The 57,671-nt window shown below is 50.3% G+C and carries 52 protein-coding genes and 1 pseudogene (1 of these 53 cut by a window edge); 10 read left to right on the forward strand and 43 right to left on the reverse strand.

Annotated elements, in window-relative coordinates:
* Positions 1 to 174: 174 nt before the first annotated feature.
* The 12 genes and pseudogenes from EJQ19_RS05600 to EJQ19_RS32145 form a co-directional block, all read right to left on the reverse strand.
* Entirely contained in the window at positions 175 to 1,218 is a 1,044-nt protein-coding gene (locus tag EJQ19_RS05600) for a Gfo/Idh/MocA family protein (protein ID WP_126140208.1), read from the reverse strand.
* Between the two features lie 10 nt (positions 1,219 to 1,228).
* Positions 1,229 to 2,236: a zinc-binding dehydrogenase gene (locus EJQ19_RS05605; protein WP_164716339.1), complete on the reverse strand. Its 1,008-nt coding sequence runs from the start codon at positions 2,234 to 2,236 to the stop codon at positions 1,229 to 1,231.
* A 119-nt stretch (positions 2,237 to 2,355) separates the two neighbouring features.
* Positions 2,356 to 3,189 carry an AraC family transcriptional regulator gene (locus tag EJQ19_RS05610; protein WP_126140210.1) on the reverse strand — a complete coding sequence of 278 codons (834 nt, stop codon included), beginning with the start codon at positions 3,187 to 3,189 and terminating at the stop codon, positions 2,356 to 2,358.
* 65 nt (positions 3,190 to 3,254) lie between these two features.
* Positions 3,255 to 4,457 (reverse strand): Ger(x)C family spore germination protein, encoded by a 1,203-nt coding sequence (locus EJQ19_RS05615; RefSeq protein ID WP_126140211.1) that lies wholly within the window; start codon positions 4,455 to 4,457, stop codon positions 3,255 to 3,257.
* 9 nt (positions 4,458 to 4,466) lie between these two features.
* Positions 4,467 to 5,978 (reverse strand): spore germination protein, encoded by a 1,512-nt coding sequence (locus EJQ19_RS05620; RefSeq protein ID WP_126140212.1) that lies wholly within the window; start codon positions 5,976 to 5,978, stop codon positions 4,467 to 4,469.
* Positions 5,975 to 7,096 (reverse strand): GerAB/ArcD/ProY family transporter, encoded by a 1,122-nt coding sequence (locus EJQ19_RS05625; RefSeq protein ID WP_126140213.1) that lies wholly within the window; start codon positions 7,094 to 7,096, stop codon positions 5,975 to 5,977. The genes EJQ19_RS05620 and EJQ19_RS05625 overlap by 4 nt, the downstream gene beginning before the upstream one ends.
* 16 nt (positions 7,097 to 7,112) lie before the next feature.
* Positions 7,113 to 7,358 (reverse strand): hypothetical protein, encoded by a 246-nt coding sequence (locus EJQ19_RS05630; protein WP_126140214.1) that lies wholly within the window; start codon positions 7,356 to 7,358, stop codon positions 7,113 to 7,115.
* A gap of 55 nt (positions 7,359 to 7,413) precedes the next feature.
* A complete protein-coding gene (locus EJQ19_RS05635) occupies positions 7,414 to 8,289 on the reverse strand; it encodes an alpha/beta hydrolase family protein (protein ID WP_126140215.1) in 876 nt (291 codons plus the stop codon).
* Between the two features lie 27 nt (positions 8,290 to 8,316).
* The gene (locus tag EJQ19_RS05640) at positions 8,317 to 9,093 is read right to left on the reverse strand and encodes a 3-hydroxybutyrate dehydrogenase (protein WP_206438376.1); all 777 of its coding nucleotides are present in this window, start codon (positions 9,091 to 9,093) and stop codon (positions 8,317 to 8,319) included.
* Between the two features lie 24 nt (positions 9,094 to 9,117).
* Positions 9,118 to 10,305 carry an acetyl-CoA C-acetyltransferase gene (locus EJQ19_RS05645; protein ID WP_126140217.1) on the reverse strand — a complete coding sequence of 396 codons (1,188 nt, stop codon included), beginning with the start codon at positions 10,303 to 10,305 and terminating at the stop codon, positions 9,118 to 9,120.
* Positions 10,298 to 10,936: a 3-oxoacid CoA-transferase subunit B gene (locus EJQ19_RS32140; RefSeq protein ID WP_206438377.1), complete on the reverse strand. Its 639-nt coding sequence runs from the start codon at positions 10,934 to 10,936 to the stop codon at positions 10,298 to 10,300. Before EJQ19_RS32140 ends, EJQ19_RS05645 begins: the two co-directional genes overlap by 8 nt.
* Positions 10,937 to 10,981: 45 nt before the next feature.
* A pseudogene (locus EJQ19_RS32145) lies at positions 10,982 to 11,668 on the reverse strand (CoA transferase subunit A); the annotation flags it as partial.
* A 180-nt stretch (positions 11,669 to 11,848) separates the two neighbouring features.
* Here EJQ19_RS32145 and EJQ19_RS05655 point away from each other — a divergent pair.
* Positions 11,849 to 12,742, forward strand: coding sequence for a LysR family transcriptional regulator (locus EJQ19_RS05655; protein WP_126140219.1), 894 nt, complete (start codon positions 11,849 to 11,851; stop codon positions 12,740 to 12,742).
* 138 nt (positions 12,743 to 12,880) lie between these two features.
* A complete protein-coding gene (locus EJQ19_RS05660; protein WP_126140220.1) occupies positions 12,881 to 13,960 on the forward strand; it encodes a stalk domain-containing protein in 1,080 nt (359 codons plus the stop codon).
* 389 nt (positions 13,961 to 14,349) lie between these two features.
* Here the strand turns inward: EJQ19_RS05660 and EJQ19_RS05665 are convergent, their stop codons facing one another.
* Positions 14,350 to 15,234, reverse strand: a complete 885-nt coding sequence (locus EJQ19_RS05665; protein ID WP_126140221.1) for a LysR family transcriptional regulator — start codon at positions 15,232 to 15,234, stop codon at positions 14,350 to 14,352.
* 172 nt (positions 15,235 to 15,406) lie between these two features.
* Here EJQ19_RS05665 and EJQ19_RS05670 point away from each other — a divergent pair, with 172 nt between their 5' ends.
* Complete coding sequence (locus EJQ19_RS05670; protein WP_126140222.1) at positions 15,407 to 16,633, forward strand: MFS transporter; 1,227 nt, start codon at positions 15,407 to 15,409, stop codon at positions 16,631 to 16,633.
* Between the two features lie 93 nt (positions 16,634 to 16,726).
* Here EJQ19_RS05670 and EJQ19_RS05675 read toward each other — a convergent pair whose 3' ends face one another.
* The 3 genes from EJQ19_RS05675 to EJQ19_RS05685 form a co-directional block, all read right to left on the reverse strand.
* Positions 16,727 to 17,188 (reverse strand): DUF2269 family protein, encoded by a 462-nt coding sequence (locus EJQ19_RS05675; protein ID WP_126140223.1) that lies wholly within the window; start codon positions 17,186 to 17,188, stop codon positions 16,727 to 16,729.
* Between the two features lie 22 nt (positions 17,189 to 17,210).
* Positions 17,211 to 17,933, reverse strand: a complete 723-nt coding sequence (locus EJQ19_RS05680) for an NAD(P)-dependent oxidoreductase (RefSeq protein ID WP_126140224.1) — start codon at positions 17,931 to 17,933, stop codon at positions 17,211 to 17,213.
* A 196-nt stretch (positions 17,934 to 18,129) separates the two neighbouring features.
* A complete protein-coding gene (locus EJQ19_RS05685) occupies positions 18,130 to 18,462 on the reverse strand; it encodes a winged helix-turn-helix transcriptional regulator (RefSeq protein ID WP_126140225.1) in 333 nt (110 codons plus the stop codon).
* Between the two features lie 200 nt (positions 18,463 to 18,662).
* On the opposite strand from EJQ19_RS05685, the gene EJQ19_RS05690 reads away from it, so the two are divergent.
* From EJQ19_RS05690 to EJQ19_RS05705, 4 genes are all read left to right on the forward strand, one after another.
* Positions 18,663 to 19,082 carry an HIT family protein gene (locus tag EJQ19_RS05690; protein WP_126140226.1) on the forward strand — a complete coding sequence of 140 codons (420 nt, stop codon included), beginning with the start codon at positions 18,663 to 18,665 and terminating at the stop codon, positions 19,080 to 19,082.
* Between the two features lie 244 nt (positions 19,083 to 19,326).
* On the forward strand, positions 19,327 to 20,376 hold the full coding sequence (locus EJQ19_RS05695) for an ABC transporter substrate-binding protein (RefSeq protein ID WP_241242745.1): 1,050 nt from the start codon (positions 19,327 to 19,329) through the stop codon (positions 20,374 to 20,376).
* Positions 20,377 to 20,450: 74 nt separating this feature from the next.
* Entirely contained in the window at positions 20,451 to 21,365 is a 915-nt protein-coding gene (locus EJQ19_RS05700) for an ABC transporter permease (RefSeq protein WP_126140227.1), read from the forward strand.
* Positions 21,365 to 22,159, forward strand: coding sequence for an ABC transporter ATP-binding protein (locus EJQ19_RS05705; RefSeq protein WP_126140228.1), 795 nt, complete (start codon positions 21,365 to 21,367; stop codon positions 22,157 to 22,159). Before EJQ19_RS05700 ends, EJQ19_RS05705 begins: the two co-directional genes overlap by 1 nt.
* Before the next feature lie 72 nt (positions 22,160 to 22,231).
* Here the strand turns inward: EJQ19_RS05705 and EJQ19_RS05710 are convergent, their stop codons facing one another.
* Together EJQ19_RS05710 and EJQ19_RS05715 are read right to left on the reverse strand one after the other, a co-directional pair.
* Entirely contained in the window at positions 22,232 to 22,654 is a 423-nt protein-coding gene (locus tag EJQ19_RS05710; protein WP_126140229.1) for a GreA/GreB family elongation factor, read from the reverse strand.
* Between the two features lie 206 nt (positions 22,655 to 22,860).
* Positions 22,861 to 23,058: a hypothetical protein gene (locus EJQ19_RS05715; RefSeq protein WP_126140230.1), complete on the reverse strand. Its 198-nt coding sequence runs from the start codon at positions 23,056 to 23,058 to the stop codon at positions 22,861 to 22,863.
* A gap of 302 nt (positions 23,059 to 23,360) precedes the next feature.
* On the opposite strand from EJQ19_RS05715, the gene EJQ19_RS05720 reads away from it, so the two are divergent.
* Positions 23,361 to 24,143 carry a hypothetical protein gene (locus EJQ19_RS05720; RefSeq protein WP_126140231.1) on the forward strand — a complete coding sequence of 261 codons (783 nt, stop codon included), beginning with the start codon at positions 23,361 to 23,363 and terminating at the stop codon, positions 24,141 to 24,143.
* A gap of 78 nt (positions 24,144 to 24,221) precedes the next feature.
* Here the strand turns inward: EJQ19_RS05720 and EJQ19_RS05725 are convergent, their stop codons facing one another.
* From EJQ19_RS05725 to EJQ19_RS05780, 12 genes are all read right to left on the reverse strand, one after another.
* Positions 24,222 to 24,707, reverse strand: coding sequence for an MgtC/SapB family protein (locus tag EJQ19_RS05725; RefSeq protein ID WP_126140232.1), 486 nt, complete (start codon positions 24,705 to 24,707; stop codon positions 24,222 to 24,224).
* Positions 24,708 to 24,832: 125 nt separating this feature from the next.
* Complete coding sequence (locus EJQ19_RS05730; RefSeq protein WP_241242746.1) at positions 24,833 to 25,600, reverse strand: inositol monophosphatase family protein; 768 nt, start codon at positions 25,598 to 25,600, stop codon at positions 24,833 to 24,835.
* A complete protein-coding gene (locus EJQ19_RS05735) occupies positions 25,572 to 26,435 on the reverse strand; it encodes a Cof-type HAD-IIB family hydrolase (protein WP_164716340.1) in 864 nt (287 codons plus the stop codon). Before EJQ19_RS05735 ends, EJQ19_RS05730 begins: the two co-directional genes overlap by 29 nt.
* 34 nt (positions 26,436 to 26,469) lie before the next feature.
* Positions 26,470 to 27,243, reverse strand: a complete 774-nt coding sequence (locus EJQ19_RS05740; RefSeq protein ID WP_126140235.1) for an MgtC/SapB family protein — start codon at positions 27,241 to 27,243, stop codon at positions 26,470 to 26,472.
* Between the two features lie 30 nt (positions 27,244 to 27,273).
* Entirely contained in the window at positions 27,274 to 28,407 is a 1,134-nt protein-coding gene (locus tag EJQ19_RS05745) for an ABC transporter ATP-binding protein (protein WP_126140236.1), read from the reverse strand.
* A 6-nt stretch (positions 28,408 to 28,413) separates the two neighbouring features.
* Positions 28,414 to 30,252: an ABC transporter permease gene (locus EJQ19_RS05750; RefSeq protein ID WP_241242747.1), complete on the reverse strand. Its 1,839-nt coding sequence runs from the start codon at positions 30,250 to 30,252 to the stop codon at positions 28,414 to 28,416.
* A 44-nt stretch (positions 30,253 to 30,296) separates the two neighbouring features.
* Positions 30,297 to 31,181: a sugar phosphate isomerase/epimerase family protein gene (locus EJQ19_RS05755; protein WP_126140237.1), complete on the reverse strand. Its 885-nt coding sequence runs from the start codon at positions 31,179 to 31,181 to the stop codon at positions 30,297 to 30,299.
* Positions 31,182 to 31,205: 24 nt separating this feature from the next.
* Positions 31,206 to 32,402: an ABC transporter substrate-binding protein gene (locus EJQ19_RS05760; RefSeq protein ID WP_126140238.1), complete on the reverse strand. Its 1,197-nt coding sequence runs from the start codon at positions 32,400 to 32,402 to the stop codon at positions 31,206 to 31,208.
* A 52-nt stretch (positions 32,403 to 32,454) separates the two neighbouring features.
* The gene (locus EJQ19_RS05765) at positions 32,455 to 33,357 is read right to left on the reverse strand and encodes a phosphatase domain-containing protein (protein ID WP_126140239.1); all 903 of its coding nucleotides are present in this window, start codon (positions 33,355 to 33,357) and stop codon (positions 32,455 to 32,457) included.
* A 96-nt stretch (positions 33,358 to 33,453) separates the two neighbouring features.
* A complete protein-coding gene (locus EJQ19_RS05770) occupies positions 33,454 to 34,470 on the reverse strand; it encodes a LacI family DNA-binding transcriptional regulator (protein ID WP_126140240.1) in 1,017 nt (338 codons plus the stop codon).
* A gap of 98 nt (positions 34,471 to 34,568) precedes the next feature.
* On the reverse strand, positions 34,569 to 36,635 hold the full coding sequence (locus EJQ19_RS05775; RefSeq protein ID WP_164716341.1) for a methyl-accepting chemotaxis protein: 2,067 nt from the start codon (positions 36,633 to 36,635) through the stop codon (positions 34,569 to 34,571).
* Positions 36,636 to 36,723: 88 nt separating this feature from the next.
* The gene (locus EJQ19_RS05780; protein ID WP_126140242.1) at positions 36,724 to 37,614 is read right to left on the reverse strand and encodes a phosphatase domain-containing putative toxin; all 891 of its coding nucleotides are present in this window, start codon (positions 37,612 to 37,614) and stop codon (positions 36,724 to 36,726) included.
* A gap of 286 nt (positions 37,615 to 37,900) precedes the next feature.
* Between EJQ19_RS05780 and EJQ19_RS05785 the strand changes: the two genes are divergently transcribed.
* Positions 37,901 to 39,757, forward strand: coding sequence for a metallophosphoesterase family protein (locus EJQ19_RS05785; RefSeq protein WP_164716342.1), 1,857 nt, complete (start codon positions 37,901 to 37,903; stop codon positions 39,755 to 39,757).
* A gap of 124 nt (positions 39,758 to 39,881) precedes the next feature.
* Here EJQ19_RS05785 and EJQ19_RS05790 read toward each other — a convergent pair whose 3' ends face one another.
* From EJQ19_RS05790 to EJQ19_RS05850, 13 genes are all read right to left on the reverse strand, one after another.
* On the reverse strand, positions 39,882 to 40,892 hold the full coding sequence (locus EJQ19_RS05790) for a LacI family DNA-binding transcriptional regulator (RefSeq protein WP_126140244.1): 1,011 nt from the start codon (positions 40,890 to 40,892) through the stop codon (positions 39,882 to 39,884).
* 168 nt (positions 40,893 to 41,060) lie between these two features.
* Positions 41,061 to 42,080: a LacI family DNA-binding transcriptional regulator gene (locus EJQ19_RS05795; RefSeq protein ID WP_126140245.1), complete on the reverse strand. Its 1,020-nt coding sequence runs from the start codon at positions 42,078 to 42,080 to the stop codon at positions 41,061 to 41,063.
* 66 nt (positions 42,081 to 42,146) lie between these two features.
* Positions 42,147 to 42,962 (reverse strand): 5-deoxy-glucuronate isomerase, encoded by an 816-nt coding sequence (iolB, locus tag EJQ19_RS05800; RefSeq protein ID WP_126140246.1) that lies wholly within the window; start codon positions 42,960 to 42,962, stop codon positions 42,147 to 42,149.
* A gap of 17 nt (positions 42,963 to 42,979) precedes the next feature.
* Positions 42,980 to 44,014: an inositol 2-dehydrogenase gene (gene iolG, locus EJQ19_RS05805; RefSeq protein WP_126140247.1), complete on the reverse strand. Its 1,035-nt coding sequence runs from the start codon at positions 44,012 to 44,014 to the stop codon at positions 42,980 to 42,982.
* A gap of 1 nt (position 44,015) precedes the next feature.
* Positions 44,016 to 44,888, reverse strand: coding sequence for a class II fructose-1,6-bisphosphate aldolase (gene fba, locus EJQ19_RS05810; protein ID WP_126140370.1), 873 nt, complete (start codon positions 44,886 to 44,888; stop codon positions 44,016 to 44,018).
* 27 nt (positions 44,889 to 44,915) lie between these two features.
* Positions 44,916 to 46,361, reverse strand: a complete 1,446-nt coding sequence (locus EJQ19_RS05815) for a CoA-acylating methylmalonate-semialdehyde dehydrogenase (protein ID WP_126140248.1) — start codon at positions 46,359 to 46,361, stop codon at positions 44,916 to 44,918.
* A 32-nt stretch (positions 46,362 to 46,393) separates the two neighbouring features.
* Positions 46,394 to 47,404: a 5-dehydro-2-deoxygluconokinase gene (iolC, locus tag EJQ19_RS05820; RefSeq protein WP_126140249.1), complete on the reverse strand. Its 1,011-nt coding sequence runs from the start codon at positions 47,402 to 47,404 to the stop codon at positions 46,394 to 46,396.
* Positions 47,401 to 48,318 (reverse strand): myo-inosose-2 dehydratase, encoded by a 918-nt coding sequence (iolE, locus tag EJQ19_RS05825; RefSeq protein WP_126140250.1) that lies wholly within the window; start codon positions 48,316 to 48,318, stop codon positions 47,401 to 47,403. The genes iolC and iolE overlap by 4 nt, the downstream gene beginning before the upstream one ends.
* Positions 48,319 to 48,339: 21 nt before the next feature.
* On the reverse strand, positions 48,340 to 50,205 hold the full coding sequence (gene iolD, locus EJQ19_RS05830) for a 3D-(3,5/4)-trihydroxycyclohexane-1,2-dione acylhydrolase (decyclizing) (protein ID WP_126140251.1): 1,866 nt from the start codon (positions 50,203 to 50,205) through the stop codon (positions 48,340 to 48,342).
* Between the two features lie 151 nt (positions 50,206 to 50,356).
* Positions 50,357 to 51,532, reverse strand: coding sequence for an N-acetylglucosamine-6-phosphate deacetylase (locus tag EJQ19_RS05835; RefSeq protein ID WP_126140252.1), 1,176 nt, complete (start codon positions 51,530 to 51,532; stop codon positions 50,357 to 50,359).
* Complete coding sequence (locus EJQ19_RS05840; RefSeq protein ID WP_126140253.1) at positions 51,529 to 52,530, reverse strand: Gfo/Idh/MocA family protein; 1,002 nt, start codon at positions 52,528 to 52,530, stop codon at positions 51,529 to 51,531. The genes EJQ19_RS05835 and EJQ19_RS05840 overlap by 4 nt, the downstream gene beginning before the upstream one ends.
* Before the next feature lie 30 nt (positions 52,531 to 52,560).
* A complete protein-coding gene (locus EJQ19_RS05845; RefSeq protein ID WP_126140254.1) occupies positions 52,561 to 53,310 on the reverse strand; it encodes a glucosamine-6-phosphate deaminase in 750 nt (249 codons plus the stop codon).
* Positions 53,311 to 53,333: 23 nt separating this feature from the next.
* Positions 53,334 to 56,936, reverse strand: a complete 3,603-nt coding sequence (locus EJQ19_RS05850) for a fibronectin type III domain-containing protein (protein WP_126140255.1) — start codon at positions 56,934 to 56,936, stop codon at positions 53,334 to 53,336.
* 400 nt (positions 56,937 to 57,336) lie between these two features.
* On the opposite strand from EJQ19_RS05850, the gene EJQ19_RS05855 reads away from it, so the two are divergent.
* Positions 57,337 to 57,671, forward strand: partial view of an ABC transporter permease gene (locus EJQ19_RS05855; RefSeq protein WP_206438368.1) — the 5' end (the start) only. It continues 628 nt past the right edge of the window; the window shows 335 of its 963 coding nt (coding positions 1-335); its start codon is at positions 57,337 to 57,339; its stop codon lies off the right edge, out of view.

The raw sequence follows: 57,671 nt of genomic DNA on the forward strand, positions 1-57,671 counted from the left end.
CATAGCAACCTCTCGCCGGTCTGAAAATGGCTCGTTTTTATAGTCATTGCCTCCTCCCCAGCCGACATTAAAAACAGCGCATTATCCAAAGCGCTGCACATTGTCAGCAGGACCCTGAACAGGGAAAAACCGCCATGCAACCATGGCGGTTTTCCTTTTCAATGCTCTACAGCCTCAAGATACGGCCACCGGGATGTCCACAACCTGCTTCAGCTCCTGCGATTTCGTACCTGCAAGAATAACCTGAAGGGCTGAATAGCCGTCTTCCCCCGTAATGGCATGTCCTTCTCCCGACAAGATTCCATCGACAAAATGGCGGATAATCCCTGAATCGTGCTGCTGCCCCGGCGAATTCGTTTGCATAGCACCCAGTTCGTAGCACTCGCGCGAGCCGTCCGTGTACTGGGCGATGACGCCGAACACCAGATCTGTCCCGATGCTCAAGGCCCCTTTCTCACAATAAAAGACGGTCGCGTTCGTCTCTTGGGCATAGTTGGTCCAACTCGCCGTTAAGGAGCCTGCCACCCCGTTCGCCGTCCGCAACAGCAGCATCGCATGATCGTCTACATTCGTCCGCTTATGTACCGTGGAGCAGAACGCCCCTACCTCACAAAAGCGATCCTCCAGCAGCCACTGAATCAGATCGACTTTATGGATGCCTAAATCGCCCAGCGCCCCAGAGAAAGCGTGCTCCTGGCTGAAAAACCAGCTGTTGGTGCCATCCACGCTCCAATGCTCCGGCCCCGAATGACTGAAGGTTGTGGTGAAGCTCAGCACCTTGCCGAGTCTGCCGCTCTGCAAAAGTTCCTTCGCTTTGCGGTGCACCGGCATTAATCGTTGGTTATGGCCCACCATCAGAAAGACCTGCTGCTCGCGCGCGGTGGCGATCATCATCCGGGCCTCTTCCAGCGTCGTCGCCATCGGCTTCTCCACCAGCACGTGAAGCCCCCGCTTCATCGCCTCTATGGATACCGAACTGTGCAGTCGATTCGGCACACAAACGGAAACCGCCTCAATGCCTTCATGCTGCAGCAATTCCTGGTGCGTTTCGTAAGCATGCGGGATTCCGTGACTATCAGCAATCGCTTGCGCCCTGGCCAGGTTGGGATCGCAGACTGCTACAATGTCAACCGCGCTGTGAGCCAAATATTCCGGCAAATGACGCCGCTGCGAAATGGCTCCGCAGCCGATGAGTCCGACTTTCAAGCTTCTCTTCATGGCGCTCCCCTCAGCTTTCTTTCCCCAGTGTTGTCCAGTCGAAGAGAACGCCCATGGCAGAACTCCGATTATGTACGAGCAAATCGTACGCTTGCGGCGCTTCCAGCGGTGAGAAGTGATGCGTAACTAACGGCTTGACATCCATTCTGCTCTGCAGCAAGTACGTCAAGAAAAGATCCGCCATGTCCGGGTGATGCCAACCTTTGAAGTTCATTCCGGCGTGAATGCCCAGGATGGAGACGGAATTGGACACCACATTGCGTCCCATTTCCTGCATGGATGGGGTCGCCGTATCTCCCAGTAGAACGACGCGCCCCAGGGGTTTAACCAACTGCGTAGCTTGAGCCAATACAGCGGGATGACCCGTAATGTCAAACACCACATCCAGCATTTGCCCCTTGGTCTGCTCTGCGATTTGGGCATGGGCCTTCCCGGCATCCATCGCCATCCGATGAATGCCGGGCTTGTCCGCGACCAACTGGACGCGGCTCTCAGCCGGATCTATTGCATAAATCTCTTTGACGCCGGAGAGATACAGATACTGCGTTACCAGCTGACCGAGGAGTCCAAGCCCGATCACGCCGACCGTTTCTCCAAGAGACAGCTCGGCTCGTCTTACGCCGAGCTGTGTCGTTTTGGACAGATTGATCCAGACCCCTTGTTCCGGGGAAACCTCATTTGGCAGTAATACAGCATGATCCGCCACTGCCTTGAAATACTGTGTGTGCGGGCTTTCGATAAAGACGCGATCCCCTTTTTGAAACTTCCGAACCCCTGTCCCTACTTCGAGCACTTCCGCCACCATCGAATACCCCGGGTGAAAAGGATACTGCACCCAACTCGACCAATTGGTACCCGCGTCGAAAACGCCGCGCAAGCATTGAAGCTCTGTTCCCGTGCTAATCATTGAACAAATGGCTGCGCATAAAATCTCATTCTCTCCCAGCGCGGCGTCAAAGACCTCCGTACTGATCTCCACTTTCATCTTTTCCGAAAAAACGATGCGGATTGCTTCCATAGACATAGCCTCCTTGATGGGGAATCTTTTCCCATACCTTAAGTGTAAAGGGGGCATCATCCGGAAAACAGGGCAAACGTTTGTTGAAGTTTAACACTTTTACAGGTCTACTCTATCATTTACATCAAGCTAACAAACAGCTCTCGATATTGGCGAGGAGATATCCCCGTATACTTTTTAAAAAGCCGCGTGAAGGTTTGGATATCGTTAAAGCCCAGCCATTCGCTGATTTCGGTAATGTTCATTTCATGCGCTTCCAGCAACGCTTTGGCTTTCGAAATTTTGATTTCCCGATGCAGCATAATCGGCGACTTGCCGAAGGTTTCTTTAAAATAATTGCTGACATAGGTCGGATTCATATGCAGTTCCGCGGCCAGATCGGCGAGTGAAAGCGAGGCTTCGGGTTGCGAAACAATTTTCAATAGTATGGATAAAAACCGATGAGATGGCCGGCTCTCCATAACGGTTTTCACACTGCCCAGCGCATTATCCAGCAGCAAATAGAGCAGTTCAAGCGACTTGGCCTTCTGTAGAATGATCGCAGGCAGATGCCCTTTTCTGGACATGGACAGCATGAGCTCATCAAATGCATCTTCGAACTTTTTAGGATTTTTTAAAGTATAGATATACGGAATTTGTAGAAATGGCAGCACATCCACCACATTCTGGATGTTGTAGGTAAAGTGCCACCATAGGAATTCCGTTTCCTCGTCGCTATCTTTGTACTGATCATGCTCCAGGTGCGGGGGGATGAAGATAACCGTACCCGGGTTCAGCGTATATACCTCCTCTTGCACTTTCAATTTGGCTGAGCCTTTTCTGATATAGGTCATCATATAGAAGTCTTGTAACGTTCGATTGCGATAGTTCATCTCGACACGGTTGTGGCTGTCGAATTTCAGAATTTTTAATTCGGCTGTTTCCAGGAGTAGAGAGATTAGATCAGTTTGCACGCGTGCCACTTCCTTCTTACAGGATCTAGCCTGATTATATCCGAATGGAGGCGGCTATACTACGATCATCTACCAGACGGAACCGCGATAGGACTTCCCGCATTCATCCCGGTGTCCCCCAGCCTCACTTTAACCGTTAAGGAGACCTTCGCCTGCGAGAATAGCTCATCCCAGTCATCCGACCATCGCTTCCATAGCCCCGGTGATTTCCGTTGGAGCTGCTGCCCCGCTAACAAAACGTCCGCCTTCAATTGCTGTACCTTCTCCACGGCCTTCATGGTTTCCTTCCAGATGGTTTGCTCAACCCGGCCGATGAAACGTCGGTGCTCCTCTTTCGTGAGGACGCTGGAACAGCTCATCTCCCCAACCTTGCCGTCAATTTCGAGATGAATCGCAATGAACGGCTTTCCCTCAAGTGCGGATACATGAAGCTTTGACTTCGCTTTGTTAATCCAAAATGAATCGCCTTTCGGTTCGGGTTCTTTCTCATTTTCATCTTGACATGGCACTGTCGCAAGCCCTTCTTTCAATTCGTTGCGAATCATGAGGATATTATCCGCCATCTGAGCAGGCACAAATCCTTCATCAATTTTCCCACTCGGAAAGCGCAGCATATCCATGCTATCAATCGTGAGTACCAAATGTTCTTGATTAAGCAGCTGAAGATGAGGCAGCAATGTCACTGAACCCGGCGATTGTGCCTGGATAGACAGATCCAGCAAGGATAATCTTGAGGCTGTTCCCGTAAGTGCATTCGACATTTCCTCAACGGTCTTCATCTGTTGGCCGATCGTATTTTCAATCAGCGGATCGACGAGAAGAAAGCGGCCTGCCTCGCCCTCTGTCGTCATCACCGTCACGGCTCCTCTGGGTCCCTGTGAACGTGAGAAGAAGTCGAGAATCTCTCCGATGTTGTTCCGGCGAGCGGTCCGCTCTCCAATGAGGAGCGCACGCATGTGGCTCCACTGCAGCTTCCTCCCCAGTTTCTCGGAGATATGGGCGGAAGCCTGCGAGATGGTCGTGGCTTCACTGGAGAACGTAAGGTAGGAGATCCCCTTTGTCGCTTTGTTATTCCTCGATTCGGACGAGCCGGGACGATAGATCTGTGCGGTGACGCGATACCCTCCATGTTCCGCCTGATCAATGGCGACAGCCTGAACGAACCCCCAATCCGTCAGTTCATTATTATCCCAGCAGCCACTCAGCACCATCATGGTTAGCCCGCATACTGCAAAGCGTATTCCCAGACGCACATAACGCGTAATCATGCCATTTTCTCACTTCTTTCTTCGAGGTGACTCCGAGCTGAGCAAGCGGCGATTGCGAGGGGATTTCAAAAAATTCCGAAGCGGAGCACGCACGACAATATCCCGTAAATCCCTGGCCTTAAATGGCGCGAGTGATGTTAAATAGGGCTGACCTAACGTTTGCAAGCAAGTCAAATGCAACAGGGTTAGCAGAAAAATGATCATTAATCCAAACCCGCCAAGGAAGGTGGCTGCTACCATATATGGAAAACGGAGAATACGAATGGCAATGGCAACATCGTAATGCGGAATTGCGAATGAAGCGATTCCTGTAAAAGCCACAACGATGACCATAATGGGAGAGGCAATCTTGGCTGTTATTGCAGCTTGTCCAATAACAAGCGCACCCACGATACTAACTGCGGAGCCAACTGGCCGCGGCAGGCGAATCCCCGCTTCGCGCAGCAATTCGAACGACACTTCCATAATTAAGGCTTCCACAAAAGCGGGGAATGGTATGCCTTCACGTGTATCCAGAATGGCTAGCAATAACACCGAGGGGATTAATTCCGGATGGAACGTGGACAAGGCAATATAGATGCTCGGCAGGGTAAGCGCAATGAAAAAAGCCATTAGACGCAAAATCCGAATCATAGAGGCAAACAGCGTACGGACGTAGTAATCCTCGCCTGTACTAAAAAAATCAACAAAAAAAGCCGGCGCAATTAAGACCATTGGCGTATTGTCAACCAGCACGGCAATTTTCCCATCCATTAAAGCAGCCGCGATGGCATCCGTTCGTTCCGTATAGCGGTATTGTGGAAAGGGCGTATAGGCAGAGTCCTGCGTCAACTCCTCAACGTAAGACGTTTCAGGAATATCGTACTGCTCTATTCCTTCGATGCGACTGCGAAATTCCTCAAGAATTTCAGGGAGTATTACACCTTCTAAGTAACAAAAGGCGATGGTTGTCTTAACCGTCACTCCCGCGTTCAGAAATTCGATTTTCAATCGCGGCGTCTGGAGGCGCTGCCGGATCATCCCCAAGTTGATATTGATCGACTCAACCGTTCCTTCACGCGGCCCCTGGACCACGGGCTCACTGATGGGTTCTTTCACTTGTCGCTTATCGAAGGTAGGAGCTTTGCAAGCAACCGCACTTCCCCACCCATCAAAAACCATGACGATTTGCCCCTGCAAGACAAGATCCACAGCTGAATTTACCTCGGAAACAATCGAAAAACCTTGCGATGACGCCCCAAATTTGCTGAAAAAGTTCGCAATATCTTCAGGATCAAGCGTAGAGGGATCTGCCGATTGTACAGTAGCGAGGTCATTCATCACCTTGACTAAAAGGCTGTCACTATCCTCTTTAACTAAAGAGCGGCAGTACACCACCAACGCCGTATAGACCAGATTACTTCCATACTTTCGCTGTTCGAATACAACGTCCTGGCAATTCAAGAATGCTTGTTCTAAACTGGCTTGATTGAGCCGAAGATTTGCGTCAAGTAAGGAAGGATGATCACCTGTCAAAGTCATGTCCCCCTCTCCCTCAGATGGTTGGAATCCCCGCCTCTAATCCATGTCAGCACCGTCAGGATAAAAATAAATGTGCACCCCACGGCGATAACCGTAAATGGCCATATCGTATACACTTGGTACTGAAAATCAGCCGGTCCCGAAAATAATGTGAGCGAAAGCATCGTACATAGTAAGGCTATCGGATAAATATAGGCGTCGGATCGGTTTGCACGGGTTAAACGGACCAACAGCTTATTTAACGCTATCAGATATAACGTCGCTTTCATGTAGGATCCCACAATAATCGCGATGCCCACGATCGCTTCGATGCGCACATTGTTTCCATTTACTTGTATGTTGCTGGCAAGTTGATAGAGCGAGTAGCTGAGATGGCCTGAAGCCGGGCCGAAAGCAACAATGGTGCAAAGGGTAGCAGCAACCATCGTCGCCCCGGTTAGCGAGAATGCGAAAAACAGTCTTCGATACAAGATTTTCGCCTGATCCTTTGGAGCGTAGGACAGAAGGATCGGAAACAGACACACTTCCCCAAAAGGAAAGCCGGCTGCAACAAAAAAGCCATGAAGCAGATCTCCAATTCCTTTATCCGGGATCGGCAGCAACCTTCCCCAGTCATATATCGGAAATGCGATTAGCAATATGACTAACGTGAAAATAAACATGACAGGAACAAGCAGCATGAACATACGAGCAGCGATAACGATCCCCGCTCTCGCGGTCAACGCGGACACAAGCAAACTAATGGAACAAAAGATATAGAACGGCGTCTTGGGCATCATACTGCTCACGAAAAAATCTCCAATCCCCGTTACAATGGCAGAGATGGCGAAAAGCAGCATCACGATAATTGGCAGCATGACAAGTACGGTTGGCACGCCGCCAATAAGCTTGCGGCAGTATTCAATGAGTTCTATACCGCCGTGGCGGTGGTGCAGATAAAGAGTGCATGTCAGTACGAGGACACCAAACCCATACGCGCCAATTAGGGATAACCACGCAGAGTTCCCGGAGAATCCAACAAGCGGCGTGGGGATATAAATAATGGCAGACCCCATCGTTACGGCGATTAACAGGTTCGCCATCTGCCCTGTCGTCAGAATGGGGGGGCGATTTTTCATAGGTCATCTCCGTTCTTTAGGAGCCGTTGAAGGATGTGAACAGTTGGATGATGGCATCTGCGGGAGATCCGTACATCCGCTCCAAGATATCACCGGGACCCAGCCACGCCGGATGGTACAAAAACAAGATCATTAGATAAAGGGAGGGAGAAGCAATGACAAGGCTCCATGCCAACGCTTTTCGCTCTGTCTTATGCCAGTCTCGTCCATAGAAGACAAGATATAGCGTGATTAGCAGCAAAAGAAATGCGTATTCCGCCATGAACTGCACCTCTCCCTTTTACAGATATGGTTAGGATGTCATTTATACCCAGCATTCATTCATTTTTATCAAATATACCTGCCCCATCCGCCGAATGAAGAAAGCGCCGAAACCAGTCGATGACTTCTTCCCTCATGATATTCGGCCGCTCGCTTCCTTCGTAGACGGTCTCATGTCCACGGCCGTCGTACTCGATGTAACGATACCGCTCCGGCATCTCCTTATAAAGCTCCTTCAGATACTCGTTGAGTTTACGTACGCCGCCAACCGGCACAACCGGATCGGCATTGCCGTTCTGTACAAGCAAGGCTACGGGAGGTATTACCTCATAATTACGCAGAGGGCTGTGCCGCAAGATCTCCTCTTGCAAGTCTGATTCAAGCTCCTGGAACGGGAGGCTGTGCCCCCATGTATCCGTAAGATCCGGGGACGCTACGAGGGGCGCAGCAGCCTTAATCCTTTTTTCTCGCGTGATTGCGACGAATGAGACAAACCCGCCTTGCGAAATCCCTGAAATACCCACGCGTTCGGCATCCGCTCTCTCATCCATCTGCAAGTCATCGATTATCGCTGAAATATCATCCACGGTATCGAGCAGCATTTGAAGATATAAACGTTTGTACATCGCACGATTGAAAAAAGTTTCATTAAAATGCTCCAATCGGCGTCTGCCGTGGAATCTGGCATCCACCAGAACAGTGAAAAAACCCGCTTGGGCAAGCGGTAATCCGATCGGTAACATGGATGTCGCATCGCCCGTCGTGCCATGATTCAAGAACACAACAGGCAGCTTCGTCGCACCTTTCGGGTAACACAAAAGTACCGGAACCTGCCGATCTGTCAGGATATGACTTTCGATCACAAGTTCATGACCCTTTGTCTCAAGCGAGTCAAGATGATGCTGGATTTCTTCAGACATTTTGTTTGTCATAAAAACACTGCTCCTTCCGCCATAAAATTATTGAGCCGTATATCCGCCGTCCAGCAGTAAGGTTGCCCCCGTAACTCCTCTCAATCTATCGCTTGCAATAAGAACAGCATAATCCGCCACCTCCTCTACAGAAAGCAACCGATGTTGCGGCACTAACGGAAGGATAACCTCTTCCAAGACGTGTTCCACTTCTACGCTGCGCGTGCGAGCCAGATCCTCAAGCTGCCCTCTGACGAGAGGCGTATCAACATAGCCAGGGCATAGGGCATTTACCGTAATGCCGTCCTTGGCGCCTTCCAGCGCAGCCACCTTGGTCAGCCCAATCAAGCCATGCTTCGCACTATTATAGGCCGATTTGCCGGCGAAACCAACAACACCGTTAATGGAAGCCATATTAATAATCCGCCCATCCCCTTGCAGCTTCATAACCGGAAATGCGTGTTTGATACAAATAAAAGCGCCGGTCAGCATCACCTTGATTAATGTTTCAAACATTTCTACAGGAAAATCCTCAATTGGGGCTACATGCTGGAGCCCCGCATTATTTATTAAAATATGAATGGCGCCATATTCACTAACCACCCTGCTCACCACAGTGCGAACCTCGTCTTCACGGGTCACATCGCATTTCATGCCTACAGCCTGGCCGCCATCGTCTCGTATTGCTGCCGCCGCCGCTTGCGCGCTTTCTTCCCTTATATCGGTGAGAATAACTGCAGCGCCTTCTTTCGCAAAGCTACGAGCGATCCCGTAGCCGATCCCGCTCCCTGCCCCTGTTATCCAAGCCACTTTCTGATGGAGCAAATGACTCATGCGTTTTCCTCCCTTTTACCCTAATGATTCGACCGCCATGGCCACACCTTGGCCGCCGCCGATACAGAGCGAAGCCAGTCCGTAACGGCCTCCGCGCCGCTTTAATTCATGTAATAACGTCACCACGATGCGAGCACCGCTGGCCCCAATGGGGTGCCCAAGCGCAATTGCCCCCCCATTTACATTCAGCTTGTTGTCTGGCAGTTGAAGATCATGAACGACAGCTAACGCTTGGGCGGCAAACGCTTCATTGATCTCGAACAAATCAAATTCATGGATGTGCATACCGGTTTTATTTAGAAGCTTACGGATGGCAACAACCGGCCCGAGCCCCATCCAGGCCGGGTCAAGCGCAGCACTGGTGTAGCCGTGAATTTTGGCCAACGGTGTCAAGCCGAGCGCTTCCGCCTTAGCTCTCGACATAATGACTGCCGCTGCGGCACCGTCATTAATACCGGACGCGTTGCCGGCGGTGACCGTTCCGTCTGCCTGAAACGCAGGCCGCAACTTACGAAGGGCATCCGCTGTAGTTCCTGGGCGAATAAACTCGTCTCGATCAAATATACGCTCGGGAGCTTTTTTCTGTGGAATCGAGAGGGGAACAAGTTCTTCTTTAAACCGATCGGACAGCATCGCCTGTTCGGCTTTATTCTGACTCCACGCAGCAAAGCTGTCTTGTTCTTCTCTGCTCAAGCCATACTTTAACGCGATGTTCTCGGCAGTTAATCCCATGTGGAAATCGTTCGCGGCGCACCATAGTCCATCTCGGATCATCGAATCGATCACCTTGGCATCCCCCATGCGAAGCCCGGACCGGGCGCCTTCCAACAGAAAGGGAGCTTGGCTCATACTTTCCATGCCGCCTGCAACAACGATCTCAGCGTCACCTGAGCGTATGGATTGCGCCGCAAACATCATGGCCATAAGTCCCGAACCGCAGACTTTATTGACGGTAGTCGCCGGCACTTCATGAGAAAGCCCCGCTTTCAACCAGGCTTGACGGGCTGGATTTTGTCCTAAACCGGCCTGCAGCACATTCCCCATAAAAACTTCATCAACGATATCTTCAGGCACTTGAGCTCGCGAGAGCGCTTCCCGAATAACCGTACTTCCCAACTGAACCGCCGACACATTGGACAACGCTCCTTGAAAATTTCCAATGGCGGTACGAACAGCGCTAACAATGACGATATCGTTATTCATTTCCGTTCACCAGCAAGTTGGCATGAAGTGTGAAATGCGCCTCCGTTTTCGCCCGGATTTCGTCTACGCTCGTCCCCTCTTCAATCTCTACCAGCACCATGCCATCAGGCGTAAAATCGAAAACAGCCAAATCCGTAATTAGACGGTGGACAACACTCTTGCCCGTCAGCGGTAATGAGCAATGCTGTTTCACCTTGGTTTCCCCGTACTTATTGACATGCTCCATAATGACCACTACGCGTTTAGCGCCATTAACGAGGTCCATGGCCCCTCCCATGCCTTTCACAAGCTTTCCGGGAATCATCCAGTTGGCAAGATCCCCCGCTTCGGATACCTCCATCCCTCCCAGAATGGCAAGATCGATGTGGCCTCCCCGGATCATACCAAATGATTCCGCACTGTCGAAGAAAGAGGCTCCGGGAACGGCAGTCACGGTTTCCTTGCCTGCATTAATAAGATCCGCATCTTCAGCTCCCTCATCGGGGTATGCCCCTATGCCAAGAAGTCCGTTCTCCGAATGCAGCATGATCGATTCATCCTGCGGAACCCGGTTGGCAATCAACGTCGGCATGCCAATGCCAAGGTTCACATTCATCCCGGGTTTGATTTCTTTGGCAGCTCTTTGAACCATTTTGATTCGTCCATCATTGGCCAAAAATCCATGATTTTCGCGCCCCTTGACGGTGCGTCGCTCAATGCGCTTGTGATAAGCTTCCCCCTGGATCACTCGCTGTACGTAAATCCCAGGCGTGTGAATTTCATCAGGCGGCAAGTACCCTTCCGTCAAAATCTCCTCGGCTTCAACTATTGTCAATTTTCCCGCCGTCGCTGCAAGCGGATTGAAATTGCGGGCTGTATGACGAAAAATGAGATTGCCGAAACGGTCTGCTTTCCACGCTTTCACCAATGCAATGTCACCGACGATGGCCTGTTCCAGCATGTAGGCGCCTCCACGAAATTCACGGTGTTCCTTCGCCTCCGCGATAGGTGTTCCGATTCCTGCGGCTGTATAAAAGGCTGGAATCCCAGCCCCGCCTGCACGGATGCGCTCGGCAAGCGTACCTTGGGGAACCAGTTCAACATCGAGCTCGCCGCTCAGGTATTGACTTTCGAACGTTCGATTCTCTCCCACGTAGGAAGCAATCATTTTCTTGATTTGCTTATTCTCTAACAGGAGCCCCAGTCCCCAGCCGTCGACGCCGCAATTATTACTTACGACCGTTAACTCCCTTGATCCCTGTACGCTAAGGGCATGAATTAAATTTTCAGGAATTCCGCACAAGCCAAAGCCGCCCACAATGAGGGTAGATCCGTCCTGTATATCCTGAACGGCCTCTTGGGCGGATGCGTACAATTTAGTCATCGATTTCTGCTCCCTCCTAAACTCAACCATTTTTTGTTATAATGACTACGTTCCTGATAAACGAGATTCATCTTGTACTAACAATAAGTGAAATCGCTTACTGCGTATAATTCAAACCTGGCATGGGAGCCATGACAAAATTTTATGTTGGAACGTTGTTTCCATAGAGGGTGGGAAAGCATGGATTTGAGAAACTTGCGTTATATTCTTGAAGTTGTAAAGTGGCAAAATGTAACCAAGGCTGCCGAACAGCTGCATATCACCCAGCCCACACTCAGTAAAATCATTAAAAACCTTGAAGATGAACTCGGCGTCATCCTATTCGATCGTTCCGGTAAAAGCATCCAGTTGACGGACAGCGGCAATGTTGCTGTCCGCCATTTTCAGTCGATGCTCAGAGCGATGGACGAGCTTAACGTCGATTTGGAGGCCGTTGCGAACTTAAAGGTTGGAAAACTTATCATCGGGCTGCCGCCTGTGATCAGCTCGGTCTTTTTCCCGAAAATTGTGGCTACCTTTCAACAGCATTATCCCAACATCGAATTTCAAATTATCGAAGAAGGCGCTAAAAAAATAGAACACCTTATACGCGAAGGTCATCTCGATCTTGGGTTTGTTGTCGCACCCGTGAACGAAGACACCTTCGAGACCATGCCTTTGATTCAACAACAGCTGGGACTGGTCGTTCACCAGCATCATCGGCTGGCCGGGCGAGAACAAGTTTCCTTGCGGGAATTAAGAGATGAGAAATTTATTGGATTTCCGAAGGAATATGCCGTGCGCGAGCACATTGTTAAAGCCTGTCGGGCTGAGGGGTTTGAACCGCGGATGATCTACGAAAGCTCTCAATGGGATCTTCAAGCGGAAATGGTGGCAGAGCGATTGGGAATTACCATCATGCCGGAAGCGGTATGTAAAAAAATTGCTAACAAGCACGTGCGCGTCATCTCGCTGCATGACCCCGTGCTGCCGTGGCATCTGCTTATGGTCTGGCGAAAAGAGGAATATTTATCTTACGCGATGCGGGAATTTATGACATTCGTACAGGCAGCCGCCGACGAGTTTCTCCCGTAGAGCACCCGAAATTCAAACAGGTTCCTGCTTACTTCTCAGGAGTTCCCGAGAACTGCAACTTATTCGAACCATCCTCCGTCTGAAGGATTGTCAACATCATTGACACAGAATTTCAACGATCGGAAGGAGTTATAGAAAATGAAGAAGAAACTAACGGTCCTGCTTACATTGGCGGGAATTCTGGGCACAACGGCCGCTGTCGGAGCCGAGGATGTGGTAGAAAAGGTTACAGGGTATTTGCAAAAAGACGTAAAAGTGCTTGTCAACGGACAAGACAGCGCGCTTACACCGGTCTACATCGATGGAAAAGCGTACATCCCCGTACGCGACGCTGCGACGAAGCTGGGATATACGGTAAATTACGATGAGGCGAACCAAGAGATCGAGCTGGATGAGGCAGCAGATTTGATGCGTGCATCCGGTGTCATCGTGAGCGTGCAGTCGAAGAGTGACGGGAATACCCGCATTGAGCTGCTCGGAAGCACATGGGTTATTCTAAACGTAGATAAAACGACTTCCATTAAGAACCTGGACGGCAAATCCTTAACGGCTGCTGATCTGAAAGCGGGGACGCAAATCGACGTCGAATTCGGGCCTGTTATGGCCATGAGCTACCCGGGACAATCGCAGGCTGTAAACATTAACGTTCAAGCCGATCGCGCTGTCAAAGAAGATACGATCAAAGAAGTGAAACATACCGACAATGGCTGGCAAGTGCAATTAGGTGACAATCTGATACTTAACGGCGGCAAGGAAACGCGAGTCATGTCGTCGCAAGGCGAATCGCTAAAATGGGAAGATCTGAAAGTCGGCACCAAAGTAAAAGCTTACTACGGTCCGTTTGAAACGAAAAGCCTGCCTCCGCAAAGCCCTGTGTTCCTCCTCGTCGTTCAGGCGCAGCCTATAGCAGGCACGCCGAAAATGTCGCCTGAAGCCGCACAGGAATACCGCGACTTGGCATGGGCGCAAGTGAAGGAGCAAGCGTCGCATATTACAACGAAGCAGGACGAGGCTGTCGTGCAAATCGTCTCCTCTACCGAAGTAGGCGTCCTCCCTTCCACAGACGAGCAGAAGAAATTGCTCGCAGACGTGCAAGCAGCGAACGGCGCTGTCGTGACGGTTACATACAACACCGATCAGGATGAGCTGCTTGGGCCGCTGACGGCGGTGTTCGATTTCAACACCAAAGCTTTTATCGGCTTTAATGTTAGGAAATAAGCGCTGATTGCTAAAAAGCCCTGAAATTCAACGGAGATTGAATTTCAGGGCTTTTACCGTCATGCTCGTTTTCGTCTTGAAGCAAGACCTTCCTCGTAAACGCCTAGTGAAATCAGGATGGCCATCAACAAGACAATCCAGCCGATGAACGGAACGTTCGCGAAGGCAGCAGAGATGAGCGTAAGCCTCTTTATCCCCGTGCTTAGCACGATGAATGATCTGATATAACTCCTCGTCCACTTGGTTCATCCCCTGGCAAAGTTCAAATGTTTAGCGCTGCTTTAGAAGTAATCATCCCCCCGACGTACCGGCCGTCATAAAGATCGGTCTTACCCTCGACAAATCGGGTGAAGGCTGTCTTGTTAAGCCTTAGCACCGGCCTTCCACAATCATTGTTCCTTCAATTGCTCCTCCGCAAAATGAATAAAGGCGCGCGCGGCATGATTGAGGTATTTGTCCGAGCGGTAAATAATGCTCATCTCCCTCACAGGCGGGTAGTCGCGAATCGGAAGAAATTGCAGGTCCAGACTGTCCAGGGAGGCCAGAAGGGAATTCGCGACGATGCCAACCCCGAGATTGGCTTTGACGAAATGAAAGAGCGACGGATTGGAACTGGTCTCCACGACCACATTCAGGTTGAACCCATGCTGCCGGCACCAGCTGTCTATAAATTCTCTTCCCCATAGCCCTTTGGGATACGTGACGATCGGGAGCGTCTGCAGGTCGGCCAAAGAAATCGATTCGGCCCGCGTCAACAGCTCGTGATCTTTGGATACGACGATCCCATACTCCTCCCGGGCTAGAGGGCGAACGACCAACCGTGGGTCGAAAAGTGGCTTCACCGCGATTCCGATATCCACCTCTGAGCTCAATACCAACCCGGTCAGATCGACCTCCGAGATGATCTTTAGCCGAATTTTCGGATATTGTTGGAAGAAACGAATAAACATCGGGGTGAGCCGATAATCCAGTTCCGACGGTAAGGCCCCGACGCTCAGGTTCCCGCCATTCTGACGATGAAGATCCTCCATCTCCTGAACCGCATTGCTGAGATTCTGCATGACCATCCCGGCATGCTTCTTCAAAATTAAGCCCGCGTCCGTCAGCTCAATGCGCTTGCCGATCCGGTCAAACAGCGGCATTCCAATCTTTTCTTCCAACGCTTTAATCGACAAGCTCAAGTTCGGCTGGGATATCCCCATTTTCTCCGCCGCCTTCGTAAAGTGCAGCTCCTCACACACAGCCATAAAATACTCTAATTGTCTAAACTCCATCGTCCTATACTCCCGCTCCAGTCCGGACTCGCCTACAACTATTTGAATTACAAATGATTATTATAAGTTCAATATAATTGATAAATACTCTTTGCTCAAGTAAGATGTGCTCACTGGCAATCACGAAATGGATAGGGGTTAAGCCAGTATAGATAGAAAGGGAGCAACCGTCATGAAAAAACACATCCTTATCGCAATCGCCTTGTTTGTAGCTTCGCTGAATTTACGTCCGGCGATCAATTCAATCGCCCCTTTGCTGGATAGCATTCGGGCGGATCTGGGAATGAGCGGGGCCGTCGCCAGCCTGCTCACCTCCATTCCCGTGCTCTGCATGGGGCTCTTCTCCCCGTTCGCCGTGAAAGCCGGTCACAAGTGGGGAATGGAGAAAGTCATGGGGGTATCTCTGATCATTATCGCGGTCGGTACTTCCATCCGCGTGTTCACGCACTCCGTCTTGTACCTGCTACTCACGGCCTTGATCGCGGGGATCGGAATCGCTATTATCGGGCCGCTGCTAGCAGGCTTCATTAAGAAGCATTTTCCCAACCATGTTCCTTCGATGATCGCCGTGTATACCGTCGCCCTCACGCTAGGGGCTGCACTCGGTTCAGCGCTGTCAACGCCGTTACAGATGATCTTCGATTCCTGGCAGTACGGCCTGGCCTCTTGGGCTGTCGTCGCCGCCATGGCCGCCGTGCTCTGGTGGTGGATCGTGCGTCCGCATGTCGCAAGCCCGAAGCCTGCCGCGGGAGCGGCCAGCGCCAAGCTGCCCTGGGGGAACCGCAAGGCCTGGCTTCTGACATTGTCCTTCGGATTGATGGCGATGCTGTTCTACGCATATACCGCATGGCTGCCTCAAATCATTCAAGGCATGGGTTATTCGAAAAGCTACGCTGTGACGGCTTTGACCTTATTTGTCGTCATTCAAATCCCGGTAAGCCTGCTGATGCCTCTTCTGCTCAAAAAGTTCCCGTCCCGTCGGCTGTGGTTGGTCGCCTCCGCCTTAATAGAACTCATCGGGCTTGTTCTCCTGATGTTGAAGGCCGAACCCTCCGTTGCCGCTTCGTTGATCGGAATGGGCGCAGGCGGATTGTTCTCCTTGAACCTCCTTCTTCCGATTGACGCAACGTCCAATGCGCAGGAGGCCGCTTCGTGGTCGGCCATGACGCAATCGGCCGGGTACGTTATCGGTGCTACCGGCCCGATCCTAGCTGGCAAAATCCACGATACTACCGACAGTTTTGCCACCGCCGTCATTGGCATGATGGTCCTCGTGCTGGTGATGATCGTCGTCCAGTTCGCGGCTACAGCCGCCAAGCGCAGTATTCCTCAAGCAGAAGCTGTTGCAAAAAGAACACGCTTGGAATTCGCGGGACAGTCGCTGGCGAACAAAAAGTGAGATCAGGGGGTCAGAATAAATCTGCCCCCAACCAGTAGAACCATCATTTTTCTCTACATAAGAGAAGAATGGTGGTTCATGGTTACTGCTTCTTTAGAAGGGTTTAAGAACCATAAGTACGGTTATGGCCATTACGAGCAGCTGTGACGCCGTCTCGATCGGTACGAGCTTTTTCATCAATCGGCCGAGCTCGGAGGGGACTTCATCCCCTTTGCTTTGACTACTAGCTGCAAGCGCCATCATCTTTTTCATCCGCGGCGCGATCAATCCCTCGAGCGTAGCGATCATAAGCACCGCTAGAAGGATCGATAGGTTGAGCCACATTTGCGACAACCCCATCTTCGTTTGGATCATGAGCCAGATCCCCGTAATAATAAGCACGGATCCGCCAATTTTAGGCAGGACGGCAAGCTTATTCGTTACATCAAAAGCAAAGCGCAACTGGCCGGCGGTTCTAGCGGACCTTCGAAGGAAGGGTACCACGAAAGCGTGCCCGATGACCGCAATAGAAGATACGATATGAAAAACGAGGAGCCATCCAAGCAAACTGTTCATCCCCCTTTATTGTTCCTTAATTCTACGAACGATTCCCATGATAGGCGATACCGACTCTTTTTTTCTTAAAAGGCCCTCCGAGCTCGAGATGATCCAGCATGCATGCCACGACATCATCATAAGCAACATCCAGCTCTTGAAGTCGGCTGAACAAGTAACCGGCCAAATCCGCCTCGGATAAGTCCTGGATTGTCTTCGGAACTTTTAGGGGCAAAGTTTCCGTTGTCACATGCGGATGAACCGACGCCGCAGACTCTGCCGAATCGATCATCGTTCCTGGACACATCACGGACCAATCAAGCTCAGACTGCAGCAATCGTTCAAAATTCCGGTTGTGATTTTGAAATGCAGGCGGGAATCCGGGCAAATTGTTGCCAATAAGATCCGTATTGGGAATATGGAGCAGGCCGGCACCTCCCATTACCCATACCCTCCCGGAAAAACTAGGGTGGATTTCACATTGACTGATAATGTTATCAACGAGACGAACGAACTCCTCTCCTTGACCGGCATGACCGGCAGCAATAATAGCGGCATCTTGATGCGAAAGCGCCTCACCAACGCTTATCGGGTTGAGGATGTCGTCCACGACCACCTTCACCTGCCCGGCGGAACGTTCATCCTGCTGCTCATAAAACTTCTCGGCGTTTCGTACAAATGCGGTCATTTCATGTCCCCTTATCACGCCTTGCTTAAGCGCCCTTTTCCCTGTATTTCCCGTTGCCCCGAAAACAATAATTTTCATCGCTTATTCCTCCTTGATATCGTGGATTCTCGATACGTCATCTCTGAATTGACTCAAGCTTAGCACCGTTTTGAAAGCTTGATAAGAACGCACTTTAAGGTAGGGACCTTACTTAAAAGTAAGTCATAAGCGGAATGCGGCTTCACGACAAAAAAGCCGCCAGGAAAAATTCGTGGCAGCTTTGGTTATGAGCTTTTTAAGAAGCGGAATCCTCATATTTCCGTTTATTATGGTTTTCTCCCCAAGCGCACATGACTTCTGCAACAGGAATCAATGTTTTGCCATATTCGCTAAGGGAATATTCCACTTTTGGAGGGACGGTGGGGTAGACCGTTCTATCGATGATGCCCTCTCGTTCCAGGTCACGCAGATGTTGGGAAAGCATTTTTTGAGAAACATCGGGTATAAGCTTTTCCAGATCGTTGAATCGCTTGCTGGATTGTATCAACTGCCATAAAATCATCGGCTTCCATTTACCGCCTAGCACATGAAGGATTGTCTCCACCGGACACTCAAGCTGATGAATCATTGCTAAATCATCCCCTTACACTTGTCGCTTAGAAAAATTTTACAGCATGTTTGCGATTCGGTCAATTAAAGCCTTTTTTGATTCGTTAGACCGGGAGCGGCGGGCATTTACAATATGTGAACTGAGTTTTATGCTAGAATAGGGAATGATGACGTAGGAGTCTTCACTTCATCCATTTCTAACGAACAGGGGTGTCCGGCATGCAGGCAATTTGCAATTATTGCAGTAAAAACGAAGCACTGAACAATCTCATGATTGAAATCGGCCAGTTACGTGTATCGACCTTGTATTTGTTTCGGGAGCAGACGTACCAGGGACGCTGTATTGTCGCACTGAACGAGCACGAAACAGAGTTTTTTCATCTTTCTCAGGAAAAGCAAGATGCTTACATGCGCGATGTAGCGCAAGCGGCGGCAGCGATTGAAAAAGCGTTCCAACCGGATAAAATTAACTACGGCGCATTTGGCGATACGATGCCGCATGTACATTTTCACATCGTACCGAAATATAAAGATGGCTACACCTGGGGAAAAATGTTTGAAATGAACCCCTCGGCCAATCTTCTTTTAACTGAGGAACAATATGGAGCACTCATTGATCAAATCAAGAGCCATCTGTAAAATAGTCGTACTAAAGGCAGCCTTTCACGATGGGCTGCTTTTGATTTTTTCAACCTCTAAAGCAGATTTGAAAAACATTCCTTATCTAATTCCCTTGACGGATAGCCACATGGCTATTAAACTATGGTTAATTATCACAAGACTTGGTTGCTTAACGCCTGGCACTTTGCTGGATGAAAGCGTTGAAGCGATATGAAGGGATTGTGTTCAAGCCATAACTGTATGTTAGAGAGGGGTCATTTTATTGAAAAAGAAAGCGCTCTTATCATTTGCATTATCAGCAACTCTCATGGTCGTAGCCGGATGCGGTCAAAAGCCTGAACCAACGCCTGCAGCAGGCGGAGCACCTTCCACTGCCCCAGCAGCTTCAGCTGGCGCCAAAACGTACAAGATCGCCATCTCCCAAATTGTCGAGCATCCTTCCCTGGATGCGACACGCCAAGGCTTCTTGGCCGCTTTGAAAGATGCCGGCATCACCGAAGGCACGAATTTGAAAGTTGATTTCAATAACGCCCAAGGCGATCAACCGAATAACTTATCGATTGCTCAGAAAATTGCTTCCGCCGACTACGATCTTGTTCTCGGGATTGCAACACCATCCGCGCAAGCGATTGTACAGCAAGTGAAGAAAGCTCCGGTTCTTTTCGCAGCGGTTACAGATCCTGTTGCAGCTAAAATCGTTCCGAACATGGACAAGCCCGGTGGTAATGTTTCCGGTGCATCGGACACGAACCCAATGGCTGTTGCCCAGTTGATGGATTTCGTTGCTGCCAATATGCCAAAAATTAAAACAGTCGGTCTTGTTATCAATGAAGGTGAACCGAATGCTGTGATTATGGCCAAAAATGCGGAGGATTCCTTATCCAAGCACGGCATCAAGCTGGTAAAAGCACCGGTTACGAACACTTCGGAAGTGAAGCAAGCTGCGCAATCCTTGGTCGGCCGGGCAGATGCTTTCCTGATTACGCTCGATAATACGGTTGTTAGCGGTGTGGATGGCATTATTCAAGTTGCGAATGATAAGAAAATGCCTTTCTTCTCCAGCGACCGCGACACGGTTGAAAAAGGAGCTTTTGCAACGGTTGGATTTAAGTACTACGACCATGGATACCAAGTCGGTCAAATGGCTGTCGATATTCTCAAAAACGGCAAAAAGCCGGCCGATATGAAAGTAACCGTGCCTGACAAAATGGATCTGATCCTCAACCTGAAAGCAGCGAAAGCCGAAGGCATTGAGGTTACGGATGCGATGAAAAATGCAGTAAAAGATAAACAGAATAACATTATACAATAAGCAAATCGTTGCAATAATAGGGGTGAACGTCACTTTCGTTCATCTCTTTTTTTCAAAGTAGGAGGTTATAAACGATGATGGACTCCCTAACTGGCGCCGTCGAGCTGGGTCTTCTCTATGCATTGATGGCACTTGGCGTCTATATTACATTCCGTATTCTTGACTTCCCCGACCTGACGGTGGATGGAAGTTTCACAACAGGCGGTGCGATTGCCGCCATTATGATTGCGAATGGCTACTCCCCGCTGCTGGCTTGTTTAGCCGCTTTTGTCGGTGGGCTTGCTGCCGGTGCTTGTACCGGTTTATTGCATACCAAAGGTAAAATTAACGGACTGCTCTCCGGTATTCTGATGATGATCGCCCTGTATTCCATTAATATGCGCATTATGGGCAAGCCGAACATCTCGCTGCTTGGGGAAGATACCCTGTTCTCTTCCGTATCGCCAATGACGATTGTGCTGATCATCGTTATTGTGTTCAAATTGCTGCTGGATGCCTTCTTGCATACCGATCTTGGACTCGCCCTTCGAGCGACTGGGGACAATGCCCGGATGATTCGCAGCTTCGGTGCCAACACCCACAACACGACGATTTTTGGGCTCAGTCTATCCAACGGCTTGGTCGCGCTGTCGGGCGCACTCATTGCCCAGCAATCCGGGTTTGCCGACATTTCGATGGGGATCGGCATGATCGTCATTGGACTCGCATCCGTCATTATCGGAGAAGCGATTTTCGGTGCACGCTCGGTTTTCCAAGCGACATTGGCGGCAGTTCTCGGCTCCATTATCTACCGCATCGTCGTCGCCTTAGCGCTCCGTATCGAGTGGCTCAACGCTTCTGATTTGAAGCTGATTACGGCAATTATCGTTATTATTGCGCTCGTACTGCCTTCCGTTCAACGTTCCATGAAGCAAAAAGCGTTGACGAAGCGGCGCACAGCTGAACTCATCGCCAGTTCTGCGCAATTGAACCGAGGAGGTGAGCGTTAATGCTGCAGCTCTCCCATGTCTCCAAATTATTTAACCCTGGGTCTCCCGATGAGAAAATCGCACTGATCGATATCCATCTAAGCTTAAAACCCGGTGATTTCGTCACCGTCATCGGCAGTAATGGCGCCGGCAAATCGACGCTGATGAACACCATCTCCGGTGTTATGACCCCGGATGCCGGCGAAGTTCGTATCAACGGCGAGGTGATTCACCATCTGCCGGAACACGAGCGCAGCCGCTGGATCGGCCGCGTCTTCCAGGATCCGATGGCGGGAACGGCTCCGCGAATGACGATCGAGGAAAACCTCTCCATGGCGTATGCTCGCGGCAAGAAGCGCGGACTGAGCTTCGGTGTCAACGCGAAGAAGCGTGCGTTTTTCCTGGAGCAATTACAGCGCCTCGGCATCGGCTTGGAAGGCCGGCTCCGCGCGAAGGTGGGCATGCTCTCCGGCGGCGAGCGACAAGCGCTCAGCTTGCTGATGGCGACCTTCACCCAGCCGCAGATTCTGCTGTTGGATGAGCACACCGCCGCGCTGGATCCCGCGCGCGCTGAGCTCATCACACGATTAACCAAGGAAATCGTAGCCGGGATGAAGTTGACCACCCTGATGGTCACGCATAATATGGAGCAAGCCATCCGCCTCGGCAATCGCCTCATCATGATGGATAAAGGCCGCATCATCCTGGATGTGAGCGAGGAGCGCAAGAAAACGCTCAGTGTCGAACAATTGCTCGGCGAATTCGAACGTATCAGCGGTAACAAATTGTCTGATGACCGCGTCGTTCTCGGTTAACAAAATAGGGCAGTCCCTGAAGTCAACGAGTATGACTTCGGGGACTGCCCTTTGCAAGTTTAAGCTTCCAAATTAGTTGAAATTCTCAACAATTTGAACAGAATACTCAGCATCTGGCGTTTGCAGATTGAAAACTTCACCTCTAGATCTCAATAACAACTGACTCCCGATCGGAGAAAAAAATGATATTTTATTATGATCCGGATCTATTTCTTTGGGATAGACGACTTTAAAAACTTCGTGAGTTCCATCTTCTACGAAGCGTAGCCTAACGCTACTCCCGATCATTGTAATTTCGCTTAATGATGTGGCAAGATGATCATCGTCAAGCTCAAGCAATTTGACCATGCTTTTCACATAATCATCAACTTTCGTACGCATCCTTATTTTTTGCTGAGAAGCATAACTTTCAAGCAGAACCGGCAATTGTTCGTCCAAATACACAAGTTGCTCAACAAGGCGACTACGGTGAATGGACGTATGACTACGGTTCATCGTAGATTCCTCCCCAAGTAATTAGATTTGAAATTCGTTCCGTTTGCCTCATTTTCAAAACCTCCAAAAATTATTTCATCTTCAAGCTGCTTTTCAAATCTTCTGCAGCAATCGGCCAAGAAGAATGACTGCGAGAAGAATCACAGAAATGGCCGAGAGCCATTTAAAAAAGGTCTCCACCCGATCAGACCACCTCGTTTTCGTTATTAGGAACTGGTTTCTCCCGATTTATAAACAACGAGGATAGCACTACGTTGGACTCCTACTCCGTTGAGCACGGACTTCATCATCGATCCGTAGCAGACATTGACAACTTGCTCGTCTTTTAAACTAGCCAGAAATTGATTGGCCAATGTCACTGCATACGAAGAATCCGTATCTAAAAATTCCTTCACCTGAATCATCGAGTATTCCTCCTGAAGTATGGATGCATGAAAATTCGATCACATTCGCATAATGATCTCCCCCCAACAAATTCATACATTTAATGTAAAAAAGGCTTAGAAGTACAACAAGACATTCTGCCCCGTAAGGTAGAATGTCTTATTTCAATAAACTTATCATTCTATAGTAATGATGTCAACTTTAGTAAGCTACTGCTCCTATGAATGTCTATTTTTCACGAACGGTAACGATTTGAGAATTTGTCCTATATCGGAATAGGAAATCTAACATACATTATTGTAGTGCAAAGGAGGTGCTAGCAATGCCTGTTACCAAACAACATATTTTAGTACGGATTCAAAAACAACTTGCAGCTATTAACAACGCCGTTCTCCTCAATAGAAAGAAAATAATCCAATTTACGCAAGCCTGCCCAAAAAATGAGAAAGCGATCTTATTGGAGATTAGAAGACAATTAAGGATGATCAACCGAAAAGTGCTCATTAATCAGCACACGATTGGAACTAAACTCGTTCTCTCCGGCAAAAAATACGATAAAACAGTTTTGAAAAAAATACGCCAACAGCTTAAAGTAATTCATCGAAACGTTCTTATTAATCAAAGGATGATTGAACGTCTCTTAGCGAGTAAAAAGTACAATGCTGAAATCAAAAAGACTTTGAGAAAGATCAATCTCCAGCTTAAGACGATAAGCAAAAACGTTCTGCTAACGCAACGCATCGTTGATAATCTGATTCAACCTCCGATTACCACATGCCCTCCGGGACATAATTGTCTTTCAGTGCGGTTGATCGATGGCTTAGGTCTAGACCTAGATGTTGATCCGAAAGAACCAAGTATTAAAATCACGGTAAAAATTTTCGGAGCATCCGTTCTCTCTGGAACGATAAGCTTGCGAAATCCAACACTTAGCCTAGGCGGAGAATTTGGTTTATTCCTCTTAGAATTGACGTTGCGAGGGGAATTTGGAGACATCGCTCATGGTCATTTTAGACTTATCTTAGGCGGTAGAGCTTGCATAGGTCCACCCATTGACTTTTTGCGTACCTGTACGAGTTTCAATCAAATCATCTATGATCAATAGCAGCTAAAAAAATTACGGCCTGTCGCCCGCCATTCCAATTACGGAATGAGCAGAGGATGAGGCCGTGACTTTTTTATCCTAAGAACCTGATCTTGATCTGTTAAACCTTCTTAATATCAGTTGTACGATAAGCACCAGAATTGCTGCGGTGATGCCGCAGAAGAAGAAACCTGCGCCCATGCATAAACCGATGGCGGCTACGATCCAGATGGAGGCAGCTGTACTAAGCCCAAAAACGGCTTTGCCATTTTGCATAATCATCCCGGCTCCGAGAAATCCGACACCATTTACGACCTGAGCCGCCAGACGCGAAGGATCAGCGAGCATATTAGGCTCTACAGTGGGATCTAATGGATGGTTGAGCGCATCCGCATGCTGATCGCCAAAACCGAATATCGACAGCATCATGAACAGCGCAGCACCTACGCAAACCAGAATGTGCGTACGAAACCCTCCATCCCGATTTCGCCAGCCTCTTTCCAAGCCGATAGCTCCTCCACAACTAACTGCTAACAGCAGTCTGACGACGATTCCCCCTGCATGAATATGCCACAACTCGAACAAGCCAACACACCTCCGTTCCGATCCTCCACTACATCGTTAATTCCTGCACTAAACCGGGGATGCCGTCTGGCAAATAGGTTAAGCGCTATCCTTTCCACGCCTGTATATGGAGATAACCGTCAACCCTATAAACATTGAAGGACAGGTGCGTGAAGATGCCCGTTGCTTCCTACCACATCCGTCGTGAGCAAACTGTATTCATTCCCTTTCGCGTCCGTTACCGTGCCCCCGGCTTCTTGAATAATCAGCACTCCGGCGGCCATATCCCAAGCGTTTAAGCCATTTTCCCAAAATGCGTGCAATCGTCCTGAGGCAACGTAAGCCAGGTGCCTAGCCGCAGAACCAAGAGAGCGAATAGTCCGGCATTGCTCAATTAATCGTCCAAGCCCTTCGTATACGGCTCTGCGCGCCTCCATTTTCGAAGGAAAGCCTGTAGCCACAACACTGCGTCCCAACTCATTCACAGGAGATACGTGAATTGGTTTGCCATTGAGGAACGCACCTTTCCCCTTCTCTGCCCAGAACAATTCATCCCCGCAGGGGTCGTAAATGACACCTAACTGCAATTGTCCATAACAAGCGAGTCCGATCGAGACGGTAAACCCTGGAATTCCCTGTACGTAATTGCTTGTGCCATCAATCGGATCCACGATCCAGAGATAAGGCTCCGAAGTCGCTTCCGCCAACACTTCGGCAAGAGGCCTCCCACTCAGGAATGACTCTTCTTCACCCAGAAAATGATGCGACGGAAATTTCTCAAGAATCCCTTGTCGGATCAATTGTTCCGAAGCTTTATCCACTTCTGTGACAACATCGAAGCTGGAGCTCTTGTCCTCGGTAATAAAACCGCTCCCCATCTTCGACTTAATCATTTCTCCTGCAATTTTCGCCATCACTTGCGCTATCTCCAAATGGCTCATCCAATGTCACCCCTTGCTCGATAAAATAATCTTTAATGATGGCTGCAATCGCATGCTGCTCGTGATGAATAGTTACGTCATCTGCCGCTTTTTTCAAATCCGGATGTGCATTCGCGACAGCGTATCCTCGATCCGCGCTTCGCATCAGCGAAATGTCGTTTAAGTTATCGCCAACAGCCATCGTATACGCATTTTGAATAGACAAAATTTGCAGTAGGGCTTGCAGAGCATTTCCCTTGGACACATCGGGCGGGAGGATCTCCAGATAGTTCCATTCCGAATACACGATTTCATGCGGCACGCCGTGATCCTGAACGAGTTGTTCTATCGCTTTCAACTTGTTAAGATCGGAAGAGATCAGCAGCAGCTTGGTGATATTATCCATAACTGTCATCTCGGTAAGCAATGAACACGTAACTTTATCCTTCTCTTCATGCTCCACCACGAGCTGATTTCGATTCGGTGTATATACCTGACCGTTTCGATAGACGAATAGACCGATATCCGCAGTCAACCTGTTCATAATTTGCTGCCACAGCTCTTGCGTTAAGGGTAGATGCCTGTCGTAAAGCACTTCATGCGTGATGGGATTATAAATACGGGCCCCATTATACAGAATGACGGGCACATCCAGATTCAGCTCCTTAATAAAAGGGGCAACCGCTGCTTCCATTCTTCCCGTAGCCAAGGTGAATATGCCGCCGAGCTCACGAAATATGCGGATTGCCGCCATATTTTGCTGGCTAATTTGCTGATCCTTATTAAGCAACGTCCCGTCGAGGTCTGAAACTAATATTGTCTGATTCACCAGTCTTTCGCCACCTATCCATCTTGTCTCTTTGTTATATAGATAATGAACCGCCTTGGCTATTCATGATCTGTTTCCTTAGCATTTGAAAAGTAGCCGCCTCCATCGACAACACGAAATCCATCTTGGAAATACCTTCGCAGGCTGCCAAGAGCTTCTCTTGTTTATTGAGCTTGAGACTGAAACTAATGTACATGGTCGGCATGTCATTCTCTCCAACACTTTCATCACCTTGCCGCATTGTCACATTGGCAATTTGAATCTCATGCTCGCCAAATGCTGAAGCAATGCGTCCCAAAGCGCCGGGATAATCCAAAATTTCCAGTTCAACCTGTTGCGGTCGTCTATGGAGAAGCATGTGCTTCTCCCATTTATTCAGCACATAGAGGCTGATCAACACGAGGCAAGTGGAAAGGATTGCCCCCATATAAAAACCGGCGCCTACGCACAAACCAATTCCAGCTACAACCCATACGGAAGCAGCGGTGGTCAAACCTTTCACCATATTGCCATTGCGCATGATCGCACCCGCTCCAAGGAAACCGATGCCGCTAATGACTTGTGCGGCCAGACGCGCCGGATCTACCCTGACGTTCGTTTCATAAACGAATTGCGAGAATCCGTAAATCGAGAGCAGCATGATCGTAGTGGAACCTAGACATACAAGAATATGGGTACGAAAACCGGCGGCATGGTTACTCCATTCTCTTTCAATGCCAATGGATCCCCCAAGTACAACGGCTAATATCATTCGAAATACTAATTCCAGGTGTGTTATTTCCCAAATATTTCCGTGAGTATCTCCCATATACACTTACTCCCGTCCAATAGTGGCAATTTAGACCTGTAACGCTAAAGGACGTGAGCATCCCTCATTAACCAGCCTGCCTGTTTCTTTGTCATAAAGGTTGATTTTATCAAGCGGCAATGTCACCCATACGGTTTTGCCAACCGGATAATCCAGCTCGCCAATGACCTTCACAAGCAACAGGTTATCCGGACTTGTCGTCAATTGAATTAACGTTTCCGAGCCCGCAGGCATCACAGAATAAACAACAAGCGGAATGGCTCCTTCCACTTTCTCTGCTGATATCCGGATATCTTCAGGATAGATTGCCAATACGACCTTGTTGGATACGGATGATGTTGGTCTTACGCTCGGGATATCCAGTCTGCCCAGCTCCGATTCTGTGATCGCGGCTCCTCCTTCATAGGTACAGGAGGCATCGATGAAGTTGATCTTCGGATTGCCGATAAAATCAGCTACACGCAAATCTACCGGGTGTCGATAAATGTTGCGCGGCGTATCCACCTGTACGAGGTTGCCCTCAAAAAATACCGCAATTTTGGTTGACATCGTCAGCGCCTCGACCTGATCGTGCGTCACATACACAATCGTCGTTTTCAGCTCGCGATGGAGTCTCTTGAGCTCCGCTCTCATCTCCAGACGCAGCTTGGCGTCGAGGTTAGACAAAGGTTCATCAAGCAGTAGGATCTTAGGTTCTGTGACGATGGCCCGGGCAATGGCTACCCGCTGCTGCTGACCTCCAGACAGCTCCGATGGATAGCGATCCTTGTATTTAATAATCCGCATTTTCTCCAATGCGCTTTCAACTTTGGAACGAATCTCCGCCTTGGGCAATTTGTTGATGGAAAGACCAAACGCCACATTATCAAAAACCGTCATGTGCGGCCAGAGTGCATAGCTTTGAAACACCAGGTTCAGACCGCGCTTGGAAGGCGGGGCATAGTACTTTTTGGCGCCGTTCACCATTTCCTTGCCATTAATGCTCAGCGTGCCTTCTTCCGGATTCTCCAAACCTGTGATCACGCGGAGTGTTGTCGTTTTCCCGCAACCGGAAGGTCCCAGAAGCGTCATAAAATCGCCGTCCTCAATATAGAGGTCCAGATCTTTCAGAATATGATTATGATCAAAGTATTTGTTTACTTTTGTCAGTTTAATGCCGCTCATGTGCAACTAACCTCCTATGCCCTTCGAAAGATCTGCTTTGCCGTACTTCGTGGCGATAAAATGAGTAAGCATGATTAAGGTAATGATGATGATAACAACGGCGTTGGCATACTGCTGATAGCCCTTCTCCGCATAGCGGAATGTAAGTGTCGTGAGTGTGCTCGTTTTTGGGGTAACCAGCAGGATAATCAGATCGAGCTCTTTCATAGCACTTATAAACAGAAGCAGGAAAGCGCTAAGCAAGCCCTTACGGCTCAGAGGCATGATGATGTTCAGGAATCTTCGAGGCCACGATGCGCCATGAAGTTTGGCTGCTTCCTCCAGCTCACCACTGATTTGCAGCATTGTACTCGTTCCGGACCTCGTCGCAAATGGCAGTTCCTTAACAATCGTAATCAGGATAACAAGCGCGAGCGTCCCATATAGGGCAGGCAGCAGCAGCTTCGGCTGAGCGAACATCGACAAGTAAATTGCAGCAAAAGAAATACCCGGAATCAGGTAGGGCATAAACGAAAGCTGCTCAACCAGCTTGCCGGAAAGCGTTTTTCTGGTTTTCGAGATCACATAACCGAAGATGAGCCCCATCACCGCTGCAACGGAAGCCGCCACAAATGCGATGGTTAACGAGTTTTTCAGCCCCAGCAGAATCGTTTCGCTCTTCAGGATGCCAACCTCGCCGGAAGCAATCGAGAAGTCTGAATCGCCGAACCAGTAATGCGTTGTGAGATTACTTAAGCTGTAGTTGCCGTCCTGGAGCATGAATGTCTGCCAAAGCAGAAGCAGCATGGGGAAAATTCCTGCACTAAACATGAATAGAAAGACCAGGATGACGGATGGCGCTATCCAAAAACCGAGCGGAGTCAAACTTTTACGTGAATCCTTGCCGCCGATGGTCGCATAGCTTTTGCGTTTACCTATCGCCCTCTGATTGATGTAAATGGTCAAAGACGAAATGATGATCAGAATAAGACTCAGGACGTAGGCATCGGAGATCATTCTGTTTTTCATACTTCCGTATAACATCGTCGCGATCGTAAAGTATTTGACAGGGAGTCCAAGAAAGGCAGCTGCCCCGAACGTCCCCATGCTTTTGGAAAAGGTTAAAATTAATGCGGACAAGATGGCTGGTAGCACAAGCGGAAACGTAATTTTCCTGAGAATTGTAAAGCGGCTTGCCCCCAGGATATCCGCCGTTTCCTCCAAGCTGCTGTTGATCGAGCTGAGCGAAACCGCAATCAGCAAATAAAAGAAGGTATAATAATGACCGACGAGCACGATAGAGATCGGTAAAAAACCGTAGGAAACCCAATCAGGCGGATTAATGCCAAATACATATTGCAGCATGCCTTGGGTACCGCCGACGCGATCATTTTTGAATACGATCAGCCATGCAAACGACTTGATCCAGGATGGCAGCATGTAAGGGATAATAGCCAGAAAAGCAAACGTCTTTTTAAAAGGCAGATCGGTCCGTGTGACCAACCACGCCAGCCCGCCGCCAACAAGCAAAGAGAAGAAGGAAACAAAAACGGCAATGTTGAAAGAGTTTAACAGTGGCTTATAGAAGATCGACGAACTGAGATCGCTGTACATCACATGCGCCCAGTGATACAAGGTCAGATTGCCAGGTATCGCTCCTTTATTGGCACGAAGGTCCTCAGGATGCCAGGTAAACGTATGCGACACAATTTCCCACATGGGTATCACGATGGTATATCCCAAGAAGATGATTGCAATCAGACTAATCAAGTGCAGCGGATTCGTAAGCACGCTTTTCAATATATTTTTCGCCCTGGCCATTCTAAATCTGGAAGCGGGCAGCTTCGTTAATTCAAGTTTGCTCACCGGCTATATCCCCCATTTCAACCCGACATTCATATACGGTTGGTTCATGATGTAGCTTCCTTCAATCTTCGTATGGAAGCCAATACGTGTTCGTGCAAAGTCTGGTCCGTATCAAATTTGTTCATCGTCAGCTCCAGATTGTAAACACCTTGGTAGCCTGCTTCTTGGAGAGCGGAAACATAATGCTCCAGCGGCAAGCTTCTCGACTGCGTCAGCGGATTATGCGTGCCTGTCAGACCCAGACCGTGAATATGGGTGTGATACACATGTTTCAGGAAGGCTGCCGGCGGAAGATCCAGTATATGCGTGTCCGGCGCGGTCTTCAGTCCCCGTTGATCCATGAGATTCGAGTAGTAGTGCCCCATATCCCATGTGATGCCCACGACAGAGCTTTCCACTTCGTTCACAATGCGAAGCACGCCGTCAATGGAATCTCCCGGATCCACTTTGATTGTTTTTTTGCGATTGTTTTCAACCGCAATCTTCATAGGCAGCTGCTCAGCGTTAATGATGGCGACCCATTCATGCAGCAGCCGTACGGTCTGTTGGTGAAGCTCTTCTTCCAAGCCCGTCTTTGCATCAAACGCATGCAGAGCCATCGTTAGCTGGCTTTGATACTTGTGAAAGTGCTGTAAAATATAACGCATCGACGGGTAAATTTCGGCAAAGCGGGAGCCTGGAAATTCACCCGCCACATGACCGTGGATCGTTATTTGCAAACCGGCGTCCCAGATTCGTTGAATCAACTCGCGGTAGGCACGCTCATCCGCCCCTCGAGGAAGGATGCGGATTTCAATCGATCTGACCCCGGCTGACTTCAAGGCTTGCAAAAAATTCTCTTCATTGTCGTAGTGTGCAATCAAGTCATTCGTGCTGTCTTTACTTGGCTTGCCTAGAAATACGGGTGCTTGTATTGAAAAACCTAGCATGCTCCACACTCCAATCCGAAATGGTTACTGATTCTTTATCCAGAAATTCACAACATCCTGATAGATCGGGTAAAACTTCTCACTGTCATACTGCCAAACATTAATTTCATTTACTTTTTTAGCGTTTTTGGTAGCTACATCCGAGCGTGTCATCCACGAACCCACTTCATTAAATGGCACAGTTCCTTCCCCTTTACCGTCGGCTTCCCCTGCAATCCAGCGCATCAGCAGCTTCGCAGCATTGGGATGCGGCGCTTTGTTCGCAACGAGCAGCAAGCCTTCGTCAACAACAGACAGCTTAGGCTTGAGATCCCACACGATATCGGCTTTCAAGTTGTTCTGGGCCATTTTACGGATGTCGCCGGAAACCCCAATGAATACAGGAGCCGGTTTGTTGGGAGATGCCTTGCCGACTGCATCTTGACCATCGCCGCTGCTTTTAACCAGAATCACATTTTTATAAAATTGTTGTAAAAATTCATAGCCTGCGTTTTTCGTTCCATTCAGCACAATATCTTTACCGAACTTTTCTTTATACGCTTTCGCCATATCATCGGAATTAGCTACAAAAGCGACAAACATATCCATCTGCGCGGGAGATTGCAGCGGATCGACCATCAGGACCCGGTTCTTCCACTCAGGCGTGGTCAAATCCCACCAATTCGTGACGGGCGGTGTTTTATTCTGCTCCGTGTTATAAAACAAGGTGCGGAATTCCAGATAAGGTACGAATGCAATGCTCTTGCTTCTCCAAGGCTCATACACTTTCTCAGCAATATCGCTTGGCAAATACTTGAATACACGGCCTTTCTTGACGAGCTCTTCTTCGATGCCACCCCCAACTTCCTTGGTTAGAATGAGGTCTGCATTAAAGACACCTGCGTCCTGTTCACGAATCATTTTATCCATAATGGCATTCGACTTGAGATCGAACGTTTCTACCTGAATCCCCGGATACTTCTTTTCAAACGTTTTCTCGACGTCGTTGATTCTGCCGGATGTGGAATAAACCGTGACTTTGCCTTCCTTTTTAGCCATTTCGTAGAGTTCGTCTACAGTCTCCGTTTTATAAAGACCAACACTCTCCGCCCACTCGGACTTCTTGGCATCTGTCTTTGGCGCGGTTGTACTGTTCTGCTGGGTTGAAGTTGAATTGCTGCATGCTGCAAGTACCATGGTGAAGGTTAGTAATAATGCGGAAAAATTTCTCGCTTTTTTCATAAAGCACCTCTTTCCTGGATTTTTCAACTTAAACACTGCAATTTCAACCAAATCATTCTGAACTTGATGTGAGATTCTCATTTTCCTGTAAAACCTTCCATGCTGACCATGAGCGTTGATAGTCCTCATCCATGTTCGCCTTGCAATACACGTAAAATTGCTCAATGAACTTCAAACGTTCAAGTGCCTGCTCATACTTGTAAGTATCTTCCGGGTCCATTCTCTTAAAATCCCTGCCACCAATCAAACGTTGACGCTCGGTCAAATCCTTGAAGGTGACCTTTCCCGCATTGCGCATCATATCATACATCGTGAAAAACGTACTTGCTCGGCCCACACCCCCGCGACAGTGGAAATGCAGCCATACGCCATTGGGAAGCTCCTTTACCCAGGCAATGAATCGATTCACTTCGGAATCTGAAGGACGATGATGATCCGTAACGAAGAAACGCATATATAGGAGGTGTTCCGCCGCTGCCAGTTCTTCCTCGCTTTGAATCTCTTTCTCGCCCTGTACAGGACCACCGATATCAACGGACTTTCCCTTCAGCGTATCGAAAGTAATCGAGGCTTGCTGACGCAGTCCGCTAAGCAGCTCGCTTTCTTTCAACAGCACCTCATCAGGGCTCAAGCCCTTGTTGGCCCCGTTATGCAAGCCATGCCAGTTCACAGCCATCCCATTGACAAAACCGTGATTTTCCTGGCGCAAATCCACTAGAACAATGGGATGTTCGCCAATTGCGGCTTTCATCGACCGCAGCTCCTGGCGGGCATACTGTCCGCTGGCGGAGGCTCGAAGCTCTCTGAAGCCGCCCAGATCAGGAAACGCTTTCAAATCGGCGGTTAAAGCGTCAACACACATCCGAAACCGTTTCGGGAGCTTCAGGCTATCGCCCATACTTTCAACAATCAGCCGTATTTTATGTTCATCTGGTTGTACAGATGTGCTTTCCATCGAATCCACTTCCTCTTTCTGGAATTATGCAGGAAAGTAAGCGTTCACATTTTTTCTAACAAGAGGAATCTATCCGATTCCCCCAAGACTCAAAACTTAATGGTCACTTGCACTTGCTGAAGTGCAAGTATCTCTAATGATAAGTTCGGTTGGCAACAAAATGGATTGCGCAGTCAACTTGTTCTCTGTCAACATCTGCAGGAGGACTTCAGCCGCCTTGCGGCCCATTTCCTTCCGCGGCTGAGCAACGGTCGTCAGTTTAATCCAGTGAAGATTCGAGACTTCCAGATTATCAAAGCCAATGACACTCATTTGCGCAGGCACGGATAGTCGATTCTCCGCTAACCATTCCAGCGCGCCTATACCAAGCAAATCGTTGGCAGCGAAGACAGCCGTCATCGAAGGAAACTCTCCCATCAGCTTGCTCATAGCTTTATGCCCGCACTCTATTGTTCGACCTTCCCATACGATCCCTTTCGGGTCTGGTTCCAATCCGCGTTTCTTCAAACTGTCCACATAACCCCGATATCGTTCCTGACCGGTGAACGAATATTTCGGCATCCCCATAAATCCGATTCGCGAATGTCCCAACGAGAAGAAATAATCCATCGCATGACAAGCACCCTCATAATGGTCAACGTCAACAAAGGGCATATCTAGATCCTGAGGCGGTCTTCGGCGGAGGAACACCACAGGGATTTCCAAGCGGCGCAGCATATCTAAAGCTTCTTCATCCAGAAAATCCGGTGTTACAATTATGCCATCCATCTTGCGTTCCATGACACTTGTTAAGAAACGCTTCTCTTTATCTGACTTCCGTGAGGTGTTCACGTACACAACCTGATAGCCGTTATCTGTTAACACCTCTTCAACATCGTGCGCCATTGCTGAGAAGAAGGGGTCTGTGATATCAGGAATCATCAAACCTACCGTGTTGGACTTTCGGCTGATCAAGCTTCTGGCCACGGCATTCGGCGTGTAATTGATTCGTTTCATCGCTTCCAGTACTTCATGCCTTGTATCTGGCTTGATATCAGGATGATTGTTCAGTGCTCTAGACACGGTCGAGACGGATACGCCTAAATATTTAGCTACATCTTTTATGGTTGGCATGGTTGTATTTCTCCTTTGGCAACGATTCCGGTAACGTTACCAAAATTGTATGTCATAGCCCTTCATCATGTCAACCGAAACATTGGTTAGGCCACTGTTCAGATAGCGAATGTCATCATACTTTCCTGCAGGTGCTTGGATAAATTCTCGAGATCCTTCGCAGATTCCAGATGCTTCTGCACCGTAACGAGCTGCATGGAAGAAGCTTCCGACACTTGTTCCGCGCTGGCGGAAGCCTCTTGTGCGATGACAAGCATCTCTTGCAATGAACTTGCCACTTCCTCCGTATGGCTTGAGAACTGCTCGCAAGTAGCGGAAATGCTCTGAATCAACCCTGATAGATGCTCAACGCTTTGCAGTACGCCTTTGAATTGATTGCCTGTCTGATCAACCAGTCGGATTCCTTTATCAACCTCGACGACCCCATCCTTCATGCGAATAACCGTTGCGGCTGCAGTTCCTTGAATATCCCCGACCAAACTGGTAATCCGCCCCGCAGCAGCTTTGGACTGATCCGATAGCTTGCGCACCTGGGTAGCCACCACAGCAAAACCTTTGCCATGCTCGCCAGCACGAGCCGCTTCAATAGCCGCATTCAACGCAAGCAGATTGGTTTGGGTGGCAATCTCCTGAATATCCCTCACGGATTTGCCAATCTCTACCGAGTTGGCTTCGAAAAGATAGATTAAGTCTTCCAGCCGACTGACAGAATCCTTGATTTGCCCCATCTGTTGAACCGCTGCATAGATCGATGCAAGGCCTGTCTCTGCTTCCTGAGACGTTCGCATTGCTTCCTCTGAAGCAAAAGAGGTGCTCGTAGTCACATGCTGAATGCCTGAGGCCATTTCAGTCATTTGCTCAGCCGACTGCTTCGCATATCCCAGCTGCGTACGTGCGCCTCCAGCTATACTTGTGTACGCCATAGAGATGTCCCTGCTCGTCTGGGCGGATACGGTTGAGCCCTGCATGAAGTGGCCGGCAGAAGCAGACATTTCCTCCGCCGCTTTGAGATTAACTGAGATTATCGTCGTGAAGGAATCGGCCATGCCGTTAAAGGATTCGCATACGGTCCGAAGCTCATCCCTTGATTCCAGTGGAACTCGGACAGTCAGGTCCCCGGTAGCCATCTTCGACGAGCATGCAGCAAGTTGCTGCACGGTCCGCCGTATCGACATGTACAAGGATAAGAACAAATACAAGTTAAGTACAACGAACCCTGGCGCAATGCCCAGCAGGGAATTTCGCTGCCAGCGATACGTCGTTAATCTGGCCTGCACGCTGCGATCCAATTGGGTTAACACCGCTCGATACAGCACCGCTCCGGTCTGCAACGCCTTCTCACCCACTTGCGCAAAGTTGGCTGCCCCATCCCATCCGGCAGGCTTATCCTTTGAAAGCTGCAGCCGCTGCACACTGTTCAGCAACTGATAGCTGCTTTCCTGAAACGCGGCATGCGCGGGTTCCAGCGCCCCCTTCCCTCGCTTGTCAGGGAGCTCCTCCCAGTTCGATTTCACCAGCAGCAGATATTTGAACGTTGCTTCTTCCGTTAATATGTTCATATTTACTTCAGAGAGCATCCCGGCAACAATCGAGCTCTGCCCAACAGAGGAAAGTAAATTCGTCTTCTCCATTTGCACAAGCAATTGATTCGCAGTATTTAATAGAAGACGAACCTGCGGATGTGTTTCTACATTCAACTGAGATACGTCAACAACTTGCTGCGAGAATTCCGCGATATCGCGAATTAATTGTTTATGTGTTTCAATCGCTTGACGATAGCTGACTTTATCCAGCTGAAGCTTGGTATAATACCAATCCTCCTGCAGCGTTTCCCAGAGATCTTTCGTCTTATATAAGCCGCTATGCACATCATTCCAGCTTTTCAAAGCTTCAAGTTTCTGTTCAACAGCCAGCTTCTGCTCATCCATTTTCGGTTTCATTTCAGGTATGCCGTTCACATACTGAATGGCGTAACTGCGATGCGTCTCGATTTCCAGCTGAAGCTCAGCCAACAGCGTTATCGGTTCAAGCCCGCCCGCTTCATTCGAAGTCAGCCGGATATTATCCGTTACATCGGATATGAAAAAATAGGCCGATACAATAACGGGAACCATGAAGATCATGCCAACGACCATAAATTTCTGCAAAAAGCTTAGCTTATTCATGAATCGAATTGCTGGCTTGAAAATCCGAGCGCCTCGTGAACGCTCTCCATGCTCAACAAGATTACGTTTGGCAAGTGAACTCATTGGGCTAAGAGGCCGAATCCGCGTTGGCTTGCCATTCCGACCAGCTCGTTGAATAACCATCCTGATAATTATGCAGGCAATACTCATAGAACTTATGAATATAGGCGAGACGTTCCATGGCCGGAGCATACTTGAGCACATCATTCGGATCGGCATCTGTCATATCTTTGCCGCCAATGAGAATATGCCGGCGTATAATGTCGTCTTTGCTTACCTTTCCAACATTGCGCAACATATCGTACATGAGTAGGAAGGAAGTCGTCCTGCCTACGCCTCCGCGACAATGAAAGTGCAGCCACACATCATCCGAGAGCGCTTTCACAAATGTAATGAATTGATCGACAACACGATCGAGCGGACGGTGATGATCGGAAACAAAAAACCGCTGATAACGAAGACCTTCCCTCGTCACCATTTCTTCTTCGGTTAGCACCGTCCTGGGACCTGTCAAAGGACCCTCCAATTGAACGGATTTTCCTTCTAAGTGGTCAAAATTAATGACCAAATCTGCCGCCAGATTATCCAGCAGCCGGCGCTCTTCCCTCAGCACCTCTTCATCCTGCAAGCCCTTATTCGTGTTATTATTAAGGCCGTACCAACTAACTGCCATCCCATTTACGAATCCGTGACTTTCCTGACGCAGATCAACAATCGTAACCGACGGATAGCCAATTGCTTCTTTCATGCAGTGAAGCCCCTTTTGGGAAAACATCCCGCTTCCCGATGCCTTTAGCTCTGCTAATCCTGCCAGATCAGGCAGATCGGCTCCCTCCGCTTGAAGCGGTGTTGTTGTCATCCGGAACCGCTTAGGCAGCTTATTGATATTGTTCACATCAATCAGACGTCGGGCCTTGGTTTTCCCTTCATCGTTTAACTGCACTTCATTGGTGCTCATGTACTGCAACCCCTCCTCTAGTAAACATTTTCGCCAAGGTTAGCGCTTACCTCGACAGAATATCACTCTCTAAATGGTGGCCATCAATGCATTGGTAACGTTTCCGGTAACGTTACCAACATAGTAACTTATTTCTCATTTTACTGTCAACCCCTAATTTCAATGCTGGGAATACCTGTACAGCAGAAACTTGCTTGAATCTAGGTAACCGGTTAACCTTAGTATTGACGCGCTCACCAAATGCTGATAATCTTCATAATAAAATTTGAATTGGGGAGGCAGCCTCTTGAGAATCATAGTCATTGGCGATTTTCACTTGGATCCAAATCATTATGAGTTGTCCCGCAAAGCCATGGAAGACGTAAACAACACCGTTCCCGATCTCGTTATCCCACTCGGAGATTTCGGCAGCAGAGCATTTATCGGCAGTATGGATGGACTCCTTGAAGTGAAGCCTTTTCTCGATATGCTTAACGCTGCAAAGCGTCCCATCTTGGGAAACCATGATCTGCAGCGGGAATCGGGAACTGGCAGCCAACCCAAAGGCACGATGGAATCCGCGCTCCAACAGATGTTTCATTTGGATAAGCCATATGGCGTCATGGAATTTGATGAATTCAGACTATTTTTTGCTTCTACGGAACCTCAGCCTGCCGACTCCTGTTACAGTGTGCAAGAATGTTTTGCAACCGATGAGCAGTTCGCGGAGCTTATTACCGAACTGGATCGGAGACCTGGCGTCCCCGTCATCTTCTTTACGCATGCTCCTCCTATCGGCTGCGGCCTACGTACTGTCCCTCGTGTTCATGTTAAATCAACCAATGCTTATCTGGACCAAAATCACGACCCCTATCGCTGGAAGCAGCTCTATGAACAATATCCGGAAATCGTCATGTGGTTCTCCGCTCATTATCATCTTGGACACAGCTACATCGATTCCCATACCTTTCGAAATGGTACCCACTTCTTCCTTACAGGCGTTCATGGCACCTGTACGCGCGATGGATCAAGACTTTCCCGCATGATTGATATATCCAGTCATTCCGTTAAAGTTCTTACCCTGGATCACGTGCAGCGCTCCATCACAAATGAAGGCGCTTTCAATTATAACAACTCGCTGAGTTGCATGATTCACTCAACCAAATGGCAACCACTCCCCAAGTTGTCGATGCCTATACCGGATTCACAAACAATTCTTGAGCGTATTGCGTTCAATTCAGTTGGTGAGCAACCTGCCCTCCCGCAAGGCCTTCATCTCGTAGAGCCTGGCAAATACTTTGTTTCTACACAAGATGGATTCACATGGGAAGTCGAGACAGATACAGAAGCCGTCAAAGGGTGCTTGCATATCGGCGAGCCCTTGCAAGCACTCGCTGTGTCGGGAGATTATTTATGGATGGCCTGGGATAACTATGTGGGGCTGTCCCATTTATCGAGTCCGTGGCGTTTTACGCGAAGCTTTGACGCCGAATGGCCGCAGCAAAGATGGGTGATGGAGAAACCCGTTCAATGTATGGCTCCTCATCCTGACGGGGGCGTTTGGATCGCCTGCAATTACACCATTCAGCATTTCTTTCCCTGGCAGAAGGACGACAGCATCTCTAAACGGCTTACCTTGCAAGCCCGGCCGCATCAACTTATGGCCGCTGGCGCCTATTTGTGGATTCTATGTGAAGATGGGACCCTTTGGAAATGGGACGGACTCAGCGAGAAGGCTCACTTCGAACTCGAAGACGTTCTCTATTTTGACATTTGGGGAGCTGCCCAGGCCGCGGTTATTCGCAGTAACCATCGTATCCGTTTTCTGCTGTGGAGTGCGGATGGCTTTGAAGCCGTCTATTGGTTTCCTTTTCAGGACAAATCGATTTTAGAAATACCGGACTTATTCTCCCATCAACTTCTAGTATTAGGAGATCAGAAGCTGGCCGCTCTCGTTCAGGGGAACGTGTACTATTGGGACAAGCCTGGCAGCACTCCGGTACGACTCCCTCATATTCAAGGGCAAGTGTCTGCGTTAACGAGAAGCTCCTTGATTCCGGCAGCAGACGGCCTGTCCTGCGGATTTGCCGTTCATGTGAGAGATACTTCCCCCGAAGGACGTCAGCAATTAGAGCTTTGGGCAGCCAGAACTTGCGATCGTTGATGTGGGAAAGAACCTGACTGCACGAGGTGAACTGTGATCATTCCGTTCGCCACCTGGCTGAATTACAAAGAACCTCCTCCTCCACTATATTCGTGGAAGAGAGGTTCTTTGGCTATGAACGAATCTATGAACGAATCATCGCGGCAGTCGAGCCCCTGATGATTAACTCAGGCCGTAGTACCGTTCGTTGTTTCACTTTATTTGAGCCATGCAGCTCCTCAACAATCATGTTCACAACTAATTTACCCATATGCTCTATAGGTTGAGCCAACGTGGTTAACGGCGGATCCGCCACCTCCGATAATAGGGTGTTGTCAAAACTGACAATGGACAGGTCGTTGGGTACCTTTTTCCCGACTGCTCTCGCCGCTTGAAGGGCGCCTACCGCCAACATGTCATTGCAAGCGAAAATGGCGCTTGGCGAGTCCTCTGACTGCAGCAATTCCAACGCTTTCTTCTTGCCGTCCGCCACCTTGTAGTCGCAAGTTTTTAAGAACCCTTCCTGCAGGGCAATGCCGTGATCCTCCATCGTTTGCCTGAACCCTCTGATACGCTCTCGGCTGCTCCTGACGCTGTCTTTCTCACCGATGACAGCCAGCTTGCGATGGCCCAGCCCGATCAGATGGCTGGCTGCCAGACAGCCTCCTACGTAATCGTCAACGACCACCGTATTCACGGCTATCAGCGGCATGTCTCTGGCCAGAAGGACGACGGGAATCCCTTTTGCCAACAGCTGCTCAACAATGTCCTTGTTATCGATACCGGTTGCGATGATGATGCCGTCCACTTGCTTTTGCTGCAGTAACGAAATGTATCGTTCGACTTTCTCATCTTTGTTATCTGTGCTGCACATGATGACGCTATAGCCCAGGTGCTCCCCCTGATCTTCGATAGCTCTGGCGACTTCAGAGAAAAAGGGATTGGAGATATCCGGGATGAGCAGCCCCAGCGTATACGTTTTTTTGCCTGTCAGCGCCGTCGCGATTACACTGGGCTGATAATTAAGCCGCTCCATGATGGCATATATAGCCTTACTCGTCTCCGCGCTAATTTTCCCTTTGCCGTTCAACACTTTCGATACCGTTGCTATCGAAACGCCAGCTTCTTTGGCGATATCATAGATCGTTGCTTTCATGCCTGAATTCCTCATTCATTTGTTGATGGGTTGTCTCTTCATTATGAATATACATAACAGGAGTTGCAAGGGGAAGGCTTGCGATAATCAATTGCGCGGACAGCGAACAATGGCGATCCCAAAAAAAGCAAGCCGCGCCCCAAATACAGTGCGTCAGCTTGCTCAGATCTATCCTTGCGTTGCCGGTGCTCCTGTTGACTGTCTCACAATCAACTCAGGCCGCATCACAACACGTTGTTTGTCTTGCGATCTTTTCTTCAGCTCCATCAGGAGCAAGTCAACCACTTGTTTCCCCATCGGTTCAATAGGCTGGGCAATGGTTGTTAGAGGCGGATCGGTTACAGAAGCCAGAATCGTATTATCGAATCCAATGACGGATACATCCTCCGGCACACGGAGCTTGAGCTGCTTCGCAGCCTGCAAGGCGCCGATCGCCAGCATATCATTGCAGCAGAAAAGCGCCGTGGGTCTTACAGCTGCGGGCTGCTCCAATAGCGATAATGCTTCGCGTTTGCCATTCTCAACGGTGTAGCTGCAATTGCGCACGCTTGTGTCGGAGAGCGTTATGCCTGCTTCGCCCAGCGTGTGCAAGAAGCCTTTGACCCGTTCACGGCTGCTCGTGACTTTGGAATGCTCAGCAAGAATCGCCATGCGTTTATGCCCCAACGCTATCAAATGGCTGGCGGACATACGGCCTCCAACAAAATCGTCAACAACGACGGTATGCAGCGCCAGGTCTTGCATTTCCCGGGCAATCATGACGACAGGAATCGCGCGATCCATAATCGGCTTCAGCATATCTTTATTATCCATACCGGTTCCGATAATCATGCCGTCTACACTTTTCTGCTGAAGCAGCGTTAAATAGCGCTCAACACGCTCATCTTTGTTATCCGTGCTGCAGATGATCAGGCTATACCCCATCTCATGCCCTTGATCCTCCACCGCTCTTGCAATTTCAGCAAAAAACGGGTTGGAAATGTCCGGAACGACCAATCCCAATGTATAGGTTTTTTTTCCGGTAAGGGCGGATGCGATCACACTAGGCTGATAATTCAGCCTTTCCATTGTTTTCAATATTTCAGCGCGGCGTTCTTCGCTAATTTTGCCTTTGCCATTCATGACCTGCGAGACGGCGGCAATCGATACGCCTGCTTCTCTGGCTACATCGTAAATGGTCGCTTTCATTCGAATACCCCATTTTTCGTTAATATTCCATCATTATGACGGGGCATCCCAGAATTTGCAACCTCCCTATGCTTTACCCGGTGGGGTCATGATCCAGGCATGATCAGGGTCATTATGGAATTTCCACGTTCGTGAAGGGCCTGCCATGACATTCAAATAATAGACATCATAGCCTGGAGGAGCCGATACCGGATGATAGCCGCGAGGAACGAGGACAACTTCTCCATTTTTCACAATCAAGGTTTCATCTAACGAACGATCATCGGTATATACACGCTGCACCGCAAAGCCCTGCTCCGGTTGAACACGGAAATAGTACGTCTCTTCCAGCAAAGATTCTTCCGGAAGCGCATCGCGATCATGCTTGTGCGGCGGATAGCTGGACCAATGTCCGTTCGGTGTAAACACTTCAACGACCAGTAAGCTGTCGGCAGGCTCGTTCTCAGGCAAAATATTATGAATATAACGCTCTATATTCCCATAACCGCGCGTTTCAACGGCCACTTGCCCAGGCGCTATCAACCGGGAAGGATGGTTTCCGGCGCCAGGGGCAGCGCAGATCGCGAGCTCCAGTGACGTTAAGGCCTTCACTTCGTACCAGTCCCCGCTGGCCACATATACCGAGTATGGCGGCAGCTGCTCGAATACGCTCATGCGCTCCCCGATCCCCGTCCATGCCTCATCCTTCGTGTGAACATCCGCTTTGCCGCTTACCAGAACAAGACATACTTCGTTGTCTGCCGTGTCACGTCTCACCGACTGACCGGCTTCCAGCTTCACCACTTCAAAACCGACATGCTGCCACCCCGCCGATTCCGGTGTTACGAGCAATACACGGCCTTCCTCCGTAGGAGCAGTCGGCGATACAATCAATTCAGCCATTGCGATTATCCCTCCCGCTACGCGTTTTGATTCAGCAATTCCAAAGCTTCGCTCACCTTCACGGGACGACCCAAGCGAGCAGACAGCTTGGCCGCCAACGCAATACGTTCAGCTTGAACGCCGTCTTCGCCGCTGACAGGCACAGGCTTGTCGTTCAGAATCGCATCGATGAACATTTGCGTCTCTTCAATATAAGCCGTTTGATAGCGCTCCAGGAAAAAATGCAGCGGCTTATCGCTGACAATGGCGTCCGCAGTTGAAATGACTGCCGTATTCGGATGGTCATTCGCTACCGCAACGCTGCCTTTGGAACCGAACACCTCAACGCGTTGATCATAGCCGTATACCGCTTGTCGGCTGTTATCAATCACACCTAGTGCCCCATTAGCAAACCGCAGAGAGACAACAGCGGTATCTACGTCGCCGTGCTGAGCAAAATCCGGATTGATTAACACATTCCCGATCGCATAGACTTCCTCGACCTCGCTGCCGGACACATAACGAGCCATATCGAAATCATGAATCATCATATCCATGAAAATACCGCCCGACACCTTCACGTAATCGATATGCGGCGGATTCGGGTCACGGGACGTGATTTTAATAATGTGCGGTTCGCCGATTCCTCCGTTCTGCACGACCTCTTGCACACGTTTGAAGTTATGATCAAATCTGCGATTGAAGCCGATTTGCAGCTTCACGCCGGCCTTTTGCACTTCGGCAATGGCTGCCTCGGTTTGTGCAATATCCATGCTGATCGGCTTCTCACAGAAAATATGCTTGCCCGCCTTGGCGGCCTGCTCGATCAACGGTACATGGGTATCCGTGGAAGAACAGATGAAGATCGCATCGATCTCCGCATGCTGAATCAGAATGCTGCTGTCTTTCGTGACGAGCGGAATATTGCGCGCCGCCGCCCACGCGTCCAACTCCGGCCCGGCAAATAAATCGCTTACCGCAATAATTTCTACCTCTGGTATCCGCAACAAATTGTCCGCATGGATTTTGCCGATTCGACCGGCACCGATGATACCGATTCTCATTTTTTTCATCCTAGTTCCCTCCCGCTTTACCAGCGCAGCCGAATAATTGAATTTTGGCCCTGACCGAAGCCGTAATTGCTTCCCGAGCCGGAATCAAATAATTCCGAGGATCATAGGCAGTTGGATGTTCATTTAGAAAAGTGCGAATCGCCGTTGTACACGCAATCTGATTATCGGTATTCACATTAATTTTGGCTGTGCCGCAAGCAATCGCTTGCCGAATCTCGCCATCAGGAAGACCGCTCCCGCCATGAAGCACAAGCGGCAAGCCCGTCATCGCCCGGATTTCAGCCATCCGTTCGAAGCCCAGCTTCGGTTGACCGCGATACGGACCGTGCACTGAGCCGAGCGCAGGCGCCAGACAATCGATGCCTGTTTCTCGAACGAGCCTGACACAGTCCTCTGGCACCGCATACATCCCTTCGGCTTCATCGACAACCAGATCATCTTCGCGACCGGTTATCCGACCGATTTCGGATTCAACGGAGACGCCGAGTACGTGAGCAGCCTGGGTAACTTGACGCGTCACTTCAATGTTGTGCGCCAAGGGATGATGAGAAGCATCGATCATCACGGAGGTGAATCCGGCATGAATCGCTTGAATGCAGACGTCATACGAAGTGCCGTGGTCCAGATGCAGCGCAACAGGAACGGTAATCCCGTAGTGCGCGATCAAGGCCTTTACCATGCCTGCAATGCAAGGCAATCCGCCCATGTAGGGAATATACGCCTCGCTAACGCCGAGAATAACCGGCGCCTGTTCCGCTTGCGCTCCTTGCAAAATCGCTTGCGTAAACTCAAGATTGTTCAAATTAAATTGCCCGACGGCATAGTGGCCAGCCAGGGCTTGCTCCAGCATGTCATTCATCGAAACAAGTGTCATCATGTTCTCCCCCGGTCGAGCTCTCTGTTACCAGCGAGCTGTAACCATTTTTTTACGGGTATAGAATTCCACGCCGTCGGTACCGTTGGCGTGCAGATCGCCGTAGAACGATTTTTTCCAACCGGAGAACGGGAAGAACGCCATCGGCGCCGGCACCCCCAGGTTAACGCCTAACATGCCCGCATCAATCGTTTCGCGGAATTGACGAACGTTGCTGCCGTCTTGCGTGAAAAGACACGCGCCGTTTGCGAACTCGGAGCGATTCGCGAGTTCAATCGCTTCTTCCAGCGTGGCTACACGCACGATGGAAAGCACCGGAGCGAAAATCTCATCCTCCCAAATTTTCATCTCGCACTGCACATGATCGAAAATTGTCGGTCCAACGAAATAACCGGCATCACCGGTAGCCGCATCTTTACGGCCATCGCGAATCATGATCGCGCCTTCTTTTTCACCAAGCTCAATATATCTCAACGTACGGGCCTTGTGTGAATCACGAATGACAGGTCCCAGGAACACACCTTCATCATTGCCGTTGCCGATCGTAATGCTGTTCGCCGCTTCAAGCAGCTTGCTGACCAGCGTATCCGCGATATCGCCGACCGCTACAACGACGGAGCACGCCATGCAGCGCTCGCCCGCGCTGCCGAACGACGCGTTCGTAATTTCTTTCACCGCAATGGCCAGATTCGCGTCCGGCATGACGATGGAGTGATTTTTCGCGCCGGCCAACGCTTGCACGCGTTTGCCATTCGCCGCAGCCGTTGTGTACACATATTCGGCGACCGGCTGCGAGCCAACGAAGGAAATCGCTTTGATTCCCGGATGTTCCAGCAACCCGTTCACCACATCATGCGCGCCGTGAACGACGTTGAGCACACCGGCCGGCAAGCCGGCTTCGTGGAACAGCTCCGCCAGACGGTTCGCCAGGTGCGGCGTGCGTTCGGACGGCTTCAAGACGAACGTATTGCCGCAGGCAATCGCAAGCGGGAACATCCAGCAAGGTACCATCATCGGGAAGTTGAACGGCGTAATCCCGCCGATGACCCCGATCGGGTACCGGTACATGCCGGATTCAAGATTGGAGGCGATATCCGGAAGCTGTTTGCCCATCATCAGCGACGGCGCGCCTGCTGCGAATTCAACGCACTCGATGCCGCGAAGTACTTCGCCGTAAGCTTCTGCGTAGCTTTTGCCATTCTCTTGCGTAACGATTCGTGCAAGCTCTTCCCAGTTATCAACCAGGAGCTGCTGGTATTTAAAAAGAATGCGCGCTCTGCGCGGGACTGGTGTACGGCTCCAGGTTTTGAAAGCCTCTTGTGAATTGCGAACCGCTTGATCAACTTCCGCCTTGGTCGAAATGGGAATATAGGACAGAATTTCTTCCGTTGCCGGATTCATGACCGGTTCTGATTGTGTCGAAGCTGAAGCGACCCATTCGCCGCCAATCCAGTTTTTCAGTCGTTGCGTCATTTCGCTAACACTCCCTTGGTATGGTAGTAAATTTAAGAAACGATAATTTCTCCACGATTGCAGCGCTCAATATAGGCCTCGACTTGTGCCGACGTCGGCATTGCATCCGAGCAGCTGTGGCTCGAAATGACGATACAGGCGGCGGCGCTTCCGTATTCCATGCTTTTCTCCAGCGTCCAACCTTGCATAACGCCGTAAATAAACCCTGCCGCATACGAATCGCCAGCCCCGAAGGTTTTCACAACTTTGGCAGGGAAGCTCTTCGCGCGGTGACCGATTCCGTCCTGGGTATACGCAATGGAGCCATCTTTGCCGTGCTTGATAATAACAATTTTCGCCGCGTAATCGAACCATTTGGCCGCTGTAATTTTGTCGTCCTTGTGCGGGTTATGCTCGAATTGCTCCATCATATCGAACTCTTCACGCGTGCCGAGGATGATGTCGCATTTCTCGGCGGCCAAATTATAATACACCGCCGTCTCTTCCGGAGAGGTCCACGTGTACGGACGATAATCCAGATCGAACACAATGACCGCCCCATGCTTCTTGGCATAGTTTAGCGCCTGGAACACCGCTTCGCGGGAAGGACTTTGCGCCAGCGCCGTACCAGAGATCAGCAGCACCTTGGCTTTGGCAATCAGGGACTCATCAACCTCTCTCGCCATTAGTTTCAAATCAGCCGCGTTATCCCTGTACATGAGAATGCTGCAATCCGTCGGGCTCTTAATTTCAGTAAAAGCAAGTCCTGTTGTAGCTCCGGTATAATCCGTCACCACATTGCTCGTATCAATCGCATTCTTCTCCAAATAGCTGGAGATGAAACGGCCCATCTGATCGTTGGCGATTTTACCGATAAAAGCGGTCTTCATCCCTAATCTGGACATCCCAATCGTAATATTGGCCGGAGATCCGCCGACGTACTTGGTGAATGTCATCGTCTCTTCCATAGGACGGTTGATTTCATTCGCATTCAAATCAATGCAAAGTCTGCCGATGGCAACAAAATCCAGCTGTTTCGCTTGCGGGAACACAACATAGGTCATGGTCGATTACCTGCTTCCTTCGAGAGTAGGGTATGAATAAACTGCAGTGCATTGCGGGCATATTCGAAAGGATTGTGCGTTGCCGGGTCCTGCTCGCCCTCAAGCATCGCCCATCCTTGATAGTTTCTCAGCATTAATTCATCAAAGATAGGAGAGAAATCGAGACAGCCGTCGCCGGGAACCGTAAACACGCCTTTGCGGATGCACGTTACGAAGTCCGCTTGTTCAGCACGCGCCTCATCCAGCACGGCTTGACGAATATCTTTCAAATGAATATATGCGATGCGATCATAATGCTTGCGAAGGACGGTCAACGGATCCGCTCCGCCATAGTAGGCATGGCCGGTATCGAACAGCAAGTAGACGAGCGACGGGTCCGTTAACGCCATCAACTTATCAATTTCCTCCGGCGACTCGACAACGGTTCCGCCGTGATGGTGATACGTCAGCTTCAGACCGTATTCCTGTGCAATCTCCCCCGCCAAATTCAATCCTTCCGCCAGGCTCTTCCAGCCCGCTTCGTCGAGTCGAAGCACTTCTTTCTCATTCGGTGTGCGGCGAGGGTCAAAATGAAGCGAGCCGCCAACTTCCGCTGTCGAGATGACCGTGCTGCCCATTTCCTTCAGGAACTCTGCATGCTTCCGGTAGGCAGCCAACTCCTCTTCCCGAAAAGCGGGATCCGAAAACAGAACGGATTTCCATTGCGAAACCAGGCTGATCCCACGAATTGAGAGCGCTTTCTTTAGCTCGGTGACATCGGTCGGATACTTGCGTCCCATCTCCGTCCCCGTCAAACCCAAAGCCTGAATATCATCTACAATTTGTTCAAATGTCGTATCTGCGCCATGCTCTTTGACGTCTTCTCCCACCCAGTTAATCGGGTGAATGCCAAGCTTGAACGGCAGTTGTTTCATCGTGATCTCACCTCGCATCAATTAAATAGGTTTGGCCGCCTGAATGCGTTTGCTCATCTCTTCATGCGCCGCAACAACTTTCGGACTTACAGAAACTTCCGGCACGCCGACATTCCACCAGGACTCATAGCCCCCCGAGTTAGTGCCAGGCACGACGGGAATTTCGATCAGCGTCGTCACCGTTTCTTTTTTGGCTGCAAGCAAAGCTGATCTCAGCTCTTCCGCATTCGTCGCCTTGAACGCCTTCGCGCCCAGTGCTCGAGCGTGTGCCGAGAAATCGATCGGCATGTAATTGCCTGATAACGTATTGGACCCCGCATCCCGATAGCGGAATTCATTGCCGAAGCCATCGCTTCCCTGGCTGCGCTGCAAATTATGGATACATTGGTAGCCATGATTATCGAATAGCAGAATCGTGAATTTCCGCCCTTCTTGCAGGCTTGTCACCAATTCGGAATGAAGCATCAGATAACTGCCATCACCTACGATGGCGTACACCTCGCGATGCGGCTCCGCTAACGCTACACCGAACGCTCCGCTGATCTCATATCCCATACAGGAGAACCCGTATTCCATATGATAGGTTTTAGGTTCCACCGCTCGCCACAGGCGGTGCAAATCTCCGGGAAGACTTCCTGCCGCACAGACCACAACCGAAGAAGGATCAAGCATGTCATTGATAACACCCAGGGCATGGGTCTGTGCCAAGCCTTCCTGGCACTCCATCCGATACAAGCGATCTACTTCCGCATCCCACTCCGATTTCACTTCAGCAATGTAAGCCGATGCCCAGCTGCTTGCAAAAGAACCGGCGGCTAATCTTTCCTGCAGCGCGCGCAGCGCTTCTTTCGCATCAGCGGTAATGCCGATGCCATTCAGCTTCGCGGTATCGAAGCCGCTAATATTGATATTGATAAATTGCGCATCCGGATTGGCAAACGCCGATTTGGAAGCTGTCGTAAAATCGGAATACCTCGTTCCTACGCCGATAATCAGATCCGCCTCTTTCGCCAGCAGATTCGCCGCAAGCGATCCGGTTACGCCGATTGCACCGACATTCAGCGGATGATTCCAGGCAAGCGCGCTTTTCCCGGCTTGCGTCTCCGCGACTGGTATGCCGAACGCCGTTGCGAAATCCGCCACCTCTTGCGCGGCTCCCGCATAATGAACACCGCCGCCGGCAATAAGCAACGGTCGCTGCTTGCCTTGACACAATGCGGCAGCCCGCTCAATCGATTCCCGGGATGGCGATCGGCGATCGAGATAATGAATCTTTTTCTCAAAGAACACTTCCGGGTAATCATACGCCTCCGCTTGCACATCTTGCGGCAAAGCCAGCGTAACCGCGCCGGTCTCCGCCGGATCTGTCAGGACCCGCATCGCTTGAATCGCTGCCGTCATCAATTGCTCCGGACGAACAATGCGATCCCAATATTTGCTTACCATCTTGAAAGGGTCCGTCGCAGACACCGTATAATCGCTCGCCACTTCCAGCTGCTGCAGCACAGGGTCAGGCTGCCTCGAAGCAAAATTATCACCCGGAAGCAAAAGCACAGGAATACGATTCACAGTCGCTGTTGCTGCTGCTGTAATCATATTCAGCGCACCAGGTCCGATCGACGTCGTGCAAGCATAGATTTGCTGACGATTCTTCTGCTTGGCGAAGGCCGCTGCCGTATGAACCATCCCTTGCTCGTTCTTGCCCTGTATGTAAGTAAGACTGCCCGGGCTTCGTTCCAATGCCTCGCCTATTCCCGTTACATTGCCATGCCCGAAAATACCTATGACGCCTTGCACAAATTTCGTCTCCATCCCATCGATGGAAACGTACTGTTGATCCAAAAAACGAAGCAAGGCTTGCGACATCGTAAGTCGAATTGTACGCATGAAGATCTCCCTTCTACTCGCATGGGTTAAGCGCTTAATCCTTTAAAGGTTAGCGCTTAACCATTTGAGTTAAGCGCTTTATCCAGATAATACATGATATTTTTCTGCCTAGCAACAGTTTTTTTAAAATAAACACGAATAGGACTTCATCTTAGCCATCTATATGATGATTACGCCTAGAATCAAGATAAACCGTCTTTCCGTTTAGCACCGTTTCTCGAACATGCAGCTTTCCGCCGGAAGCCGGGTAATCGAACAATGTCAGGTTGGCGGCCATCCCTGCAGCCAGCCTGCCTAGCCTGCTAAAGCCCATCACGGTCGCGGGGCGGATGGTTGACGCTTCAATGGCCTCGCCGAGGCTTATCCCCGCCAGTTGAACCGCTGCCGCAATTCCCCAATCAAGAGATTGTGCCGAACCGGCCAAAATATCGGGATTTGCCGCCGTCGTCAGCCTGCCGTTCGAATGCAGCTCGACGTCCGAGCCGATGTTGCTCTCGTAGCGCCCGGGAGGCATGCCGCCGAATTTTACACAGTCGCTGACGAAGATCGCTTTTTCGCGTTTAGCCCGAAGCATGGCTTTTAATACGTTAGGAGCAAGATGATGGCCGTCCGGTATGAAAGTTGCCCACAGTCCGTCGTTGGCCAGTTGGTCCCACATATAGTTCGGATGACGCGGCAGCATGGGATGAGAACCGTTTCCCAAATGCGTGGAGAGAACCGCACCTGCCTGTACAGCCGCTTCAATCTGCTCCGTCGTCGCCTGGGTATGCCCTAAACTGACAACAATACCGGATTCGGCCAATTTGCCGATAAATGGAATAGCACCATCCCGTTCGGGCGCAATGGTCACGAGACGGATCCGGTTCCCCGAAGCCGCCTGCCATTCGGCAAATTCCGTCCAATCGGGATTACGGATATACGCCTTGTCATGGGCCCCGCGCGGACCGTCCTCTTCGGATAAATAGGGTCCTTCCAGATGTATGCCGGGGACGCAGGCTCCGACCATCTCCGATGAATCGCAAGCTTCCGCTATGGCGGTTAGTGCCTGACTGATGCGCCTGGAGCTGCCGGTTATTACGGTCGGGAGGTAGGTCGTCACTCCCCTTGCCAGCATAGCGTTCGTTACACCGATAACGTCCTCCGCCGTTGTCACTTCCCCATTGAAATCAAACCCGGCGAAGCCGTTCACTTGCAAATCGATCCAACCGGGAGAGATCCACGGAACATTCTCTTGTTCGCCGATTTCGGTCACAGACCGAATAACGCTCTCCTCCGCTGTAATTTCAACGTACGTTCCCGTATCCGCAAGTCGGCCTTTCCATTTCAACGTCTATGCACCTCCCTTACAATCATCTCCGATTTCAGCTCATGCGAGCGGTATATACCTTCCAGAACGGCAATAACCTCTCTGGAATATCCCATCGAGCATTGGGGTTCACGCTCCTCTTCCATGCTTGCGAGCAGCTCACGGAACTGCAGAACGAAGGGAGCCTCTACGCGCGGAATCGGGATTTGCTCGTACACGCCATTGCGGCTGACCCACACGCCTTGGCCAGGAACGACTTTCACCATGCCATTCGTAAAAACAAGCTCAAGCTCGTTCCTCGGCACGCCGCCATACCCCGACTGTACGATAGTGGAAGGCACGCCCCTCTCATTCTCAAGAAAGATCACTCCGCTGCCCTCTACGTCCCCTACTGCTCCGTAATGACTGATCGAAGCACGGACTTTTACGATAGGGGCATTCCCGAACCACATGATCCGGTCGACGGAATGGGAGCCCAGATTAAACAGGATGCCGCCTCCCGAACGCTGCTTATCAAGGAACCAAGCAGGGCGTTCCGCCGTGTAATACGTGGTGTGGCGCGTATCATTCATCATGACTAGCTGTCCTAATTGCTCGCTTTCGTCTTTAATCAGCTTTTTCGCCAGCAAGTTTTCCGCAAGGAAATGCTGGGTATGGCCAACCATCAGTCGAACGCTGCTGTGCCGTACGGCATCCATGATCTCGTTGCATTCCTGCACGTTCAGCGCCATTGGCTTCTCCAGAAGAACATGACAGCCCGCCTCAGCGCAAAAGATAGCCGCTTCCTTATGCAAATGATGCGGCAGCGTAATAACGACGATATCCGGCTTCTCTCTCATCACCATTTCGCGATAATCCGTATACGCCGCAATGCCGGCCGCTTCGGACAGCAGCTCCGCCCGATCGAGCCGGATGTCCGCTACCGCAACAGGCTTCAATCGCTCGCGCAGCTCACGCATCGCCTTCAAATGGCCTTCGGCATTATGCCCGGCTCCTATGACCGCTATTTTATATGTCATTGGCTCACCTTCCCGCGTTGGTCCCAGCTTTTATACTTGATTTAATAGTCCGGCATCCACCGCCGAGGCGGACTCCCGATCGAGATAAAGCGTCCACTGCGGATGGGTTTTCAAAATCGTGGAAGGAATATCAGTCGTCAACTCATTCTCCAGTGTAAGCTTGATCGCGTTCGCTTTCACCCGATACGGTACGCAGGATATAATGACGGCGCTTTTCAAAATTTGCCGAATGCTCATCGTAATTGCCTGCTTCGGTACATCTTCGTTCGAAGGAAACCATCCCTCGCCCACCTGCTGCTGTTTGCAGGACTCGGCAAGATTAACGACCAGATACGGCTCCTCGGTATCGAAATCGGCCGGCGGATCGTTAAAGGCGACGTGCGCATTTTCCCCAATGCCGATCAAGGCGAGGTCGATCGGCGCTTCGGTCAACCGCGCGTTCAATGCCTCGATATTGCGGCGAATATCGCCCTCGCCATTCACGAATGCATAGCGCTCGACAGCGACATGGGCCAGGAACCGCTCTTTCAAATATTTGCGGAAGCTGGCTGGATGCGTCTCCGGCAAATCGACGTATTCATCCAGATGAAACATCTCGACCTTTCCCCAATCCAAATCCGCTTCCACAAAATATTTGAAAAAATCGAGCTGCGATGCTCCCGTGGACAACGTAAGCCGGGCTCTGCCACGCTCCTTGATCGCCGTGCGCAGCACTTCCGCCGCATGTACAGCCGCCATTTTCCCCAATTCATCCGAGGTGTTAAGCACTTTTACTTCCATATCGAATAGCCTCCTTGAACGACTTAATTTCTAGTTACATTGAAATTATCGAAATACACATTGCCCGCCGACCGCTGGTTGTAGACGCGGAAGGCACTGATCTTGGGACTCGCTGCCGTATACGATTCCTGGGCTTGCTGCGTCAGCGTGCCGTTCTGTGCTCCCGTGCGGAATGTTACAGTATTCGTCGTGAAATCCAAATCGATCGTCACCGTATACCACGTGTTCAATTGGAACCCCGGAATTAGATTGCGGTACGTGCTGCTCGTGCCCAGCCGGTATTTCAGACCGTTCGCCGTATCCGTCTGAATCTCCAGGAAGTTCGAGCCGGTATAGAGCAGAATCTTGTCGCCATTGAAATTCGCTTCCCGCATGTAGTCGAAGCTGAAATGCGCGGTCGGCCCCTCGGCCATGAAGTCATAGACAAAGTTGCTTGCCGCTCCGTTCGGAACGCTCAAGCTGCGGTTCGCACTGCTTGGCACCGCTGCGACCAGCCATGGTGCCGGCCAAGCGGTAGGATAGGCGGAATACGGCTGGCCTACTATACCGTCGTTGAAATCGACAATTAAGTCCGAGGACTGGCCGCCGACGGTCACTTGCACAGGAGTCGACGCTGGTGATTCGCCCTCTGCGTTGATGGCGCTGATCTTGTAGTAATACGTCGTATCCGATAGCAGCCCCTTATTCCGGTAGGAAGTGTCCGTAATCGCTCCGACCTCCAGCTTCCGGTACGGTCCGTCCAGGCTCTCTGCCCGGTAGATCGCGTAAGCGTCGGCTCCGCTTACCGCATTCCAGCTGAGCGCGACTTCATTCCTTCGCGCGGTGGCGATGACGCCGGACGGTTCTGTCGGCCCGTTCCAAGATGTCACGTTGTCGAAGTATACATTACCGCTCGAACGCTGGTTGTAGACGCGGATGGCGCTGATTTTGGAGCTTGCGCCCGTATACGATTCCTGCGCCCGTAAGGTCAGCGGTTCGTCCTTTGGCCCCGTACGGAACGTCACCGTATTGGCGACGAAATCGAGATCGATCGCAACTGTATACCAGGTATTCAATTGGAAGCCTGGGATCAGATTGCGGTACTCGGTCGTCGTCCCTAGTCGATAGCGCAATCCGTAGACGGAATCTGACACTGTCTCCAGAAAGTTCGTCCCCGTATAGAACAAGAGTTTATCCAGATCAGAGTTCGCCTCCCGCATGTAATCGAACTTAAGATGCGAGGTCATGCCTGTCGATGTGAAATCGTACGTGAATGTCCCGATCGCATTAGGCGCGACACGGAGACTCTTATCGGCAGAGCTCGGCATAGGCGATACCGTCCAGGCCGTCGGCCATTCGGCCGGCGCGAAATAAGGCGCTCCGTTCGTTCCGTCGTTGAAATCGACGGCGATCGGCTGAAGCGGCGCTTTCGTCGTGGCGGCTGCATGCAGCGATAAAGCAGATTCCCCGCTAGAGGTAATAGCTGTCACTTTGTACGCATATTCCGTCCCGGCAGCCAATCCGTTGTTGATGAATGCCGGAGCTGTCAGCGCGGTTGTCGTCAGCTTCGTGTACGCACCATTGACGCTGGCCGCCCGGTAGACGTGATACCCGGCTGCTCCAGCCACCGGCGTCCATGCTAGTCGGATCGAATCCCGATCCAACGCCTTGGCTTGCAACTCGCTAGGAGCCCCGCTAACAACAGCCTTCGGCACTGCAGGAACGACGCCCTCGGGGAAGGTGCCAATCGTCAATTCGTTCAGGTATTTCTCCAAATTCGTATACCCGTCGCCAGTAAAATCCGTTTTCCCGTCGAACGCGCTGTTCGGATTCAATCCGTGCTCCTGCTCCCACACATCCGGCATCCCGTCGCCGTCCGTATCTGCAGGTACCTCAGTCGTTTGCAGCACCGGCCATTGCAGCGTCACTTTCGTTGCATGCTTGCCGTCCAGGGTCGCTTGATCTTCGGCCGATACGTTATTCGCCGTATAGATGACGCTCCCCGTCCCGTTAATAACGTCGTTTACGAGTGTGCTGTCAACTTCATCCCGCTTCAGGCTGGCGCCGGCGTAATTCAACACCTTCTCGTAAGCGACGTCAGGACTGTCCTGCGGGGACGGGTTCGGCATCGTGAACGGCGTACTGACGAACAGCTGCGGGTTTTTGTAGATGCCGCTAAAGTTGTTCGGATGGCTGCTGGCGGATAAGCTGCCGTCCCGGCGGACGCTCTTGTTGCCGGTAAGTGCGATATGGGAGCTATACGGCGGATTCGCATCAACCACATCCGTCTCGGCCATCCGGTCTTCCACCTGGGTACTGATCCCGGCCTTGTAGTAATTGTTAATCATGTTGCCTCGGTCGTTCTGGCCGTACATGCTCTTATAGCCCCAGTCGTAAATCACATTATTGCGGACGTCCATCGATTTGCCGGAAAACCGGGGATTGCGACTGTCGTTGTGCGCGAGCAGGTTGTAGTAGAAGGTCGCATTCTCCCCGCCCCAGATGCCCCCGTAACCGTGAAACCCCTTGCCTTCCACATTCGATTTTACGATCGTCGGGCCAATCGTACTGTATTGCAGTGTGAAGTCGACGTTCTGATAAAAAGAAAACGACTCATCGCTTCCCCAGCTCGCCGAGATATGGTCGAAGATGAGCTGCGAACGGTGCCGCCCAGTGACGCCGTCCATATCGACGCCCGCTTCATCTCCTGTACGGAAACGCAGATATCGAACAATTAAGTTATCGCCTTGGAATACAACGGTATGCTTCTTAAAGGCAATGCCGTCCCCAGGCGCGCTTTGCCCGGCAATGGTCAAATTGGAGGCCGTTACGTACAGCATCGATTCCAGCTCGATCGTCCCGGATACCTTGAACAGAATCGTCCTGTTGCTCTCGCTGACCGCGTCGCGGAACGAGCCGGGGCCGGAATCGTTCAAATTCGTGACGTAGTACACGTCCGTTCCGCGTCCGCCTGTGGCGAACTTGCCGCCCCCCTCAGCTCCGGGAAAAGCGGGAATCGTGCCGGGGACTACACTTGGCGGCAGCGGAGGCGGATCCAGCGGCGTGCCGACCGCAGGACCGACCAACACCGAATACATCCGGCCGAATCCGATATGCCCTGTCGCTTGGTTCCCACCGAGGGCGACGGTCCCTGCCTTGTAAGTGCGGGAGTAAACGCGATAGACGTTCGTCCCCGTGACGTTGCCATCTGCATCCTTGATTTGGGTTTCGATCGTATTCCCCGTATACGTCCAACCGTATTGCGGGGTCAGCCAGTAATCGGCGTTGAATGGATCCGTTGAAGCGTTATCGGCGTGCATGGCCACATAAATCGTGGCATCCTGGTCAATCTCGAACGTAAGGAAGGGATTCGTCGGTTCGTTCTTATGGTCCGTTCCGCCGCTCGTTTGGATAAATGACATCCCCGCATAAGGACCGATGTTGGAAAACGTCGTAGAGGGATCGTTGACGTACATCGGCTTTCCGGTTTGCAGGTCGTCATATACGGCGTAGGTAACGGAATCGTACCACAGGTTATTCAGTGTAAGATCGCTGATGCCAATCGAAGAAGCCTGTGCCGGTAACGCGGGCAACAGCTGCATCGCAAACAGGAGTGTAAGCAGTAAAGAAATCGTCTTCTTCTTCATCTTGTTCCTCCTCTAATTTTAAGCCATCCCGAAGCTTAGCTCATTCTTTTCCCCCAACTTCCATCCAACCACCTCCTTTTAACCTCAGGAGCCATGCTGCAATCGCTTTCTTTCCGTATTGAGCCTCCATTCGCTCCCATTCTTGTCGATCATACCCCTGTTCCCCCGTACAAACCACTTCCATCTGCTGCGGGGACCGTACATTTTTTTAGAAAACGCGCATTCCCTTACGGAATCTAAGAAAGAGTACCTCGCTTATGAGATGTACCTTGTGCGCTTGAAGGGTGCTTTGTAAGATGACTGTAAGCGCTGATGGAAGCTCCGCCACCAGGTGGAATCGCCTTGGCGGCCTCCCGTGCTCAAAGCGTATCATCATGCGAAATGAAAGGAGCTGAAGCAAGTGAATCATGTTGCGCCCCTTGTCAAGGATCCGGTGAAAAGACGGAGCAGCTGGGCATCTGCGTTCAAGAAAGGGTGGGCGCGCTCGAAGTATCTTCATTTATTGGCATTGCCGGGGGTCCTGTATTATCTGATTTTCAATTATGTTCCGATGTATGGCATCCTGATCGCGTTTCAAGATTTTCAGCCGATGAAAGGGGTGTGGGGCAGCACTTGGGTCGGCTTCGATCAATTCAAGGCGTTTTTCCAGCATATGTACTTTTGGCGGGTCATCCGCAATACCTTGCTGCTCAGCTTTCTCGAATTATTGTTCGTGTTTCCGCTGCAGATCCTGTT

The organism is Paenibacillus whitsoniae, assembly GCF_003955665.1.
GTDB lineage: Bacteria > Bacillota > Bacilli > Paenibacillales > NBRC-103111 > Paenibacillus_E > Paenibacillus_E whitsoniae.

Coding starts and splice junctions, on each gene's coding strand:
- EJQ19_RS05600 (WP_126140208.1), bottom strand. CDS start 1,218: ATGAAGAGAAGCTTGAAAGTCGGACTCATCGGCTGCGGAGCCATTTCG.
- EJQ19_RS05605 (WP_164716339.1), bottom strand. CDS start 2,236: ATGGAAGCAATCCGCATCGTTTTTTCGGAAAAGATGAAAGTGGAGATC.
- EJQ19_RS05615 (WP_126140211.1), bottom strand. CDS start 4,457: ATGATTACGCGTTATGTGCGTCTGGGAATACGCTTTGCAGTATGCGGG.
- EJQ19_RS05620 (WP_126140212.1), bottom strand. CDS start 5,978: ATGACTTTGACAGGTGATCATCCTTCCTTACTTGACGCAAATCTTCGG.
- EJQ19_RS05625 (WP_126140213.1), bottom strand. CDS start 7,096: ATGAAAAATCGCCCCCCCATTCTGACGACAGGGCAGATGGCGAACCTG.
- EJQ19_RS05630 (WP_126140214.1), bottom strand. CDS start 7,358: ATGGCGGAATACGCATTTCTTTTGCTGCTAATCACGCTATATCTTGTC.
- EJQ19_RS05635 (WP_126140215.1), bottom strand. CDS start 8,289: ATGACAAACAAAATGTCTGAAGAAATCCAGCATCATCTTGACTCGCTT.
- EJQ19_RS05645 (WP_126140217.1), bottom strand. CDS start 10,305: ATGAATAACGATATCGTCATTGTTAGCGCTGTTCGTACCGCCATTGGA.
- EJQ19_RS32140 (WP_206438377.1), bottom strand. CDS start 10,936: ATGGTTCAAAGAGCTGCCAAAGAAATCAAACCCGGGATGAATGTGAAC.
- EJQ19_RS05655 (WP_126140219.1), top strand. CDS start 11,849: ATGGATTTGAGAAACTTGCGTTATATTCTTGAAGTTGTAAAGTGGCAA.
- EJQ19_RS05660 (WP_126140220.1), top strand. CDS start 12,881: ATGAAGAAGAAACTAACGGTCCTGCTTACATTGGCGGGAATTCTGGGC.
- EJQ19_RS05665 (WP_126140221.1), bottom strand. CDS start 15,234: ATGGAGTTTAGACAATTAGAGTATTTTATGGCTGTGTGTGAGGAGCTG.
- EJQ19_RS05670 (WP_126140222.1), top strand. CDS start 15,407: ATGAAAAAACACATCCTTATCGCAATCGCCTTGTTTGTAGCTTCGCTG.
- EJQ19_RS05675 (WP_126140223.1), bottom strand. CDS start 17,188: ATGAACAGTTTGCTTGGATGGCTCCTCGTTTTTCATATCGTATCTTCT.
- EJQ19_RS05680 (WP_126140224.1), bottom strand. CDS start 17,933: ATGAAAATTATTGTTTTCGGGGCAACGGGAAATACAGGGAAAAGGGCG.
- EJQ19_RS05685 (WP_126140225.1), bottom strand. CDS start 18,462: ATGATTCATCAGCTTGAGTGTCCGGTGGAGACAATCCTTCATGTGCTA.
- EJQ19_RS05690 (WP_126140226.1), top strand. CDS start 18,663: ATGCAGGCAATTTGCAATTATTGCAGTAAAAACGAAGCACTGAACAAT.
- EJQ19_RS05700 (WP_126140227.1), top strand. CDS start 20,451: ATGATGGACTCCCTAACTGGCGCCGTCGAGCTGGGTCTTCTCTATGCA.
- EJQ19_RS05705 (WP_126140228.1), top strand. CDS start 21,365: ATGCTGCAGCTCTCCCATGTCTCCAAATTATTTAACCCTGGGTCTCCC.
- EJQ19_RS05710 (WP_126140229.1), bottom strand. CDS start 22,654: ATGAACCGTAGTCATACGTCCATTCACCGTAGTCGCCTTGTTGAGCAA.
- EJQ19_RS05715 (WP_126140230.1), bottom strand. CDS start 23,058: ATGATTCAGGTGAAGGAATTTTTAGATACGGATTCTTCGTATGCAGTG.
- EJQ19_RS05720 (WP_126140231.1), top strand. CDS start 23,361: ATGCCTGTTACCAAACAACATATTTTAGTACGGATTCAAAAACAACTT.
- EJQ19_RS05730 (WP_241242746.1), bottom strand. CDS start 25,600: ATGGCGAAAATTGCAGGAGAAATGATTAAGTCGAAGATGGGGAGCGGT.
- EJQ19_RS05740 (WP_126140235.1), bottom strand. CDS start 27,243: ATGGGAGATACTCACGGAAATATTTGGGAAATAACACACCTGGAATTA.
- EJQ19_RS05745 (WP_126140236.1), bottom strand. CDS start 28,407: ATGAGCGGCATTAAACTGACAAAAGTAAACAAATACTTTGATCATAAT.
- EJQ19_RS05755 (WP_126140237.1), bottom strand. CDS start 31,181: ATGCTAGGTTTTTCAATACAAGCACCCGTATTTCTAGGCAAGCCAAGT.
- EJQ19_RS05760 (WP_126140238.1), bottom strand. CDS start 32,402: ATGAAAAAAGCGAGAAATTTTTCCGCATTATTACTAACCTTCACCATG.
- EJQ19_RS05765 (WP_126140239.1), bottom strand. CDS start 33,357: ATGGAAAGCACATCTGTACAACCAGATGAACATAAAATACGGCTGATT.
- EJQ19_RS05770 (WP_126140240.1), bottom strand. CDS start 34,470: ATGCCAACCATAAAAGATGTAGCTAAATATTTAGGCGTATCCGTCTCG.
- EJQ19_RS05775 (WP_164716341.1), bottom strand. CDS start 36,635: ATGAATAAGCTAAGCTTTTTGCAGAAATTTATGGTCGTTGGCATGATC.
- EJQ19_RS05780 (WP_126140242.1), bottom strand. CDS start 37,614: ATGAGCACCAATGAAGTGCAGTTAAACGATGAAGGGAAAACCAAGGCC.
- EJQ19_RS05790 (WP_126140244.1), bottom strand. CDS start 40,892: ATGAAAGCAACGATCTATGATATCGCCAAAGAAGCTGGCGTTTCGATA.
- EJQ19_RS05795 (WP_126140245.1), bottom strand. CDS start 42,080: ATGAAAGCGACCATTTACGATGTAGCCAGAGAAGCAGGCGTATCGATT.
- iolB (WP_126140246.1), bottom strand. CDS start 42,962: ATGGCTGAATTGATTGTATCGCCGACTGCTCCTACGGAGGAAGGCCGT.
- iolG (WP_126140247.1), bottom strand. CDS start 44,014: ATGAAAAAAATGAGAATCGGTATCATCGGTGCCGGTCGAATCGGCAAA.
- fba (WP_126140370.1), bottom strand. CDS start 44,888: ATGACACTTGTTTCGATGAATGACATGCTGGAGCAAGCCCTGGCTGGC.
- EJQ19_RS05815 (WP_126140248.1), bottom strand. CDS start 46,361: ATGACGCAACGACTGAAAAACTGGATTGGCGGCGAATGGGTCGCTTCA.
- iolC (WP_126140249.1), bottom strand. CDS start 47,404: ATGACCTATGTTGTGTTCCCGCAAGCGAAACAGCTGGATTTTGTTGCC.
- iolE (WP_126140250.1), bottom strand. CDS start 48,318: ATGAAACAACTGCCGTTCAAGCTTGGCATTCACCCGATTAACTGGGTG.
- iolD (WP_126140251.1), bottom strand. CDS start 50,205: ATGCGTACAATTCGACTTACGATGTCGCAAGCCTTGCTTCGTTTTTTG.
- EJQ19_RS05840 (WP_126140253.1), bottom strand. CDS start 52,530: ATGACATATAAAATAGCGGTCATAGGAGCCGGGCATAATGCCGAAGGC.
- EJQ19_RS05845 (WP_126140254.1), bottom strand. CDS start 53,310: ATGGAAGTAAAAGTGCTTAACACCTCGGATGAATTGGGGAAAATGGCG.
- EJQ19_RS05850 (WP_126140255.1), bottom strand. CDS start 56,936: ATGAAGAAGAAGACGATTTCTTTACTGCTTACACTCCTGTTTGCGATG.